At 72.1% G+C, this 56,835-nt stretch carries 50 protein-coding genes and 2 pseudogenes (1 of these 52 only partly in view); 13 read left to right on the top strand and 39 right to left on the bottom strand.

Going from position 1 to position 56,835, the window contains the following annotated elements; translation table 11 throughout:
- Nucleotides 1-1,566, top strand: the 3' portion of a protein-coding gene (locus AB0389_RS32075; protein ID WP_366399050.1) for a 5'-nucleotidase C-terminal domain-containing protein. It extends 252 nt beyond the left edge of the window; only the last 1,566 of its 1,818 coding nucleotides appear in the window; its start codon lies off the left edge, out of view; it ends in the stop codon at nt 1,564-1,566.
- 34 nt (nt 1,567-1,600) lie between these two features.
- Here AB0389_RS32075 and AB0389_RS32070 read toward each other — a convergent pair whose 3' ends face one another.
- The 4 genes and pseudogenes from AB0389_RS32070 to AB0389_RS32055 all read right to left on the bottom strand — a co-directional run bounded on the left by AB0389_RS32070 (nt 1,601) and on the right by AB0389_RS32055 (nt 7,248).
- Entirely contained in the window at nt 1,601-3,022 is a 1,422-nt protein-coding gene (locus tag AB0389_RS32070) for a SidA/IucD/PvdA family monooxygenase (protein ID WP_366399039.1), read from the bottom strand.
- Between the two features lie 245 nt (nt 3,023-3,267).
- The gene (pepN, locus tag AB0389_RS32065; protein ID WP_366399038.1) at nt 3,268-5,847 is read right to left on the bottom strand and encodes an aminopeptidase N; all 2,580 of its coding nucleotides are present in this window, start codon (nt 5,845-5,847) and stop codon (nt 3,268-3,270) included.
- 135 nt (nt 5,848-5,982) lie between these two features.
- Nucleotides 5,983-6,351, bottom strand: a complete 369-nt coding sequence (locus tag AB0389_RS32060) for a chorismate mutase (RefSeq protein WP_366399037.1) — start codon at nt 6,349-6,351, stop codon at nt 5,983-5,985.
- 11 nt (nt 6,352-6,362) lie between these two features.
- A pseudogene (locus AB0389_RS32055) lies at nt 6,363-7,248 on the bottom strand (AraC family transcriptional regulator).
- A 230-nt stretch (nt 7,249-7,478) separates the two neighbouring features.
- On the opposite strand from AB0389_RS32055, the gene AB0389_RS32050 reads away from it, so the two are divergent.
- Nucleotides 7,479-9,350, top strand: a complete 1,872-nt coding sequence (locus AB0389_RS32050; protein ID WP_366399036.1) for a beta-galactosidase — start codon at nt 7,479-7,481, stop codon at nt 9,348-9,350.
- 92 nt (nt 9,351-9,442) lie between these two features.
- On the opposite strand, the gene AB0389_RS32045 is transcribed toward AB0389_RS32050, so the two are convergent.
- Nucleotides 9,443-10,222: a serine protease gene (locus tag AB0389_RS32045; protein WP_366399035.1), complete on the bottom strand. Its 780-nt coding sequence runs from the start codon at nt 10,220-10,222 to the stop codon at nt 9,443-9,445.
- Nucleotides 10,223-10,523: 301 nt separating this feature from the next.
- On the opposite strand from AB0389_RS32045, the gene AB0389_RS32040 reads away from it, so the two are divergent.
- Entirely contained in the window at nt 10,524-11,441 is a 918-nt protein-coding gene (locus tag AB0389_RS32040) for a hypothetical protein (RefSeq protein ID WP_366399034.1), read from the top strand.
- A 36-nt stretch (nt 11,442-11,477) separates the two neighbouring features.
- On the top strand, nt 11,478-13,130 hold the full coding sequence (locus AB0389_RS32035; RefSeq protein ID WP_366399033.1) for an ankyrin repeat domain-containing protein: 1,653 nt from the start codon (nt 11,478-11,480) through the stop codon (nt 13,128-13,130).
- 54 nt (nt 13,131-13,184) lie between these two features.
- On the opposite strand, the gene AB0389_RS32030 is transcribed toward AB0389_RS32035, so the two are convergent.
- The 6 genes from AB0389_RS32030 to AB0389_RS32005 form a co-directional block, all read right to left on the bottom strand.
- Nucleotides 13,185-13,571, bottom strand: coding sequence for a barstar family protein (locus tag AB0389_RS32030; RefSeq protein ID WP_366399032.1), 387 nt, complete (start codon nt 13,569-13,571; stop codon nt 13,185-13,187).
- A 40-nt stretch (nt 13,572-13,611) separates the two neighbouring features.
- On the bottom strand, nt 13,612-14,010 hold the full coding sequence (locus AB0389_RS32025) for a ribonuclease domain-containing protein (RefSeq protein WP_366399031.1): 399 nt from the start codon (nt 14,008-14,010) through the stop codon (nt 13,612-13,614).
- A gap of 189 nt (nt 14,011-14,199) precedes the next feature.
- Nucleotides 14,200-15,783, bottom strand: coding sequence for a DEAD/DEAH box helicase (locus AB0389_RS32020; RefSeq protein ID WP_366399030.1), 1,584 nt, complete (start codon nt 15,781-15,783; stop codon nt 14,200-14,202).
- 107 nt (nt 15,784-15,890) lie between these two features.
- Nucleotides 15,891-16,094 (bottom strand): cold-shock protein, encoded by a 204-nt coding sequence (locus AB0389_RS32015; RefSeq protein ID WP_356458284.1) that lies wholly within the window; start codon nt 16,092-16,094, stop codon nt 15,891-15,893.
- 301 nt (nt 16,095-16,395) lie between these two features.
- Nucleotides 16,396-16,911 carry a pyridoxamine 5'-phosphate oxidase family protein gene (locus tag AB0389_RS32010; protein ID WP_366399029.1) on the bottom strand — a complete coding sequence of 172 codons (516 nt, stop codon included), beginning with the start codon at nt 16,909-16,911 and terminating at the stop codon, nt 16,396-16,398.
- A 235-nt stretch (nt 16,912-17,146) separates the two neighbouring features.
- Entirely contained in the window at nt 17,147-18,094 is a 948-nt protein-coding gene (locus tag AB0389_RS32005) for a hypothetical protein (protein WP_366399028.1), read from the bottom strand.
- A gap of 147 nt (nt 18,095-18,241) precedes the next feature.
- On the opposite strand from AB0389_RS32005, the gene AB0389_RS32000 reads away from it, so the two are divergent.
- Complete coding sequence (locus AB0389_RS32000; RefSeq protein WP_366399049.1) at nt 18,242-19,771, top strand: carboxylesterase family protein; 1,530 nt, start codon at nt 18,242-18,244, stop codon at nt 19,769-19,771.
- Nucleotides 19,772-19,778: 7 nt separating this feature from the next.
- Here the strand turns inward: AB0389_RS32000 and AB0389_RS31995 are convergent, their stop codons facing one another.
- From AB0389_RS31995 to AB0389_RS31980, 4 genes are all read right to left on the bottom strand, one after another.
- Nucleotides 19,779-21,212 (bottom strand): branched-chain amino acid ABC transporter substrate-binding protein, encoded by a 1,434-nt coding sequence (locus tag AB0389_RS31995; RefSeq protein WP_366399027.1) that lies wholly within the window; start codon nt 21,210-21,212, stop codon nt 19,779-19,781.
- Between the two features lie 272 nt (nt 21,213-21,484).
- The gene (locus tag AB0389_RS31990; protein WP_366399026.1) at nt 21,485-22,945 is read right to left on the bottom strand and encodes a glutamate synthase subunit beta; all 1,461 of its coding nucleotides are present in this window, start codon (nt 22,943-22,945) and stop codon (nt 21,485-21,487) included.
- A complete protein-coding gene (gene gltB, locus AB0389_RS31985; protein WP_366399025.1) occupies nt 22,938-27,500 on the bottom strand; it encodes a glutamate synthase large subunit in 4,563 nt (1,520 codons plus the stop codon). The genes AB0389_RS31990 and gltB overlap by 8 nt, the downstream gene beginning before the upstream one ends.
- Before the next feature lie 440 nt (nt 27,501-27,940).
- Nucleotides 27,941-28,669: a VIT1/CCC1 transporter family protein gene (locus tag AB0389_RS31980; RefSeq protein ID WP_366399024.1), complete on the bottom strand. Its 729-nt coding sequence runs from the start codon at nt 28,667-28,669 to the stop codon at nt 27,941-27,943.
- Nucleotides 28,670-28,788: 119 nt separating this feature from the next.
- Here AB0389_RS31980 and AB0389_RS31975 point away from each other — a divergent pair, with 119 nt between their 5' ends.
- Nucleotides 28,789-30,045, top strand: coding sequence for an ADP-ribosylglycohydrolase family protein (locus AB0389_RS31975; RefSeq protein WP_366399023.1), 1,257 nt, complete (start codon nt 28,789-28,791; stop codon nt 30,043-30,045).
- A 43-nt stretch (nt 30,046-30,088) separates the two neighbouring features.
- Nucleotides 30,089-30,970 (top strand): ribokinase, encoded by an 882-nt coding sequence (locus tag AB0389_RS31970; protein ID WP_366399022.1) that lies wholly within the window; start codon nt 30,089-30,091, stop codon nt 30,968-30,970.
- Nucleotides 30,971-31,040: 70 nt separating this feature from the next.
- Here AB0389_RS31970 and lgt read toward each other — a convergent pair whose 3' ends face one another.
- The 11 genes and pseudogenes from lgt to hisI all read right to left on the bottom strand — a co-directional run bounded on the left by lgt (nt 31,041) and on the right by hisI (nt 40,137).
- Nucleotides 31,041-32,015 carry a prolipoprotein diacylglyceryl transferase gene (gene lgt / locus AB0389_RS31965; protein ID WP_366399021.1) on the bottom strand — a complete coding sequence of 325 codons (975 nt, stop codon included), beginning with the start codon at nt 32,013-32,015 and terminating at the stop codon, nt 31,041-31,043.
- Nucleotides 32,016-32,085: 70 nt separating this feature from the next.
- Nucleotides 32,086-32,997, bottom strand: coding sequence for a thioredoxin domain-containing protein (locus AB0389_RS31960; RefSeq protein WP_366399020.1), 912 nt, complete (start codon nt 32,995-32,997; stop codon nt 32,086-32,088).
- Between the two features lie 103 nt (nt 32,998-33,100).
- A complete protein-coding gene (trpA, locus tag AB0389_RS31955) occupies nt 33,101-33,913 on the bottom strand; it encodes a tryptophan synthase subunit alpha (protein WP_366399019.1) in 813 nt (270 codons plus the stop codon).
- Nucleotides 33,910-35,148 carry a tryptophan synthase subunit beta gene (gene trpB / locus AB0389_RS31950; RefSeq protein WP_366399018.1) on the bottom strand — a complete coding sequence of 413 codons (1,239 nt, stop codon included), beginning with the start codon at nt 35,146-35,148 and terminating at the stop codon, nt 33,910-33,912. Before trpB ends, trpA begins: the two co-directional genes overlap by 4 nt.
- 124 nt (nt 35,149-35,272) lie before the next feature.
- Entirely contained in the window at nt 35,273-35,488 is a 216-nt protein-coding gene (locus tag AB0389_RS31945) for a tryptophan synthase subunit(beta) (RefSeq protein ID WP_366399017.1), read from the bottom strand.
- A gap of 8 nt (nt 35,489-35,496) precedes the next feature.
- Complete coding sequence (gene trpC, locus AB0389_RS31940) at nt 35,497-36,306, bottom strand: indole-3-glycerol phosphate synthase TrpC (protein WP_366399016.1); 810 nt, start codon at nt 36,304-36,306, stop codon at nt 35,497-35,499.
- Nucleotides 36,307-36,454: 148 nt separating this feature from the next.
- Entirely contained in the window at nt 36,455-36,874 is a 420-nt protein-coding gene (locus tag AB0389_RS31935) for a DUF2752 domain-containing protein (RefSeq protein WP_366399048.1), read from the bottom strand.
- 223 nt (nt 36,875-37,097) lie between these two features.
- A pseudogene (locus AB0389_RS31930) lies at nt 37,098-37,328 on the bottom strand (HGxxPAAW family protein); the annotation flags it as partial.
- A 178-nt stretch (nt 37,329-37,506) separates the two neighbouring features.
- A complete protein-coding gene (locus tag AB0389_RS31925) occupies nt 37,507-38,250 on the bottom strand; it encodes a TIGR02234 family membrane protein (RefSeq protein ID WP_366399015.1) in 744 nt (247 codons plus the stop codon).
- 22 nt (nt 38,251-38,272) lie between these two features.
- A complete protein-coding gene (locus tag AB0389_RS31920; protein ID WP_366399014.1) occupies nt 38,273-39,766 on the bottom strand; it encodes an anthranilate synthase component I in 1,494 nt (497 codons plus the stop codon).
- 11 nt (nt 39,767-39,777) lie between these two features.
- On the bottom strand, nt 39,778-40,137 hold the full coding sequence (gene hisI, locus AB0389_RS31915; protein WP_366399013.1) for a phosphoribosyl-AMP cyclohydrolase: 360 nt from the start codon (nt 40,135-40,137) through the stop codon (nt 39,778-39,780).
- 83 nt (nt 40,138-40,220) lie between these two features.
- Here hisI and AB0389_RS31910 point away from each other — a divergent pair, with 83 nt between their 5' ends.
- Nucleotides 40,221-40,856, top strand: coding sequence for a TIGR03085 family metal-binding protein (locus tag AB0389_RS31910; RefSeq protein WP_366399012.1), 636 nt, complete (start codon nt 40,221-40,223; stop codon nt 40,854-40,856).
- 60 nt (nt 40,857-40,916) lie between these two features.
- Here AB0389_RS31910 and AB0389_RS31905 read toward each other — a convergent pair whose 3' ends face one another.
- The 9 genes from AB0389_RS31905 to hisD all read right to left on the bottom strand — a co-directional run bounded on the left by AB0389_RS31905 (nt 40,917) and on the right by hisD (nt 47,728).
- On the bottom strand, nt 40,917-41,750 hold the full coding sequence (locus AB0389_RS31905; RefSeq protein WP_366399047.1) for an alpha/beta hydrolase: 834 nt from the start codon (nt 41,748-41,750) through the stop codon (nt 40,917-40,919).
- A gap of 271 nt (nt 41,751-42,021) precedes the next feature.
- The gene (gene hisF, locus AB0389_RS31900; protein ID WP_114658710.1) at nt 42,022-42,777 is read right to left on the bottom strand and encodes an imidazole glycerol phosphate synthase subunit HisF; all 756 of its coding nucleotides are present in this window, start codon (nt 42,775-42,777) and stop codon (nt 42,022-42,024) included.
- Complete coding sequence (locus tag AB0389_RS31895; RefSeq protein WP_366399011.1) at nt 42,774-43,175, bottom strand: RidA family protein; 402 nt, start codon at nt 43,173-43,175, stop codon at nt 42,774-42,776. Before AB0389_RS31895 ends, hisF begins: the two co-directional genes overlap by 4 nt.
- Nucleotides 43,168-43,896 (bottom strand): bifunctional 1-(5-phosphoribosyl)-5-((5-phosphoribosylamino)methylideneamino)imidazole-4-carboxamide isomerase/phosphoribosylanthranilate isomerase PriA, encoded by a 729-nt coding sequence (gene priA / locus AB0389_RS31890; protein WP_366399046.1) that lies wholly within the window; start codon nt 43,894-43,896, stop codon nt 43,168-43,170. The genes AB0389_RS31895 and priA overlap by 8 nt, the downstream gene beginning before the upstream one ends.
- Nucleotides 43,893-44,531, bottom strand: coding sequence for an imidazole glycerol phosphate synthase subunit HisH (gene hisH, locus AB0389_RS31885; RefSeq protein WP_366399010.1), 639 nt, complete (start codon nt 44,529-44,531; stop codon nt 43,893-43,895). The genes priA and hisH overlap by 4 nt, the downstream gene beginning before the upstream one ends.
- Nucleotides 44,528-44,695, bottom strand: coding sequence for a hypothetical protein (locus tag AB0389_RS31880; RefSeq protein ID WP_181957409.1), 168 nt, complete (start codon nt 44,693-44,695; stop codon nt 44,528-44,530). Before AB0389_RS31880 ends, hisH begins: the two co-directional genes overlap by 4 nt.
- Entirely contained in the window at nt 44,692-45,285 is a 594-nt protein-coding gene (gene hisB, locus AB0389_RS31875; protein ID WP_366399009.1) for an imidazoleglycerol-phosphate dehydratase HisB, read from the bottom strand. Before hisB ends, AB0389_RS31880 begins: the two co-directional genes overlap by 4 nt.
- Complete coding sequence (locus AB0389_RS31870; RefSeq protein ID WP_366399045.1) at nt 45,282-46,388, bottom strand: histidinol-phosphate transaminase; 1,107 nt, start codon at nt 46,386-46,388, stop codon at nt 45,282-45,284. Before AB0389_RS31870 ends, hisB begins: the two co-directional genes overlap by 4 nt.
- Before the next feature lie 17 nt (nt 46,389-46,405).
- A complete protein-coding gene (gene hisD / locus AB0389_RS31865) occupies nt 46,406-47,728 on the bottom strand; it encodes a histidinol dehydrogenase (protein ID WP_366399008.1) in 1,323 nt (440 codons plus the stop codon).
- Nucleotides 47,729-47,940: 212 nt separating this feature from the next.
- On the opposite strand from hisD, the gene AB0389_RS31860 reads away from it, so the two are divergent.
- From AB0389_RS31860 to ybaK, 4 genes are all read left to right on the top strand, one after another.
- The gene (locus tag AB0389_RS31860; protein ID WP_366399007.1) at nt 47,941-49,536 is read left to right on the top strand and encodes an oxidoreductase; all 1,596 of its coding nucleotides are present in this window, start codon (nt 47,941-47,943) and stop codon (nt 49,534-49,536) included.
- Nucleotides 49,537-49,723: 187 nt separating this feature from the next.
- Complete coding sequence (locus tag AB0389_RS31855; protein ID WP_366399006.1) at nt 49,724-50,776, top strand: hypothetical protein; 1,053 nt, start codon at nt 49,724-49,726, stop codon at nt 50,774-50,776.
- A 5-nt stretch (nt 50,777-50,781) separates the two neighbouring features.
- Nucleotides 50,782-51,522, top strand: coding sequence for an LON peptidase substrate-binding domain-containing protein (locus tag AB0389_RS31850; protein WP_366399005.1), 741 nt, complete (start codon nt 50,782-50,784; stop codon nt 51,520-51,522).
- Between the two features lie 54 nt (nt 51,523-51,576).
- Nucleotides 51,577-52,077, top strand: a complete 501-nt coding sequence (gene ybaK, locus AB0389_RS31845) for a Cys-tRNA(Pro) deacylase (RefSeq protein ID WP_366399004.1) — start codon at nt 51,577-51,579, stop codon at nt 52,075-52,077.
- A gap of 42 nt (nt 52,078-52,119) precedes the next feature.
- On the opposite strand, the gene AB0389_RS31840 is transcribed toward ybaK, so the two are convergent.
- The 4 genes from AB0389_RS31840 to AB0389_RS31825 form a co-directional block, all read right to left on the bottom strand.
- Nucleotides 52,120-52,905, bottom strand: coding sequence for an ABC transporter permease (locus AB0389_RS31840; protein WP_366399002.1), 786 nt, complete (start codon nt 52,903-52,905; stop codon nt 52,120-52,122).
- A 76-nt stretch (nt 52,906-52,981) separates the two neighbouring features.
- Nucleotides 52,982-53,872, bottom strand: a complete 891-nt coding sequence (locus AB0389_RS31835; RefSeq protein WP_366399001.1) for an ABC transporter permease — start codon at nt 53,870-53,872, stop codon at nt 52,982-52,984.
- A 91-nt stretch (nt 53,873-53,963) separates the two neighbouring features.
- Nucleotides 53,964-54,938 carry an ABC transporter ATP-binding protein gene (locus tag AB0389_RS31830; protein WP_366399044.1) on the bottom strand — a complete coding sequence of 325 codons (975 nt, stop codon included), beginning with the start codon at nt 54,936-54,938 and terminating at the stop codon, nt 53,964-53,966.
- A 94-nt stretch (nt 54,939-55,032) separates the two neighbouring features.
- Nucleotides 55,033-56,385 carry an NYN domain-containing protein gene (locus tag AB0389_RS31825; protein ID WP_366399000.1) on the bottom strand — a complete coding sequence of 451 codons (1,353 nt, stop codon included), beginning with the start codon at nt 56,383-56,385 and terminating at the stop codon, nt 55,033-55,035.
- Nucleotides 56,386-56,606: 221 nt separating this feature from the next.
- Between AB0389_RS31825 and AB0389_RS31820 the strand changes: the two genes are divergently transcribed.
- The gene (locus AB0389_RS31820; RefSeq protein ID WP_366398999.1) at nt 56,607-56,786 is read left to right on the top strand and encodes a hypothetical protein; all 180 of its coding nucleotides are present in this window, start codon (nt 56,607-56,609) and stop codon (nt 56,784-56,786) included.
- The last annotated feature ends 49 nt before the right edge of the window (nt 56,787-56,835 follow it).

Here is a 56,835-nt window from a genome sequence, read left to right as displayed (position 1 = left end):
GCGAAGATCTCCACGCTGGTCGAGCAGGTCCGTAAGGAGAAGGGCCGGCAGAACACGCTGCTGATCGATGCGGGTGACACGATCCAGGGCACGCAGCTGTCGTACTACTACGCCAAGGTGGATCCGATCACGGCGAAGCGTGGTCCGGTGCATCCGATGGCGCAGGCGATGAACGCGATCGGTTATGACGCGGCGGCGCTGGGGAATCACGAGTTCAATTACGGTATTCCGGTGCTGCGGAAGTTCGAGGAGCAGTGTCGTTTTCCGCTGCTCGGTGCGAACGCGCTGGACGCGAAGACGTTGAAGCCGGCTTTCGCTCCGTATGTGATCAAGAAGGTGCGGACGCCGTTCGGCCGTGATGTGAAGGTGGCGATTCTGGGTCTGACCAATCCGGGGATCGCGATCTGGGACAAGGCGAATGTCCAGGGGAAGATGACGTTCCCGGGGCTGGAGGAGCAGGCGGCGAAGTGGGTGCCGAAGCTGCGTTCGATGGGCGCGGATGTGGTGATTATTTCTGCGCACTCGGGGTCGGACGGTTCGTCGTCGTACGGTGATCAGCTTCCGTATGTGGAGAACGCGGCGGGGCTGGTGGCGGAGCAGGTGCCGGGGATCGACGCGATTCTGGTGGGGCATGCGCATGTGGAGATTCCCGAGCGCCGGGTGGTCAACAAGAAGACGGGCAAGGATGTGGTGCTGTCCGAGCCGCTCAAGTGGGGTCAGCGGCTGACGCTGTTCGACTTCGATCTGGTGTGGGAGCGGGGTGGCTGGACGGTCGAGAAGGTCGCGTCGAAGGTTCTGAATTCGAACACGGTCGCTGAGGACAAGAAGATCACGGGGCTGCTCGGTGACGAGCACCGCAAGGTGGTGGCGTATGTGAATCAGGTGATCGGTACGTCGACGGTCGCGATGTCCACGGTGGACGCGCCGTGGAAGGACGAGCCGATCATTGATCTGATCAACCATGTTCAGGCGGAGACGGTGAAGGCTGCGCTGGCGGGTGGCGAGTGGGCGGCGCTGCCGGTGCTGTCGCAGGCGTCGTGTTTCTCGCGGACGGCGCGGATTCCGGCCGGTGAGGTGACGATCAAGGATGCGGCGGGGCTGTATCCGTTCGAGAACACTCTTGAGGCGCGGTTGGTGACCGGGGCGCAGCTCAGGGCGTATCTGGAGTATTCGGCGAAGTACTACGTGCGGACGGCCGCGGGTGGGGCGGTGGATACGGCGAAGCTGACGAATGCGGATGGTACGCCGGATTACAACTATGACGTGGTGTCGGGTCTGACGTATGAGATCGATATCGCGCAGCCGGTGGGGTCGCGGATTGTGAATCTGCGGTTCGAGGGGAGGGATTTGGATCCGGCGGCGAAGTTTGTGCTGGCGGTGAACAACTATCGGGCGAGTGGTGGCGGGAATTTCCCGGGTATCGCGGCGGCGCAGCAGTTGTGGGCGAATTCGGATGAGATCCGTAACACGATCATTGGCTGGGTGAAGGCTGCGGGGACGGTTGATCCGGCGGTGTTCGCGTCGGTGGACTGGAAGCTGACGCGGGACGGTACGCCGGTCTTCTGATCGTTGGGCGGAGGGCTGTTGGGCGGGCGGCTGTTCAGCGGACTTCGGTGAGTGGGACCAGGCCCCTCGGTGCGGGTACCGGGCGGGCCTGGTTCTGTGTGTCGAGTCCGAAGCTGGTGAAGGCGGTGCGTCGGGGCAGGGGGTAGGGCTCGGTGCCGGTGAGGTGGTTGAGGATGGTGGCGCTGCGCCAGGCGGCGAGGCCGAGGTCGGGGGCGCCGACGCCGTGGGTGTGGCGTTCGGCGTTCTGTACGTAGATGGAGCCGGTGACGCTGGGGTCGAGCAGGAGCCGGTGGTGGGGGTCGATGCGGGGGCGGTTGGAGCTGTCGCGGCGCATGTAGGGGTCGAGTCCGGCGAGGATGCGGTCGAGTGGGCGTTCGCGGTAGCCGGTGGCGAGGATGACGGCGTCGGTGGTGAGGCGGGTGCGGGTGGCTTGTCTGCGGTGTTCGAGGTGGAGTTCGATTTTGGTGGTGGCGACGCGGCCGGCGGTGCGGACGGAGACGCCGGGGGTGAGGACGGCGTCGGGCCAGCCGCCGTGGAGGGTGCGCCGGTAGAGCTCGTCGTGGATGGCGGCGATGGTTTCGGGGCCGATGCCTTTGTGGAGTTGCCATTGGCGGGGGATGAGGTCGTCGCGTTCGTGTTCGGGCAGGGCGTGGAAGTAGCGGGTGTAGTCGGGGGTGAACTGTTCCAGGCCGAGCTTGGAGTACTCCATGGGGGCGAAGGCTTCGGTGCGGGCGAGCCAGTGGAGTTTCTCGGCGCCGGTGGGGCGGGCGCGGAGGAGGTCGAGGAAGATCTCGGCGCCGGACTGTCCTGAGCCGATGACGGTGATGTGGCCGGCGGTGAGGAGCCGTTCGCGGTGGTGGAGGTAGTCCGCGGAGTGGATGACGGGGACGGTGGGTGCTTCGGTGAGTGGTTTGAGGGGGTCTGGTACGTAGGGTTCGGTGCCGATGCCGAGGGCGATGTTGCGGGTGTGGGTGCGGCCGAGGGCTTCGGCTTCGCCGTCCGGGTCGAGTTGGGTGAAGTCGACTTCGAAGAGGTCGCGTTCGGGGTTCCAGCGGACGGCGTCGACCTGGTGGCCGAAGTGGAGTGTGGGGAGTTGTTGGCTGACCCAGCGGCAGTAGGCGTCGTATTCGGCGCGTTGGATGTGGAAGCGCTCGGCGAAGTAGAAGGGGAAGAGCCGGTCGCGGGTTTTGAGGTAGCTGAGGAAGGTCCAGGGGCTGGCGGGGTCGGCGAGGGTGACGAGGTCGGCGAGGAAGGGGACTTGGAGGGTGGCGCCGTCGAGGAGGAGTCCGGGGTGCCAGTGGAAGGCGGGGTTCTGGTCGTAGAAGGTGGTGGCGAGTGGTGTGCCGCCGGTGCGGGGGATTCCGTCGGTGAGGGCGGCGAGGGAGAGGTTGAACGGGCCGATGCCGATGCCGACCAGGTCGTGGGGGCGGTCGAGGTGGCGGGGCTGGGCGGTCATCGGCGGTTGCTGCCTTCCACGAGTCGGGCGCCCGGGGTGCCCGGGGTCGGTGGTGGTGCCGATGAGCACAACGAGCCATACCTGAACGGGGTAATGGGGTGGGGCGGCGGGCGGCGAGGTCGGCCGGATCGTGCCGGTGCCGGGCGCTCCGGTCCCGAGCGCTGAGGACCGGGCGCCGGCCGGTGGTGTGCGCGGCGGTGGTGCCGCGCACACGTTCCTCCGGTGTGTTCCGCTGTCCGGCCGGTTCAGCTCCGTACGTGCGACACGCGGCGCAGGTCGTCCAGTTGGTCGGCGACCTTGCGGCGGAGTGCCGGGGTCATCTCCGTGGTGTCGAGGTATTCCTGGCCGAGGCGCAGTGATTGTTCGTCCGCGGCGTGGCGGGGGAAGGCGTAGCGTCCGGCGGCGTCGGCGATGGCGGGGCCCCGGCGGGCGGCGAGGGCGATGGCTTCGGGGTAGTAGCGGGGGACGTATGCGCTGACGAGGTCGGTCTGTTCGGGCTGCCAGAAGCCTTGGGCGGTGGCGGCGAAGAGGTAGTTGGAGAGGTCGTCGGTGTGGAAGAGCCGTGCCCATGCCCGCGCCTTGGCGTCGGGGTCGGGCAGGGCGGCGCGGCAGCGGGCGGCGCCTTCCTGGCCGGTGGCGCTGGGGTCGCGGTCGAGTTCGGCGGTGATGGCGGTGGTGTCGGTGGCGCCGAGGACGGCGAGCCGGGTGAGGATCCGCCAGCGGAGTTCGGGGTCGAGTGCGGGGCCGCCGGGGATGCTGCCGGAGTCGAGCCAGTCCTGGAGGGGGCCGGGTCGGGTGGCGGCGTCGATGGCGTGGCGTACGGCGGTGAGGCGGAGTCCGGGGTTGTCGCCGTCCTCGGTGCGGCGCAGGAGGTCGCGGGTGAGGTCGGTGAGGGTGGTGAGTGCGGCGGGCCGGTCCTCGGGGGTGAGGTAGCGGTCGGCGATCTGCGTCGCGGCGAAGGCGAGGACGCCTTGTACGACGGCGAGGTCGGTCTCGTGGGGCAGGTGGGCGCGGGCGGCGTCGAGGTAGGCGGTGGGGGCGAGTTCGGCGTCGCGCACCATGTCGCGGGCGGCGTTCCAGATGACGGCGCGGGTGAGGGGTTCCGGGATGCCGGAGAGCGTGTGGAGTGCGGTGTCCCAGGACCGGGTGTCGAGGCGGACCTTGGCGTAGGTGAGGTCGCCGTCGTTGAGGACGACGAGGGCGGGGCGGGGGCCGGGGTGGGTCCGGGGTCCGTCGGGGGCCGGCAGGTCGAGTCCGGAGTGGTCGCGGGCGACGAGCCTGGCGGGGTCGGCGGGGTCGGTGTCGTAGGTGCCGACGGTGAGGTGGTGCGGGCGGCTTCCGTCCCGTGTGACGTCGAGGGTCCATTGGGGTCCGGTGCCGGTGCCGGCCGGGGTTTCGGTGATGTGGGGGGTGAGGGTGTCGACTCCGGTGGTGCGGAGCCACTGGGCGGCCCAGGTGTGTACGTCGCGGTCGGTGGCGCGGGCGAGGGAGTCGATGAAGTCGGCGAGGGTGGCGTTGGCGAATTTGTGCCGGTCGAAGTGGTTGTTGATGCCGGCGAGGAAGTCTTTTTCGCCGAGCCAGGCGACGAGCTGGCGCAGTGCGGAGGCGCCCTTGGCGTAGGAGATGCCGTCGAAGTTGAGCAGTGCGGAGGCGGTGTCGGGTACGGCGTCGGGGTCGGGGGCGACGGGGTGGGTGGAGGGGCGCTGGTCGGCGTCGTATCCCCAGGCTTTGCGTCCGATGGCGAAGTCGACCCAGGTGTCGGTGAAGCGGGTGGCTTCGGTGAGGATCTGGTAGCCCATGTACTCGGCGAAGGACTCGTTGAGCCAGATGTCGTCCCACCAGGTGAGGGTGACGAGGTCGCCGAACCACATGTGTGCCATTTCGTGGGCGATGACCACGGCGCGGGTCTGGCGTTCGGTGTCGGTGACGGCGGAGCGGTAGATGAATTCGTCGCGGAAGGTGACGAGTCCGGGGTTCTCCATGGCGCCGGCGTTGAATTCGGGGACGAACGCCTGGTCGTAGGAGTCGAACGGGTAGGGCTCCTCGAATTTCTCGTGGTAGCGGTCGTAGCAGGCGCGGGTGATGTCGAGGATTTCGTCGGCGTCGGTGTCGAGGTGGGGGGCGAGGGAGCGGCGGCAGTGGATGCCGAAGGGGAGTCCGGCGTGTTCGGTGCGGATGGAGTGCCAGGGGCCGGCGGCGACGGCGACGAGGTAGGTGGAGATGAGGGGGGTGGGGGCGAGTGTCCAGCGTGTGCCGGCTGTGCTGCTCCCGGTCGTGCTGCTCCTGGCTGTGCTGCTCCCGGCTGTGCCGTCCTTGGCTGTTCCGTCGCCGGTCCGTTCCGCGATTCCGTTGCCGAGGACGGTCCATTCCTGGGGTGCGGTGACGGTCAGTTCGAAGATGGATTTGAGGTCGGGCTGGTCGAATGCGGCGAAGACGCGTTGGACGTCGTCCATGAAGAGCTGGGTGTAGAGGTATGTCTCGCCGTCGGCGGGGTCGGTGAAGCGGTGCATGCCTTCGCCGGTGCGGGAGTAGGCCATGCTCGCGTCGACGCGCAGTACGTGTTCGCCTGCGGCGAGTCCGGTCAGCGCGATGCGGTTCTCGACGAGTCCCTCGGGGTCCAGTGGCTGTCCGTCGAGGGTGACGGAGCGCAGGGTGGCGGGCTTCAGCTCGACGAAGGTGTCTCCGGCCGCGCGCGCGGTGAAGCGGATGGCGGTGTGGGAGTCGAAGGTGTCCTCGCCGGTGGTGAGGTCGAGGGTGATCGTGTAGCGGTGGACGTCGAGGAACTGGGCTCGGGTCTGCGCTTCGTCGCGCGTCAGTACGGACATGTGCCCCATGCTGCCCGATGTGCGCCGGGGGCCGCATCGGGGTTCTCTTCGCTCTGAGCGGAGTGAAGTCAGGGGCCGGCGGTGCTTGGGCGGGGACGGCCGGGGTATGTCGCGCCGCTCGTGGGCGGCGTACGGTCAGGCCTCTTCCGCTCGTGCTCCGTCCGCGATCGTCTCGTGGTGGCGGATGACCTCGGCGATGATGAAGTTGAGGAGTTTCTCGGCGAAGGCCGGGTCCAGGCGGGCGTTCTCGGCCAGTTCGCGCAGGCGGGTGATCTGGCGGGCCTCGCGGGACGGGTCGGCCGGGGGCAGGTGGTGTTCGGCCTTGAGGACGCCGACCTGCTGGGTGCATTTGAAGCGTTCGGCGAGCATGTGGACGACGGCCGCGTCGATGTTGTCGATGGATCCGCGCAGGCGGGTCAGCTCGGCCTGTACGGAGTCGTCGATGCCGGGACGGTCGCCGCTGTCTGCGGAGGCGGAGGCGGGGCCGGGGTCACTCGTGGTCATGGTTCGGCAGCTTAGACGGAGCGTGGCCGGAGCGTGGGTGGGTGATCAGGATGCGGGATCCCGTCGCGGCGGTGCCGGTGCCGGGCGGCTCTCCTGTTCCCGGAAGCGTACGGGCGCGAGGCCGACGCGCCGGGTGAACAGCCGGGAGAAGTAGGCGGGGTCGTCGTAGCCGACGCGGCGGGCGACGGCGGCGACGGGGAGTTCGGTGGCGGCGAGGAGTTCTTTGGCGCGGCCGAGGCGGATGCCGAGGAGGTAGTCCTTCGGGGTGCAGCCGGCGGCTCCGCGCACCGCGGTGCGCAGCGCGGCGGGTGTCATGCCCTGGCGGGCCGCGTGGTCGGCGACGGTGAGCGGTCCGCAGGCGTCGCGGGCCAGTGCCTGGAGTACGGGGTCGGTCCCGGCGCCCGTGCCGGTACGGGCCCGGCGCAGCGCGACGAGCAGTTCGTGTACGGCGGCGCCCGTCTCGACCTCCAGCAGCGGGTTGCCGCGGCGGGCCGCGCGGGCGATGCGGGCGACGACGGCACGAGCGCCGGCCGGGTCGGCGAGGGGGACGACGGGCCGGTCGGGCTCGATGTAGCCGAGTTCGGTGTAGGTGGCGGTGGCCGGTCCGGTGAAGGCGACGAAGCTCTCGTCCCAGCCGTGGTGGCGGTCGGGGCCGTAGTGGTGGGTGACGCCGGGGGTGAGCCAGAGGAGTGCGGGTGCGGTGACGGCGACGCGCCGTCCGTCGGCGGCGCGGAACCAGCCGTTGCCGGTGCTGATGACGACGGCCACGTGGTGGTCGAGGGTGCGGGGTCCGACCGTGGGCAGGGCGCCGTGCTGGAGGCCGACGCCGAGGCAGACGAGGCCGAGCCGGTGGTGGACCGGGCTCGGGGTGAAGTACCGCATCCAGCTGTGCCGCATCCGCTCCACCCCGTCCATCCGCCCGTCCACCCCGTCCATCCGTCGGTCCGTCTGTCTGTCGGTCCGTCTGTCCGTCCGTCCGTCCGCCTGTTGCGTCCAATCAGAGGCGATCTTTGTCCATGGACCCTGCGTTCGCCAACGGGAAAGGTGGCCATTGCGGCGAAGCCGGGAACCGTGGTCGCGGAGACCCGGAAGACGAAGAGGACGACGAGGAGAGGGAGTGGGCGATCGTGCCCGAGTTCACCGTTGGTGAAGAGACGTTCCTGGTGGACGGCCGGCCCGTGCGGCTGCTGTCGGGGGCGCTGCACTACTTCCGGGTCCATGAGGAGCAGTGGGGTCACCGGCTCGCGATGCTGCGTGCTCTGGGCCTGAATTGTGTGGAGACCTATGTTCCGTGGAATCTGCACGAGCCGGCGCCTGGCCGCCTCCACGAAGTGGAGGCGCTCGGCCGCTTCCTTGACGCGGCGCACGCGGCCGGGCTGTGGGCGATCGTACGGCCGGGCCCGTACATCTGTGCGGAGTGGGAGAACGGCGGGCTGCCGCACTGGCTGACCGGGCCGCTCGGGGCGCGGGTGCGGACCCGGGATCCGGAGTTCCTGGGGGCGTTGGAGCGCTGGTACCACCGGCTGCTGCCCCAGGTCGCCGAGCGCCAGTTCGACCGTGGTGGTCCGGTCGTCATGGTGCAGGTCGAGAACGAGTACGGAAGTTACGGCTCCGACGAGGTTTATCTGGCGCGGCTGACAGAGCTGACCAGGGAGTGCGGCATCACGGTGCCGTTGTTCACCTCGGACGGTCCGGAGGATCACATGCTCAGCGGTGGTCTGATTCCGGGGCTGCTCGCGACGGTCAACTTCGGTTCGGGCGCGCGCGCCGCCTTCGAGACGCTGCGCCGGCACCGGTCCGACGGGCCGCTGATGTGCATGGAGTTCTGGTGCGGCTGGTTCGACCGCTGGGGCGGGAAGCATGTCGTACGGGATCCGGCGGACGCGGCGGCGGCGTTGCGCGAGGTCCTGGAGTCGGGTCCCGGTGCCTCGGTCAATGTGTACATGGCGCACGGCGGGACGAACTTCGCCGGCTGGGCGGGCGCCAATCGCGGTGGTGAGCTGAACGGGGGCGTGCTGGAGCCGGATGTCACCTCGTACGACTACGACGCGCCGATCGACGAGGCGGGCAGGCCGACGGAGAAGTTCTGGCGGATGCGTGAGGTGTTCGCGGAGTTCCAGGAGGGGCCGCTGCCCGCCGTTCCGCCGCCGTGGCCCGTCCTGGCGGCTTCCGTACGGGCGGAGTGCGCGGGGTGGGTGCCGCTGGACGAGGTCGTGACGGCGCTCGGCGGGCCCGAGTCGGTGACGGCCCTGCCGCCGACCTTCGAGGAGCTGGACGTCGATCGCGGTCTTGTCCGCTATCGCGTGGACATCCCGGGCCCGCGGCGCCCCGTGCGGCTGTCGCTGGCGGGGGTGCGGGATCTGGCCGCGGTGTACGTGGACGGTGCCCGGGCCGCGATACGGGGCGGGGCGTCGGGTGTCGAGAGCGCCCACGCGGATCTCGTCCTGGCCGAGCCGGTGGCCGGTCCCGCGAGCGTCGAGGTCTGGGTCGAGTCGCTCGGCCGCGTCAACTACGGGCCGCGGCTGGGCGAGTCGAAGGGGATCACGGGCGGGATCCTGCACGAGCTCCAGTTTGTGCACGGGGTACGGTCCCAGGGGCTGCGCCTGGACGCGTTCGACGACGCGGAGGCGGTGGCCGCGCTCCCGTACCGTACGACCGGCGACGCCGCCGTCAGCGAAGCCGCCGTACCCGAAGCCGACGCCCCGGCAGCCGTCCCCGAAGCCGACACCCGGGGTCTCTACCGTGCGGCCTTCGACATCCGCGGTGCAGGCGACGCCCTGCTCTCGCTGCCCGCCTGGGGCCGGGGCTTCGTCTGGGTGAACGGTTTCTGCCTGGGCCGCTACTGGCCGGCCGAGGGCCCGCAGGAGTCGCTGCACGTCCCGGGTCCTGTGCTCCGCGAGGGCGCCAACGAGGTGTGGGTCCTGGAGCTGGAGGGGCGGGGCCCGGCCGTTCACGTAGAACTCGCCGGACGGGCGGAGGTCAGCCCGTCCGGCGAGTAGCCCACTCGGCTCGGGCTTCGGGCCCGGACATGGACGCGGTCACGATCGCGACCGTCGTCCGCGTCCGGGCCCGAGCCCCGGTCGCGGCCCCGCTACAACGTGGCCGCGGCCGCCGCGATCGCGGACGCGAAGGTCGAGACCTTGGTGTAGACGCCCGGGGAGCGCGGCTGGGCGCAGCCGTCGCCCCAGCTCACGATGCCGACCTGGATGAAGTTGCCCGAGTTGTCCGTACGGAACATCGGGCCGCCGGAGTCGCCCTGGCAGGTGTCCGTGCCGCCCGCCGCGTAGCCCGCGCATATCTCGTCGGTGGTGATGACCGCGCCGTTGTACCAGGACGCCGAGTTGCAGGTGGCGTCCGAGACGTACGGGACGGACGCCTTGAGGAGGTAGCGCTGCTGGGCGCCGTTCTGGACGGCCGCGCCCCAGCCGGCGACCGTGAAGGTGCCGGTGTTGTACGTGGTGGTGGTGGCGATGTTCAGGGTGGGCAGGTTGATCGGCGTGGCGAGCTTGATCAGCGCCCAGTCCTTGCCGTTCCCGTTGTAGCCGGGCGCCCGGTAGATCTTGGTGGACCGGGAAGTGACGGCGCTGCTGCTCTGGAGGTCCACGACTCCGGCGGTGGCGGTGATGCTGGTGTTGTTGCCGGTCGCGCCCACACAGTGGGCGGCCGTCAGGACGACCGTCGAGGAGTACAGCGAGCCGCCACAGCCCATCGACAGCCGGACCATGAACGGGAATTCGCCCTGCGCCGCCCGTGTGCCGCCGACGACGGGCGCGGGCGCCGCGGAGGCGGTGGTGGTGGGCTGGAGGCTGACTGCGGCGAGGACGACGGCACCGACGGCCGCCAGTCTCTTGATGGCACCCAGAATGCTCATAGGACTGCCTTTCATGGGGTGTGGGGGTATGGGGGGTTGAGGGGGGAATGGGGGGTTCACGCCAAAGGCCCGGTCAACGCGCGTTGCGATCACTACCGCCGCTGACATGGGCCCGACAAGAAAGCGTGATCCGGATTATGCGGATCGGATCAGTCGCGCCACAAGAGCCGTCTTCGAGCCACACAGGAGAGTCACAGAAAAGCCACCGTCCGATCATCGGACGGATCCTCATCCCGTACGCCCCGCCGTACAGTGAGCGCAGGGCTCGGAGCGGGTCGCCCGGCCCGAGGGGGGTACGGACGTGACGAACGGCGCCGGCGGGATCGCCCACGGCTACCCGCATCTGGAGACCGCGCGCGCCGCGATCACCGCGCTCTACCGACGGCTCTCGGCCGACGGGATCCGCTCGTACGCCCCCGCCGTGGCGCCCGCCGATGTCGCCTTCTCCGATCTGGACGATCTCCATCTCGGCACCCAGCGGGTGGCCCGCGCCCTCGTCCAGCAGCTCCGGCTGCCGGACGCGCGCGTGATCGTGAGTTTCCGGGAGATGACACACGCGGCGAACGTCGAACTGACCGCGGGCCCCGAGTACTTCATCGAACTGAACAACCGGTTCCGCACCCACCGCCGGGACATCGGCGCCGCGCTCGCCCACGAGATCACCCATGTCCTGCTGCACCGGCTCGGGCTCGCCTTCCCCGGCACCCGTGACAACGAGATCCTGACCGACACGGCCACCACCTACCTGGGCGCCGGCTGGCTGCTGCTCGACGCGTACCGCGAGGACCGCGACTCCAGCCAGAAGCTCGGCTACCTCACACCGGAGGAGTTCGGCTACGTCCTGGCCAAGCGCGCGCTCGTGTTCGACGAGGACCCGAGGATCTGGTTCACCAGCCCGCAGGGCTACACGTCGTATACGAAAGGACGGGAGCTGGCGCTCCACGACGAGCGGCGGCCACCGCTGACCACCGCCGGCTGGGCGGGCCGGCGCCGGTACGCCAAGGACCGCGGCCACGCGCTCGCCAACCCGCCCGGATCCGCTCCCCCTTCCTCTGACTCCCCTTCCTCCCCCTCCCCCTATGCCTTCGAGCGGCTGCCCGACGGGCCGCGCGTCTCCTTCCCCTGTCCCACCTGCTTCCAGCGCATCCGGATCCCGGTCCGCGGCCGGATCCGCGCGCGGTGCGGGCTGTGCGGCACGGTTCTGGACTGCGATACGTGAGCGACGGCCGCACCTGACCGAACGTAAGGTCGAAGCATGACGAAAGACCCGACAGCGGGCGCACGGGAACTGTTCGAGGCGGTGTACGAGGGCGCGGACGACGCGGTCGTACGGCTGCTCCGGGCCGGTGTCCCCGCCGAGGCGACCGACGAGGACGGCCAGACCGTCCTCTATCTGGCCTCGGTCAGTGACGAACCGGGGCTGGTGCGGCTGCTGCTCACCGCCGGCGCCGACCCCGACCGGCCGAGCGGCCCCGCCGACGGCCCGGAGGGCGGCGATCTGCCGCTCTGCGCGGCGGCCTGCGGCGGCCATACCGAGGTCGTCCGGGCGCTGCTCGCCGCCGGTGCCCGGCCCGACCGCAGGGAGTCCTACGAGCTGACGGCGATGGTCTGGGCGGTCCGCCAGGGCTTCGCCGACACGGCGGAGGCGCTGCTGGAGTACGGCGCCGACCCCGACCTGCCGGGCCCGGGCGGCGAGCCGCCGCTGCTGCTGGCGTCCCGGCGCGGCTCGACCGCGACCGTACGGGTCCTGCTGCGGTACGGCGCCACGGGCCGGCACGCGGCGCTCGTGGAGGCGCGGCGGTGGATGGGGCTCGATGTGGCGGCGGAGCTGCGGAGTTCGCTGCTGGCCGGCTTCGGTGACGGGTACGAGACGATGGTGCGCCGGATCGACAGGACCGGCGAAGACGGAGACGTGGACGGCAACGGGGGCGGGGGCGGGAACGGAGACCGGGACGCGACCGGGGGCGCGGACGGCTCGGTGACCGTCGTCGTCGAGCTGCTGCGGAACGGCCGGCCGGTCGCCGGGCAGGAGCAGCAGACCGGGCACGCGGCCGTCGCGACGTTGCTCGAAGCGGAGTTGGGGCTGCGGACGCCGTACGAGGAGCTGGCGGCGCGGGCCCTGCGCTGCGGGAATCCCCGCCGGGACGACTGGATCGAGGCGGTCGGGGCGCTGGCCCGGCGCGGCGACGAGGAGACGTTCCGTAAGGCCGCGGAGTGGTGTGCGGGCGACGAGCCCGAGCGGCAGACGTTCGGCGCTGAGGTGCTGGCCCGGCTGGGCACGGAGGGGGGAACGGGCGACGGCGCGGCGGGCACCGGCTTCACCGCGCGCGCGGTGCCGCTGCTGCGGGCGCTGTCCCGGGAGGCCGTGGAGCCGGAGCTGGTCCGCGCGGTGCTGGAGGGTCTGGGCCGGCACGGCGATCCGGCCGCGCTGCCGGAGGTGCTGCGTCACACGGGACATCCGGACGCGCGGGTACGCCGCCGGGTCGCGCTCGCGCTGCCGGCGCTCGTACCGCCGGCCGGTCCTGACCACCCGGGCGGTTCCGAACACCCCGGCGGCTCCGGCCGCATGGGCCGCGCGGTCCGTGCGGGTGTGCTGCTCAGCCGGGACGCGGACGGTCCGGTCCGGGACCGGGCGGTGATCGCGCTGGCCGGGATGGCGGTGGACACGTACGAGGTCCGCGAGGCGCTGGCGGCGCGGCTCAACGACCCGGACGCGGACACGGCGGCAACGGCGGCCCACGGGCTGGCGGTACGGCAGGATCCGCGGGCCCTCGACGCGCTGGCCCGGCTGCTGGCGGACGAGGCGCCGGACAGCTCCGCGCGCAGGACGGCGGTGGACGCCGTCGGTCACGTACCCGAGGGTCCGGAGCGCCGGCGGCTGGAACGTACGCTGCCGAGGCCCCGCTGACCCGGCCGAACCGGAGGCTCGCTCCAGCAGGAGCGCTCGGTCCAGCCGGAGCGCTCAGTCCAGCCGGAGCACTCCGGGCGCGGCCTCCTCGATGACCTGCACCAGTTCGTCGAAGACGGTGGGCCCGCGGCCCGCCCGCGCCGCGTCGAGCCGCTCCCGCAGGGCGGGTTGGTTGCTGGGGTGCGCACGCTCCAGCCGCCGCTGGAGCGTGCGCACGGTCTCCTCGTGTCCGAGTGCCCGGCGCGACAGGTCGTGCCGGCGCCACTCGATGACGAAGTCGCCGTCGTCCGGCGTGCCGTAACCGCCGCTCAGACAGTCCGCGAGTGCGTCGAGATTGCTCCCGAAGTACCCGCCGGGCCCGTTCACGGCCGCGCCGATCGCCGGCCAGAAGCGGTCGAGCCCGGTGACCTCCGCCCCGTCGATCACATACGTCACCGTCATGGGACGGAGGCTACCTTCCCGGTGAGCCGGTGGGTGGGGCTCAGCAGTTGTAGTTGACGAGCGAGAACGACGCGTAGTGATCGGCGGTGTAGTAGTCCTCCTTCGACTTCTGACCGGTCACGATGCGGCGGGCGCCACGGGTCGAGGAGCCGGGGGTGACCACGGTGTACTCGTGGTAGTAGCTGCTCGACTGGCTCGGCAGGATGCCCTCGCGGTTCTGGAAGACGGCTCCGTCCTGCGAGTACGGGTACGGTCCGCCGGCCGCGATGAGCCGGAGGGTCGTGTACGCCTGGGACGGCAGGTTCGAGTAGCAGATGCTGCCGACGGCGGTGACCGCGGTGGGGGCGGCGGTCGCGGAAGCGGTGACTCCACCGACGAGCAGAGTCGAGACGAGTGCGGCGAGGCCGCCGAGGGCGGCAATTCGTGGGGGAATTCGCATGGGTCCATGATGACGCGCGTAGACGTGCACACGTCAATCCCAACGCCCTCGAATTTCCCGGAAGTTAACCGGAGTTCCCGAGCCAGTCGGGCGCCGTCCGCGTCCCGGCCGCGTCCCGGCCGCGTCCGGACAGCACGAAGCCCCGCGGCGGTTGCCGCGGGGCTTTCGTTCACATTCCGTACTACGGGGTCACGCGGCCGTGCGACGACCGCCCTGGCCACCGCCCTGACCGCCCTGGGCACCCCGGCCCGCGCCGCCGCGCCGTCCCCGGCTGCCACGGCCGGCGCCGGCGCCACCGCCACCGCCACCCGTACCCGCGCCTCCCGCACCCGATCCCGCACCGGAGCCGGAGCCCCGGCGGCCGGACGGACGCGACGTACGGGGCTTCTGCTGCTTCTGCTGAACGGGCGGCTGCGGCACCTCGATGGTGACGGCCACCCCGGAGGGCTCCCGCGCGCCGGTGATCTGCGTCAGCTCCGCGTCCGTCGACTTGACGCGCGCGGACCGGGGGTCGATCCCCGCGTCGGCCATCAGCCGCGTCATCTCACGCCGCTGCTCGGGCAGCACCAGCGTCACGACACTGCCGGACTCCCCCGCCCTGGCGGTGCGCCCGCCGCGGTGCAGATAGTCCTTGTGGTCGACGGGCGGGTCGACGTTGACGACCAGGTCGAGATCGTCGACGTGGATGCCGCGGGCCGCGACGTTCGTGGCGACGAGGCAGGTGACCAGGCCGGTCTTGAACTGCTCAAGCGTCCGGTTGCGCTGCGGCTGCGAGCGCCCGCCGTGCAGCCCGGAGGCGCGTACGCCGCTCGCGAGCAGCCGCTTGACCAGCCGGTCGACCGAGCGCTTGGTGTCCAGGAAGAGCAGCACCCGGCCGTCGCGCGCGGCGATCCGCGTCGTGACTTCCTTCTTGTCCGTCTCGTCGAGGACGTACAGCACGTGATGTTCCATCGTGGTGACCGCGCCCTGCGAGGGGTCGACGGAGTGCACGACGGGGTCCGTCAGGTACTGGCGTACGAGCCGGTCGATGTTCTTGTCCAGCGTCGCCGAGAAGAGCATCCGCTGCCCGTTCGGCTCGACCTGCTCCAGCAACGCCGTGACCTGCGGCATGAAGCCCATGTCGGCCATCTGGTCGGCCTCGTCGAGCACGGTGATGGACACCTCGTCGAGCCGGCAGTCGCCGCGTTCGATGAGGTCCTTCAGCCGGCCGGGGGTCGCGACGAGCACCTCGGCGCCGCGCCGGAGCGCGTTCGCCTGCTTGGTGAGCGAGAGCCCGCCGACGACGGTGGTCAGCTTGAGGTTGACGGCGGTCGCGTACGGCGTGAGCGCGTCCGTGACCTGCTGCGCCAGCTCACGCGTGGGTACGAGCACCAGCGCGAGCGGGGCGCGCGGCTCGGCGCGGCGGCCGGCGATACGGGCCAGCAGCGCCAGGCCGAAGGCGAGGGTCTTGCCGGAGCCGGTCCGGCCACGGCCGAGGATGTCGCGGCCCGCGAGCGAGTTCGGCAGGGTGGCGCCCTGGATGGGGAACGGGTCGGTCACCCCCTGCGCGGTGAGGGTCTTGAGCAGACCGGCGGGCATGTCCAGCTCGTCGAACGACTCGACGGCGGGCAGCGCGGGGGTGAGGGTCTCCGGCAGGGTGAATTCCTGCGGACGCGAAGGAGCGCGGCGGGGCGACGGTTTGGCCGTGCCCTTCGCGGGTCCCTTGGCGCGGGAGTTCGCCGGGCGCCTGCCGGCGGGGCGGGCAGCGCGGTCCTGCCGTTCGGATCGAGTCATTCGGAGAAAAGCCTTCCTGGGCCTGAGAACAGCGGCCGGAGAACAGCGCGAGCCGGGGCCCGCACCGTGCAGGTGCGGGCCCCGGCTGCGAGGTACACGTCCGGGGACTAGGCCGGGACGATGTTCTCCGCCTGCGGGCCCTTCTGGCCCTGCGTGACGTCGAACGAGACCTTCTGGCCCTCCTGGAGCTCACGGAAGCCCTGGGTGGCGATGTTGGAGTAGTGGGCGAAGACGTCGGGGCCGCCACCCTCCTGCTCGATGAAGCCGAAGCCCTTTTCCGAGTTGAACCACTTCACGGTGCCGTTGGCCATGTCATTCTCCTAAAACAGGTGCAGAGCCGGAAATTCGCACTTTACGAATTCCTCGTCGCCGCATTGAGCCCCATCCGGAGAAGCCGGCAAAAACAATAATGCGCCTGAGGAACATTCCCGTCAGGCGCACATAAAGTTCATGGGTACCAAAACTGCAACGCAGTCAGCCTAGCACGCCCTCGCGAGGAGATCGAGTGGCACACGCCACAAGATCGGAAGACGGTCCGGTACGGCGCCGGGGCCGGGCCGCGACCGGCCCCCGACCCCCACCCCGACCTCGCCCCGGCACCCAGCCCGGCGCTCAGCCCGCCGCACGCGCGTCCGTCACGCGCGGCGGCGCGTCGCCCGTGCCGCGCCGTATCGTCCGCAGCGGCCGGTCCGGCCGCCAGGAGCGCAGTACCAGGTCATCGCCCTCGATCTCGGTCTGCACGATCTCGCCGACGTCCACCCGGAAGAGCTGGAACGGCAGCGGGGGCCGGATCTCGGAGATGAACCGGGCGCGCACCCGGCGGTCGGTGACCTCCCGCGCCCGGCCGCCGACCCTGACGTCCCCGTCCGCCATCGCGTCCCCGGCCCCCGGATTCGCCTGTACGGCGAAACGCGGGTCGCGCAGGAGATCGCGCGCCTTAAGGGAATTGGGCATCATCCCGAGCCACAACTCCCCGGAGAGGAAGGTGACTTCGAGTCCTGTCACCCGGGGGGACCCGTCCTTGCGGAGGGTGGCGAGGACATGGTGCTGATACATCTCGAATCGCCGCTGAACGGCCTCGGCGAAGCGCGGCTCCGCCGAGACGACATCGGCCCAGGTAATTGTCATGAATACACCCAACAGCCAATACCCGACACCTCCTGTCGGCCTTTCGCGACGAGATGGAGCGCGGGTGGGCTTCTCGGGCCATCGAAGCATGGAGACATGCACGCATCAATTCGGTTCTGTCTCGGGTTTGGCCGGTTCTCCCCTTGAACCGCGCGGCATGCGGTTACCGACGGTACGCGCCCAGCCGGCCCAGCCGACTCAGTTGGCTCAAGTTGGCTCAGCCGGCTCAGTTGGCTCAGTCGGCCAGCGGGAGCCGGTCGCCGGTCGCGCCGACCTCCAGGGTCGCGTAGTCGGGGTGGCCGAAGTGGTGGTGCACATAGATCTGGTCCGCCCAGGGCGGGTCGAACGGGATGAAGGGGCGCAGCCCGAGGACACGGCTGATGGCCCGGTCTCCGTGCTCGGCGTTGAACTCGGCCATCGCCGCCGCCTCACCGATCTGCGCGATCGTGCCCGGCAGATCGTCGAGGTAGCACGTGACCCGGGGCAGCAGCCGGCTGTGGTCGCCGCCCCGGAAGAGGTTCAGCGCGGACATCGTGGACGAGTAGTAGTCCAGGTCGAACGAGACGAATCCGACGGGGTGCGTACGGAGCGTGTCGGCGTTGGTCTCCAGATAGCCCGGCACGGTTTCGGCCACGTCACCGATCACCACCTCCGCCGTACCGCCGAGCCTGGCGAGCAGCCGGGCCCGGTCCATCGGGTAGAAGCCCGCGCCGAACAGGTACGGCAGGTCCCGTACGTCCTTGCCGGGCGGCAGCCCGTCGCTCGCGTCGAAGCCCACGACCCTGACCTCGACGCCGGTGGCCCGCGCGTAGTAGCGGGCGTGCTCGGCCAGCGCGAGCAGCCCGTTGCCGCCCGCGACCCCGAACTCCACGAGGGTCACGCCCGGCAGACCGAGGCGGGCGGCGGACTCGGTGGCCCGGCGCACCCCGTAGGCGTAGTGCGGCCGGTCGACGAGTCCGAACCGGTAGGCGGCGTCCGGGGTGAGGCCGGGCAGCTTGCGCAGCAGCCGGGTCACGGCCGCCGTGCGCGTGCCGGACTTGGACAGGTCCCACAGGGTGTCCGCCCATCCGCCGCTCGGTGACCTCCCGTACGGGTGGCCCTTCTGCGCGGCGCTGCGTGTCCTGTCGCGGGCGCTCCCGCCGCTGTGGGCCGTCCCGCGCGCCGCGCCTGATTTTCCGTACACCTGCACCTGTCCCCCTGGAGCGACCACTCGGCTCGGCCTGTCGACAAGTGCGAGGCATACCCGGCCGGTCGCCCGCTATTCGATTGCCCTGCTCAAAGGGGCGTGAAAGCCTCCGTTCGGGGGGTGTCCATGCGTGGGACGACCGTGATGACACGGAGCGGTGTAGTGCGGGGCTCGGCCGAGGGCGGGCAGGCGGTGTTTCTGGGAATCCCGTACGCGGCGCCGCCGTTCGGCGCGCGGCGCTTCCGGGAGCCCGGTCCGGTGGCGGCCTGGTCCGGCGTGCGGGAGTGCGTACGGTACGGGCCCATCGCGCCGCAGTCGGCGGAGCTGCCCGGGGCGCCGGTGTGGGTGCCGGGGCGGGAGGACATCCTCAGCCTCAACGTCTGGTCCCCGGCGGATACGGCGTCGGGCGCGGCGGACGCGTCGGGCGCGGCGGCCCCCGGCGTACGGCCGCTGCCGGTGCTGTTCTGGATCCATGGCGGCGGGTACGTCTACGGATCGTCGGCGCAGCCCGACTACGACGGGGCGGCCCTGGCCCGTGCCGGGCTGGTGGTGGTGTCCTGCAACTACCGGGTGGGTTTCGAGGGGTTCGGCCATGTCCCGGGCTTTCCGGCGAACCGCGGGCTGCTCGACCAGATCGCGGCGCTGCGCTGGGTACGGGAGAACATCGCGGCGTTCGGCGGTGATCCGGGGAATGTCACGGTGGCCGGGCAGTCGGCGGGGGCGGGTTCCGTCGTCTCGCTGATGGCCATGGCGGGGGCGGCCGGGCTGTTCCGGCGTGCCGTCGCGCACAGTGTGCCGGTCGCGTGCTTCTCCCGGGATCTCGCCGCCGGTCTGGCCGGCCGGGTGGCGCGGGAGGCGGGGGTGCCCGCGACGGCGGAGGGGCTGCTGTCGGCGTCACCGGCGGCGCTGGTCGAGGCGTCGGACCGGGTGGTCGCCGGGTTCCGGGCGGATCCCGGCGCGGGCGCGCTCTACTACGACCCGCACATCTACGCGCCCGTCGTCGACGGCGCGACGCTCCCGGTGGATCCGCTGACCGCGCTGGCCGGCGGCTCGGCGGCCGGTCCGGGGAGCGCGGTCGATCTTCTGATGTGCCACACCACCGAGGAGTACTGGCTGATGCGCGAGACCGGCGGCATGCCGCCGGTCACCACGGAGAAGGCGCTCCTCCGCTTCACCGAGGACTACGGCCTGCCTCCTGAGCTCGCCGCCGGTCAGAGCGCCCTCATGCCGGGCGCGGCCGTCGAGGACGTGTATCTCGCGCTCGCGGGCGCGGCGGTCTTCACCACCCACAGCGCCCGGCTGGCGCGGGCGCACGCCGGAGCGGGCGGACGGACGTACCTCTCCCGGTTCGACCGCCGCCGTACGCGGGCGGACGGGACCCCGGTGCGGGCGTGGCACGCCGGCGATGTGCCGTTCGTCTTCGGCAATCTCGACGCGGGCGTCGAATTCCTGACCGGCGGCCCGGTCGACGCCGCCGACCGGGCGCTCTCGGGGCGGATGGTGCGCGCGTGGGCCGCCTTCGCGGCCACGGGGGACCCGGGGTGGGCGCCGCTGGACGCCGGGGGCGGGGGAACGGCGCACGTCTGGGGCGTGCCCGGGGACCGTACGGAGTGCGCGGAGACGGCGGAGGACGTGCTGTGGCGGGGTGTGTACCTGCCGACGCCGCGGTGTTAGCGCGGCTCTACGCGCCGTCGAGGGGCGCGCGTCCCAGGAAGCGGAACGCGCCCTTCTCGACCTGGTGGAGGAAGACCGCGGTGTTGTCGGCGAAGGTGCCGTCCGCCGGGGTGAAGGAGAACGTCTTGGTGACTCCTTCGTAGGAGGCCGCGCGTAACCGTCCCGCCAGGGCCTCGCGGGTGGGGCGCGATCCGGTGGCGGTCAGCTCCTGGATGACGAGATTGACCACGTCGTAGGCCTCGGCGGCGAAGGGGGCGGGCGCGGCTCCGTACCGTACCCGGTAGGCGTCACGGAACGCCTGCGCGCCGGGTACGGCGGTGGCGTCGATGAAGGAGGCGCTGACCACCCAGCCCTCGGCCGCCGTGCCCGCCTCGGTGAGGAATACGTCGTCGAGCACGGCCTGCGGCGCGAGCCGGGGTCCGGTGAAGCCGGCGGCGGCCAGCGCGCGTGCGGTACGGGCGGCGCCCCGCGCGTAACCGGCGAAGAGGACGGAGTCGACGCCGGCCCTGAGCATGTCGGCGACGACGGGGCCGAAGTCCTCGGTGCCGGCCGGGACGGCCCGGGGGTAGGGCTGCCGGCCCTGGGCGCGGACCACCGTGTTGTTGACGCCGGTGGACTGCCGGCTGTAGTCCCCGGCGGTGCGGTCCTGGAGCAGCCCCGGCCGGCGGGCCTTGGTCCGGGTGGCGAGGTAGACGCCGAGCGGGCGGGAGACGACGGTGTTCACGGGGCGGGCGTGCAGGAAGGTGCGGCTCTCCGCCAGGCCGAGCGCGAGCGATCCGGGTGATACGGCGATCAGCGGCAGTGTGGCCCGGTCGTAGGCGGCGAGGACGGCCAGGGCGGTGTCGTCGCCGGTCGGTCCGAGGACGGCGAGGACGTCGGGGTCCTCGATGAGTCTCTTCGCGGCGGCGGGTGCCCGGCCGGTGCTGCCGCCGTCGTCGGCGGTGCGCAGGACGAGGGAGAAGGGTTTGCCGGCGCGGGCGTTGAACTCCTCGACGGCCAGCCGGGCGCCGCGTTCCTGGGCGGTGCCGTGGGCGCGCTGCTCGCCGGTCAGGTCGGCCTGGAGTCCGATGGCGACGGGGCGGGGTCCGGTGGCTGGCGCCGAGGGGCCGCCGGAGCCGGTTTCGCGGTCGCCGCGCAGGAGGGCGAGGGCGGTGCCCGTGCCGGCCGCCACGAGCAGCGCTCCCCCGGAGGCGAGCAGCAGGAAGCGGCGCCGTCCTGCCGGTGGCTCGGGCGGGCGGTCGGGTTCGGGGCCCGGCGCGGTGTCGGCGTCGGCGTCGGCCATGGCGGCGTCGTCGTCGCTCTCCGTACGGTCGGCGCCGGGCAGCCATTCCCTCACCGGCGCGGCCGTCAACTCCCCGTCGGCCAGGTCGAGTTCGCTGGGCTCGTCGTGGAGCGCCCGGTGGAGGACCCTCCGGGTTCCGTGCGCCGTTCCGTCTCTCACGAGGACCCCCACGCGTACGGATGCACTCCTCTTGCGCGGAGGCACTCCGGGGGAAGTCTGGAGTACGGGTGTCCGCCGCCGCAATGCCACGGCGCCTGCCATCGTCCGGTCGGGGACTGGGGGCAGGCGCCGCGTCTTGCGGGAGGTCCGGGAGACGCTCCCCGGACCGACACCGCCCGTACGCCGTTGTACGGGAGTCTCTGTGGGCCGGACCGCAGGCTATCGGGCCTGTACGGCCGCCGGCCCGGCGGCCCGTCGGGCCCGTGCGGCCGTCAGGCCATCAGCGCCCGGTCGGTCGGCCTGATCGGGGCCGGCAGGTCGCTCGCGCCCGTCAGGAAACGGTCGACGCCCGCCGCCGCCGAGCGGCCCTCGGCGATGGCCCAGACGATGAGGGACTGGCCGCGGCCCGCGTCGCCGGCGACGTACACACCGGGGACGTTGGTCGCGAAGTCCGCGTCGCGCGCGATGTTGCCGCGCTCGTCGAGCTCCAGGGCGAACTGCTCGACGAGGCCGTTGGCCTGGTCCGTGCCGGTGAAGCCCATGGCGAGGGTGACCAGCTGGGCGGGGATCTTCCGCTCGGTGCCGGGCTTCTGCTCCAGCTTGCCGCCCTTGAACTCGACCTCGACGAGGTGCAGGAACTGGACGTTGCCGTCCTCGTCGCCCTCGAAGTGGGTGGTGGAGACGGAGTAGACCCGCTCGCCGCCCTCCTCGTGCGCGGAGGTGACCTTGTAGAGCATGGGGAAGGTCGGCCACGGCTGGTGCGCGGCGCGCTCCGCGCCGGGCCTGGGCATGATCTCCAGCTGGGTGACGGAGGCGGCGCCCTGGCGGTGGGCGGTGCCGACGCAGTCCGCGCCGGTGTCGCCGCCGCCGATGACCACGACGTGCTTGCCCTCGGCGGTGATCGGGGAGACCGTCAGGTCGCCCTCCTGCACCTTGTTGGAGAGGGGCAGGTACTCCATGGCGAAGTGGACGCCGTTCAGCTCGCGGCCCGGTACGGGCAGATCGCGGGAGATGGTGGCGCCGGCCGCGATGACGACGGCGTCGTACCTGCGGCGCAGCTTCGCCGCGGTGATGTCGCGGCCGATCTCGGTCTCGGTGCGGAACTTGGTCCCTTCCGCGCGCATCTGCTCGATACGGCGGTTGATGTGGGACTTCTCCATCTTGAACTCGGGGATGCCGTACCGCAGCAGACCGCCGATGCGGTCGGCACGCTCGTACACCGCGACCGTGTGGCCGGCGCGGGTGAGCTGCTGGGCGGCGGCGAGGCCGGCCGGTCCCGAGCCGATGACGGCGACGGTCTTGCCGGAGAGGCGCTCGGGCGGCTGCGGGGTGACGTCACCGTTGCCCCACGCCTTGTCGATGATCGAGACCTCGACGTTCTTGATGGTGACGGCGGGCTGGTTGATGCCGAGGACGCAGGCGGACTCGCAGGGCGCCGGGCAGAGGCGGCCGGTGAACTCCGGGAAGTTGTTGGTGGCGTGCAGGCGCTCGCTCGCCGCCGACCAGTCCTCGCGGTAGGCGTAGTCGTTCCACTCGGGGATCAGGTTGCCGAGCGGACAGCCCTGGTGGCAGAACGGGATGCCGCAGTCCATACAGCGCCCGGCCTGCTTGCTGATGATCGGGAGCAGCGAGCCGGGAACGTAGACCTCGTTCCAGTCCTTGACGCGCTCCTCGGGGGGACGGGTCGTGGCGACTTCGCGCGGGGTGGTGAGGAAGCCCTTCGGGTCAGCCATTGGTCGCCGCCTCCATCATCTTCTCGGTGGTCTCGGTCTCCGAGAGACCGGCAAGCTCGGCGGCGTTCTTGGCGGCGAGCACGGCCTTGTAGGTGGCCGGAATGATCTTGCTGAAGCGGTCGGCGGCGGTGTCCCACTCGGCGAGCAGCTTGCCCGCGACGGTGGAGCCCGTCTCCTCCTGGTGGCGGCGCACGACCTCGTGCAGCCACTGCTTGTCGGTGTCGTCGAGGGGCTCGACGGCCGCGAGGTTGCCCGCGTTGACGTGGTCGGGGTTCAGGTCGATGACGTACGCGACGCCGCCGGACATGCCCGCCGCGAAGTTGCGGCCGGTCTCGCCGAGGACGACGGCGTGGCCGCCGGTCATGTACTCGCAGCCGTGGTCGCCCACGCCCTCGGAGACGACGGTGGCGCCGGAGTTGCGGACGCAGAAGCGCTCGCCGGTACGGCCGCGCAGGTAGAGCTCGCCGGCGGTGGCTCCGTAGCCGATGGTGTTGCCGGCGATGGTGGAGTACTCGGCGAGGTGGTCGGCGCCGCGGTCGGGCCGTACGACGATCCGGCCGCCGGAGAGGCCCTTGCCGACGTAGTCGTTGGCGTCGCCCTCCAGCCGCAGGGTGACGCCGCGCGGCAGGAAGGCGCCGAAGGACTGGCCCGCGGAGCCGGTGAAGGTGACGTCGATGGTGTTGTCGGGCAGGCCGGCGCCGCCGAACTTCTTCGTCACCCGGTGGCCGAGCATGGTGCCGACGGTCCGGTTGACGTTGCGGATGGCGATCTGGGCGCGTACGGGCTGGGCTGACTCGGCGCTGTCGGCGCCGAGGGCGTCGGCGGCGAGCTTGATCAGCTCGTTGTCGAGGGCCTTCTCCAGGCCGTGGTCCTGGCCGATCGCCTGGTGGCGCAGGGCGCCCTCGGGCAGTTCGGGGACGTAGAAGAGCGGGGCCAGGTCGAGGCCCTGGGCCTTCCAGTGGTTCACGGCCCGCTCGGTGTCGAGGAGTTCGGCATGGCCGACGGCCTCCTCGATGGAGCGGAAGCCCAGCTCGGCGAGGAGCTCGCGGACTTCTTCGGCGATGAAGTTGAAGAAGTTGACGACGTACTCGGCCTTGCCGGAGAAGCGCTCGCGCAGCACCGGGTTCTGGGTGGCGATGCCGACCGGGCAGGTGTCCAGGTGGCAGACGCGCATCATGACGCAGCCGGAGACGACGAGCGGCGCGGTCGCGAAACCGAACTCCTCGGCGCCCAGCAGCGCGGCGATGACGACGTCGCGGCCGGTCTTGAGCTGGCCGTCGGTCTGCACGACGATACGGTCGCGCAGGCCGTTGAGCAGCAGGGTCTGCTGGGTCTCGGCGAGGCCGAGCTCCCAGGGGCCGCCCGCGTGCTTGAGCGAGGTGAGCGGGGAGGCGCCCGTACCGCCGTCGTGTCCGGAGATCAGGACGACATCGGCGTGCGCCTTGGAGACGCCCGTGGCGACCGTGCCGACGCCGACCTCGGAGACCAGCTTCACGTGAATGCGGGCCTGCGGGTTGGCGTTCTTCAGGTCGTGGATCAGCTGGGCGAGATCCTCGATGGAGTAGATGTCGTGGTGCGGCGGCGGGGAGATCAGGCCGACGCCGGGGGTGGAGTGCCGGGTCTTGGCGACCCAGGGGTAGACCTTGTGGCCCGGCAGCTGGCCGCCCTCGCCGGGCTTGGCGCCCTGCGCCATCTTGATCTGGATGTCGTCGGCGTTGACCAGGTACTCGCTGGTGACGCCGAAGCGGCCGGAGGCGACCTGCTTGATGGAGGAGCGGCGCGCCGGGTCGTAGAGGCGCTCCGGGTCCTCGCCGCCCTCGCCGGTGTTGGACTTGCCGCCGAGCTGGTTCATGGCGATGGCCATGGTCTCGTGGGCTTCCTGCGAGATCGAGCCGTACGACATGGCGCCGGTGGAGAAGCGCCTGACGATCTCGGAGGCGGGCTCGACCTCGTCCAGCGGTACGGGGGTGCGTCCCTCGGCGAAGCCGAAGAGGCCGCGCAGGGTCATCAGCCGCTCGGACTGCTCGTTCACCCGGCCGGTGTACTGCTTGAAGATGTCGTAGCGGCGGGAGCGCGTGGCGTGCTGGAGGCGGAAGACCGTCTCCGGGTCGAACAGGTGCGGCTCGCCCTCGCGGCGCCACTGGTACTCGCCGCCGATCTCCAGCTTGCGGTGGCTGGCGGAGATCCCGGAGGCGGGGTAGCCCTTGGCGTGCCGGGCGGCGACCTCCTGGGCGACGATGTCGAGGCCGGCGCCGCCGATCTTGGTGGCGGTGCCGTTGAAGTACTTCTCGACGAAGGCCTGGTCGAGGCCGACGGCCTCGAAGACCTGCGCGCCGCGGTAGGAGGCGACGGTGGAGATGCCCATCTTGGACATGACCTTGAGGACGCCCTTGCCGAGCGCGTAGATCAGGTTGCGGATGGCCTGCTCGGGCGCCAGGCCCTCGATGAACGTGCCGGCGCGGACGAGGTCCTCGACGGACTCCATGGCGAGGTACGGGTTGACGGCGGCGGCGCCGTATCCGATGAGCAGCGCGACGTGGTGGACCTCGCGGACGTCACCGGCCTCGACCAGCAGCCCGACCTGGGTGCGCTGCTTGGTGCGGATGAGGTGGTGGTGGACGGCGGCGGTGAGCAGCAGGGAGGGGATCGGGGCGTGCTCGGCGTCGGAGTGCCGGTCGGAGAGCACGATGATGCGGGCGCCGCTCTCGATGGCCTCGTCGGTCTCGGCGCAGATCTCCTCGATGCGGGCGGCCAGGGCCTCGCCGCCGCCGCTGACCCGGTAGAGACCGGAGAGGGTGGCGGACTTCATGCCGGGCATGTCGCCGTCGGCGTTGATGTGGACGAGCTTGGCCAGCTCGTCGTTGTCGATCACCGGGAAGGGCAGGGTGACGCTGCGACAGGACGCGGCGGTCGGCTCCAGCAGGTTGCCCTGGGGGCCGAGCGAGGAGCGCAGGGAGGTGACCAGCTCCTCGCGGATGGCGTCCAGCGGCGGGTTGGTGACCTGCGCGAAGAGCTGGGTGAAGTAGTCGAAGAGCAGCCGGGGCCGGGCGGAGAGCGCGGCGATCGGCGAGTCGGTGCCCATGGAGCCGATCGGCTCTGCGCCGGCGCGGGCCATCGGCGCGAGGAGGACGCGCAGCTCTTCCTCGGTGTAGCCGAAGGTCTGCTGGCGGCGGGTGACCGAGGCGTGGGTGTGCACGATGTGCTCGCGCTCGGGGAGGTCCGACAGCTCGATCTCGCCGGTCTCCAGCCACTCCTTGTAGGGGTGCTCGGCGGCGAGGGACGCCTTGATCTCGTCGTCCTCGATGATGCGGTGCTCGGCGGTGTCGACGAGGAACATCTTGCCGGGCTGGAGGCGGCCCTTGCGGACGACCTTGGCGGGGTCGATGTCGAGGACGCCGACCTCGGAGGAGAGGACGACAAGGCCCTCGTCGGTGACCCAGTAGCGGCCCGGGCGCAGACCGTTGCGGTCGAGGACCGCGCCGACCTGGGTGCCGTCGGTGAAGGTGACGCAGGCGGGGCCGTCCCAGGGCTCCATCATCGTCGCGTGGAACTGGTAGAACGCGCGCCGGTCCGGCTCCATCGAGTCGTGGTTCTCCCACGCCTCGGGGACCATCATCAGCACGGAGTGCGGCAGCGACCGGCCGCCGAGGTGGATCAGCTCCAGGACCTCGTCGAAGGAGGCGGAGTCGGAGGCGTCGGGCGTGCAGACGGGGAAGATCCGCTCCAGCTTCTCCGCGCCTCCGAAGAGGCCGGAGGCGATCTGGGACTCGCGGGCGCGCATCCAGTTGCGGTTGCCCTTGACCGTGTTGATCTCGCCGTTGTGCGCGACGAAGCGGTACGGGTGTGCGAGCGGCCAGCTGGGGAAGGTGTTGGTGGAGAAGCGCGAGTGGACCAGTGCGACGGCGGTGGCGAACCGGCGGTCGGAGAGGTCGGGGAAGAAGGGCTCCAGCTGGCCGGTGGTCAGCATGCCCTTGTAGACGATCGTGCGCGCGGAGAGCGAGGGGAAGTACACCCCGGCCTCGCGCTCGGTGCGCTTGCGCAGCAGGAACGCCTTGCGGTCCAGCGCGATGCCCGTGCTCGTACCGTCGGCCACGAAGAGCTGGCGGAAGGCGGGCATGGTGGCGCGCGCGGAGGCGCCCAGCAGCTCGGGGGCGACGGGGACCTCGCGCCAGCCGAGGACGTTCAGGCCCTCTTCGGCGGCGATCGTCTCGATACGTGAGACGGCGTCCGTGGCGTCGTCGGCGGGGAGGAAGCCGATGCCGACGGCGTACGCGCCGGCCTCGGGCAGCTCGAACCCGGCGGTTTCGCGCAGGAAGGCGTCCGGCACCTGGAGCAGGATTCCGGCGCCGTCGCCCGAGTCGGGCTCGGAACCGGTGGCACCGCGGTGTTCGAGATTGCGCAGTACGGTCAGCGCCTGCTCCACCAGCTCATGGCTGGCAACACCGGTGAGGGTGGCCACGAACCCGACGCCACAGGCGTCGTGCTCGTTACGGGGGTCGTACATCCCCTGCGGGGCGGGGCGACCGTCCATGGGCGACCAGGCGTCGGAACGCATCGGCTCTCCCGTCGTCGTATTTCGGCATGTGGCATATGCGATTACCGAGGGACGACGCTGGCCCTCCAAAATTTCGTGCAGGTTACATGATGGAAAGCTTCTCGGGAAGTGGATAGCCCATTCCAGCATGTGGACACCGCTCGTAGCGGTGAATGAGGGGCGCAGACGGACAGATCGTCGTCCGTACGGCTGTGGCGGAGCGGGCTTCATTGCCCACGGCGCCTCCAGCTCATGCCCGGTCATTAACGACTCGAAACCGCTGGGTAACGGTCACATACAGAGCGCCTGGCACAGTGTCGCATTCCCGGCGCCGGAACGCTCGGGGATGTTCGTCACAGGAGGGCCCATATCGACCGCCCCGATCCCGCCACCGGTCGGGCTCTCGCAGGTCAGAACGGTTTCATGACGTCCAGGGGGTTGCCCCGGCGCGGTCTCACGGGTCAGACTGCCGCTCCGAACAGCGCGCCCAGTCCGTACGTGAGCGCGGCGGCGACCCCGCCGAGCACCAGCTGCCGCAGCCCGCTGTACCACCAGCTGCGCGCCGTCACCCTGGCCACCAGCGCGCCACAGGCGAACAGCCCGGTCAGCGCGAGCAGCACGGCGGGCCACAGCGTGGTGGCCCCGAGCAGGTACGGCAGGACGGGCAGCAGGGCACCGAGGGCGAAGGAACCGAACGACGACACCGCCGCGACCAGCGGCGACGGCAGATCGTCCGGGTCGATGCCCAGCTCCTCGCGGGCGTGGATCTCCAGCGCCTGCTCGGGATCCTTCGACAGCTGTACGGCGACCTCGCGGGCGAGGCCGGGATCGACGCCGCGCGAGACGTAGAGCGCGGCGAGCTCCTCCATCTCGTCCACCGGGTGCTTGCGCAGCTCGCGCCGCTCGACATCGAGTTCGGCCTCGACCAGCTCGCGCTGGGAGGCCACGGAGGTGTACTCACCGGCGGCCATCGAGAAGGCGCCGGCCGCGAGACCCGCGAGACCGGTGATCACGAGGGTCTGCTGTGCGACGGCGCCCCCGGCGACGCCGGTCATCAGCGCGAGATTGGAGACCAGCCCGTCCATCGCCCCGAACACGGCGGGCCGCAGCCAGCCGCCGTTCACATCGCGGTGGGTGTGATTGTCGCGGTGCGCCTCGTGGAGCGCCGCCTCGGTCTCAATGAGCGTCATGCACTCGAAAATACGCACGAAAAATCGCTCCCGCCAGCAAGGAAGGCCGTACTTACCAGGGCGGGAAGGGGGTGGGAGGCCGAGTTTCGCACTCGCCCACCAGGGGTGACAATTCCGACATGACGCCCATTGACGCCCCGCCGTCTGACGCCCCGCCGTCGGCCGATGCTCCGCCGTCGGCCGATGCTCCGCCGTCACGGACTCCGGCCGCGCCGCCGCCCCTCACCCTCGCCGACCGCGTCACCGGCGCCCTCGTCGGCGCGGCCGTCGGCGACGCCCTCGGCGGCCCGGTCGAGGGCCACTCCCCCGACCGGATCGTGGCGCGCCACGGCGGCCGGGTCACCGGGGTCGTCGGACCGTGGGACGACGACCGGCGCCCCGCCCGCTCCCTCGCCCCGTTCCGCACGGGCGACGGCCGCGTCACCGACGGCACCCTCATGACCCATGCGCTGATCCGGGTCTACGGAACGGTCCGCGACCATCTGGACGCGTACGCCGTCGCGGACCATCTCGTCCCCGACCTGATCACCACCCCGCGCTGGATCCCCGGCCTCGAAGCCGAGGCGCTGCCCCTCACCCGGCTCTCCCTCGCCGGGAAGTGGCTGGTCACCCGGGTGCACTACGGCCACACCGACCCGCGCGAGGCCGGCACCGGCAATGCCGTCGACTGCGGTGCGGCGGTGTACATGGCACCGGTGGGGCTGGTCAACGCCGCCGATCCGCCCGCCGCCTACGCCGAGGCGATCGATCTCGCGGGCGCGCACCAGTCGTCGTACGGACGCGAGGCGGCCGGTGTGTTCGCCGCGGCCGTCGCCGCCGCCTGCCTCCCCGGCGCCACCCCGGCCTCCGTCGTGGCGGCCTGTCTCACGCTCGCGAAGGACGGTACGCGCGCGGCGATCGAGGCGGTGTGCGCGGTCGCCGCCCGGCACCGCTGTACGGAGTCGGCGCTGCGCGGACTGCGCGAGGCCGTCGCGCCGTTCGACACGGTCGGCCCACGCCACCACTCCCCCTCGCTGGGCGCCCGCCGCCCCTCCCGGCTGCACTCCGTGGAGGAACTCCCCATTGCCCTGGGCATGTTGCTGATCGGCGCTGGCGACTACCGGCGTACGGTGCTTGGTTGCGTCAACTACGGCCGTAACTGCGCCTCGACCGCCGCCATGTGCGGTGCGATCGCAGGGGCGTTGGGCGGCGAGCGCGCCGTCCCCGACGAGTGGGCGCGCCGGGTCGCCGAGGCCAGCCGCCTCGATCTGCACGCCCCGGCAAAGGAGTTGACGGAGTCCGCGGAGGAGATCTTCCACCGCGACACGCGACGGCGGCGAGCACGCGAGTCCGCGTTCGCCGAGCTGACGGACCCTCAACTCGCCATCGTGCGATGACCGTTCACGCGACGACCGTTACGGACCGGGAGGCACAGCTCTCATGACCGCCATCGTGGTGCTCGGCAGCGCGAACATGGATCTCGTCACCTACGTGGACCGCGTTCCCCGCCTCGGCGAGACCGTCACCGGCCGCGAACTGCGCACGTTCCCCGGCGGCAAGGGCGCCAACCAGGCCGTCGCCGCCGCCCGCGCCGGCGGCGAGGTCGCGATGATCGGCGCGGTCGGTGACGACGCGTACGGGGCGCAGCTCCGGCACACGCTCGAAGCGTCCGGCGTCGACACGGACCTGCTGCGCACGGCGGAGGGCCCCTCGGGCACCGCCCATGTCGTGGTGGACGACACCGGCGCCCACGCGATCATCGCCATCCCCGGCGCGAACGGCACCGTCACCCATCTCGCGCCGGGCGAGGAGAGCCTCATCGCCGGCGCCTCCGCGCTCCTTCTCCAGCTGGAGATCCCGCTGAACGCCGTGCTGGCCGGCGCGCTGGCCGCCCGCCGCCACGCCGTGCGGACCGTCCTCACGCCGTCCCCCGTCCAGCCCCTCCCGCCCGAGCTGCTCGACGCCGTCGATCTGCTCGTCCCCAGCGAGGACGCGGCCGCCACGCTCACCGGGATCGCCGACGCCAGGCTCTCCGCCGAGGCCCTGCTGCGGCGGGTCCCGGAGGTCGTGATCAGGATGGGCGCGGCGGGCAGCCTGTACGCGGCGCGCGGCCGGGAGCCGGTGACCGTGCCCGCGCCCCGGGTCAGGGCCGTGGACACCACCGGCGCCGGGGACACCTTCGTGGGCGCGCTCGCCGTCGCGCTCGGGGAGGGCCGCCCGATGACCGACGCGCTGCGCTGGGCCTCGGCCGCCGCCGCGCTCTGCGTCCAGCGCCCGGGGGCGTCCGCGTCGATGCCGTACCGCTCCGAGATCGGGGCGTGACGGAGGGGCGCGCGGGCATGGGAAAGGCCGCCGGACCGGGCGGTCCGACGGCCTTCGAGGTGCGTGCGGGTCAGCTCTTCTCGGCCTTCTCAGCCTTTTCCGCGGGCTCGGCCTTCTCGGCGGGCTCGGCCTTCTCGGCTTCTCCGGCGGGCTCGGCCTTCTCCGAGGCGGGCTCCGCCTTCTCGTCGTCATCGGAGTCCGACGCGTCGGCGACGGCCTTCGCGTCCTCGTCGGTCTCCGGCTCCACGATCTCCTCGCGTCCCGGACGCATCCGCGACGAGAGCACGAAGTACGTGACGGCCAGCAGGAAGATGATCGCGGCGGTCCAGACGTTCAGCCGGACGCCCAGGATGTGGTGGGCCTCGTCGACCCGGAGGTACTCGATCCAGGCGCGGCCCACGCAGTAGGAGGCGACGTACAGCGCGAAGACCCGCCCGTGTCCGAGGGTGAAGCGGCGGTCGGCCCAGACGATGAAGGCCGCCACGGCCACGCACCACAGCGACTCGTACAGGAACGTCGGGTGGTAGAGCCCGGCCTCGCGGTTCGGGCCCGCGCTGATCTTCAGCGCCCACGGCAGGGTGGTCTCCTTGCCGTACAGCTCCTGGTTGAACCAGTTGCCCCAGCGGCCGATGGCCTGGGCGAGCACGATGCCGGGCGCGATGGCGTCCGCGTACGCCGGCAGGGCGATGCCCCGGCGGCGGCAGCCGATCCAGGCGCCGACCGCGCCCAGCGCGATCGCGCCCCAGATCCCGAGGCCGCCCTCCCAGACCTTGAAGGCGTTGACCCAGTCCTCACCGTCGCTGAAGTACAGCTGATAGTCGGTGATCACGTGGTAGAGACGGCCGCCGACGAGCCCGAAGGGCACCGCCCAGACGGCGATGTCGGCCACGGTGCCCACTTTGCCGCCGCGGGCGACCCAGCGTTTGCCGCCGTACCAGACGCCGACGAAGACACCGATGATGATGCAGAAGGCATAGCCGCGCAGCGGAAGCGGTCCGAGATGGAGCACTCCGGTCGACGGGCTGGGAATGTAGGCAAGGTCCATGGCAGGTCCGACGCTACAGTGCCGGGCGGGGCATACGGCAACCCGCCCGGCAACTTCTGCGTAACAGACGTCACACCGCGGGGGTCCCCGCGGGCGTCGTACCGGCCGGTTCCGAAGGGGCGCCCGACTCCGGCCCCGAGCCCGTGTCCGAGGCGGGGGCCGAGCCCGGGGCGGACGGGGTTTCGGTGCCCGCCTTCTTGCCCTTGTTGGCCTCGGCGACCCACTTCTTCAGATTGTCGGGCGTGATGTCCTCGTCGCCCTTCTTCGGGAAGACCACCTCCCCGTTGAGCAGCACGGTCGGAGTCCCGGAGAAACCGCCCGTGCGGAAGGCCTCGGCGGACTTCTCCACCCACTTGTCGTGCGCTCCCCCTTCCACGCACGCGCGGAAGCCGGGGGCCGCCGCCAGCCCGTCCACCTTGCCCGCCAGCTCCAGCAGCCGACTGTTCTTGGCGAAGGCGTCGTCCGTCTCCGCCGGCTGGTTCTGGTAGAGCAGATCGTGGTACGGCGCGAACCTGCCGACGTCCTGGGCGCACGCGGCGGCGTTCGCTGCGCGCAGCGAGCCCGTACCGCCCATGTTGCCGTCGATGATCGTCGCGAGGTGGTACTCGGCCTTGAGCGCTCCCGCCTTCTCCAGCTCGTGGATGACCGGCCGGAACGCGTTCTCGAACTGGGCGCAGGCCGGGCAGCGGAAGTCCTCCCACACCGTGAGCGTGGAAGGCGCGTCCGTGGCGCCCACCGGGATCGCCAGATCGTCCTTGCCGCTCACCCCCGAGGGCGCGCTGACGGGCCCCGCCGCCTCGCTCTTGTGCTTGCCCATGTTCGCGGCGAGCAGCCCGACCGCGCCGGCCAGACCGAGCACGCCGACGGCCGTCGCCGCCACGATCAGGGCGCGCCTGCGCCGCTCGCGCGCGTCGTGCGCCTGACGTTCCTGATGGAGCCGCTCTCTCGCGGTCCTTTTTCCCTCACGGTTCTTCTCGCTCACGCCCACAGAACGAACCGGGGAGGCGCGTACGCACCTCCCCGGTCCCAGGTCCACCCATACGGATGACAGGCGGCCCGTGCCGTCCGTCAGCGCTTGCGAACGGTCACCGCTTGCGAACGCCCACGGCCAGCTCGCCCGCCAGCTCGCGCACCGCGGCCAGCCCGGCGGCCTCGTCGGGCGCGTCCAGCATCCGCTTCACAAAGGCCGATCCGACGATCACACCGTCGGCGAAGGCGGCGACCTCGGCCGCCTGCTCCGCGTTGGAGACGCCGAGGCCGACACAGACCGGCAGCTCGGTGGTGGCGCGGGTCCGCTCCACCAGCGTGCGGGCCTCCTGACCGACCGAGGTACGGGTCCCGGTGACGCCCATCAGCGACGCCGCGTAGACGAAGCCGCTGCCGGCCGCCGTGATCTTCGCGAGCCGCTCGTCCCTGCTGCTCGGCGCCACCACGAAGACGGTCGCGAGCCCGTGCTTCGCGGCGTGCTCGCGCCACTGCGCCGACTCCTGGACGGGCAGGTCGGGCAGGATGCACCCGGCGCCGCCCGCTTCGGCCAGCTCGGCGGTGAACCGCTCCACGCCGTACCGGTCGATCGGATTCCAGTACGTCATGACCAGCACCGGCTTGCCGGTCGCCGCGTACGCCTCCCGGACCGTGCGCATGACATCGGCGATCTTGACGCCGCCGCGCAGCGCGATGTCGTCGGCGGTCTGGATGACGGGGCCGTCGAGGACCGGGTCGCTGTGCGGCAGTCCGACCTCGACGATGTCAGCGCCGCCGTCGAACACGGCCTTGATCGCGGCGATGCCGCCGTCCACGGTCGGGAACCCGGCCGGGAGGTAGGCGATCAGCGCGGCCCGGTCCGCCGCCTTCGCGGCGGCGAGGGTGTCGCTCAGCAGCTGAATGTTCCCGCTCACTTCGTGCCCTCCCCGTCGTACAGCCCGAAGTAGCGGGCCGCCGTGTCCATGTCCTTGTCGCCGCGCCCGGAGAGATTGACGACGATCAGGCCGTCCTCGCCCAGCTCGCGCCCCACCTCCAGCGCGCCGGCCAGCGCGTGCGCGCTCTCGATCGCCGGGATGATGCCCTCCGTACGCGAGAGCAGCAGCAGCGCTTGCATCGCGTCGTCGTCGGTCACCGCCCGGTACTCGCCGCGCCCGCTGTCCTTGAGGTACGCGTGCTCCGGGCCGATGCCCGGGTAGTCGAGACCGGCCGAGATCGAGTACGGCTCGGTGATCTGGCCCTCCTCGTCCTGGAGGACGTAGGAGCGCGAGCCGTGCAGGATGCCCGGCTCGCCCGCGCTGAGCGTGGCGGCGTGCTCGCCGCTCTCGATGCCGTGCCCGGCCGGCTCGCAGCCCACCAGCCGTACGTCAGCGTCGGCCAGGAACGCGTGGAACAGCCCGATCGCGTTCGATCCGCCGCCCACACACGCCACGGCGGCGTCGGGGAGCCGTCCCGCGCGCTCCAGGATCTGCCGCCTGGCCTCCACACCGATGACGCGGTGGAAGTCCCGCACCATCGCCGGGAAGGGGTGCGGGCCCGCGACCGTACCGAAGAGGTAGTGCGTACGGTCCACATTGGCGACCCAGTCGCGGAACGCCTCGTTGATGGCGTCCTTCAGGGTACGGCTGCCGGAGGTCACGGGGACGACCTCGGCGCCGAGCATCCGCATCCGGGCCACGTTGAGGGCCTGGCGCTGGGTGTCGATCTCGCCCATGTAGATGGTGCAGTCGAGCCCGAACAGCGCGCAGGCGGTCGCGGTGGCGACTCCGTGCTGGCCGGCGCCGGTCTCGGCGATGACCCGGGTCTTGCCCATCCGCTTGGTGAGCAGCGCCTGGCCCAGCACGTTGTTGATCTTGTGCGATCCCGTGTGGTTCAGGTCCTCGCGCTTGAGGAAGATCCGGGCGCCCCCGGCCTGCTCGGCGAAGCGCGCCACCTCGGTCAGCGGGGACGGCCGGCCGGTGTAGTGGACCATGAGGTCGTTCAGCTCGGCGGCGAAGGCGGGGTCGCCCTTCGCCTTCTCGTACTCGACGGCCACCTCGTCCACGGCGGCGACGAGCGCCTCCGGGATGAACTTGCCGCCGTACGCGCCGAAATACCCCTCGGCGCTGGGGACCCGGCCATCGGGGTCGGGAAGGAAGAACTCGGAAGACACGCGGGACTCCTCGGGAAACGGCGAACGGTGGGCACCGTATTGCGTCCCGGCCCGGGCACGGGGCAGCGCGGTCACGGCGGCATGATCACGGGCGGCATGAGCCACCCGGAGAACCGGCGTACGCCTACCCGGACCCGTCGGACCGGAACGCGGCGGTGCCGCGCCATCGCATCCCGTTGACCTGGCCCGGCTCGTCGCCGATCACGTACCGCACCCGCCGGCCCCGCACCCGGCGCGCCGGGGCCCGGCAGCCGCGCGGGCGGCAGCCGCGCGCCAGGGCGGCGTGCGACGCCACGCGCGAGGCGTGCGCGGTACGGATGACGGCGGCGGCGGTTCCCATGGGAGGTGTCAGTCCCTCCCGTGCCGCAGCGCCGGGTGGGCGCCCGCGGCGACGAGATCGGCCACGGCGGTCCTCGGGTCGCGGCCGGTGACCAGCGACTCGCCGACCAGGACCGCGTCGGCGCCGGCGTTGGCGTACGCGATCAGGTCGTGCGGCCCGCGCACCCCGGACTCGGCGATCTTCACCAGGTGGTCGGGGATCTCGGGCGCGACGCGCTCGAACGTGGAGCGGTCGACCTTGAGGGTCTTGAGGTCGCGCGCGTTGACCCCGATGACCTTGGCCCCGGCGTCCACGGCCCGCTCCGCCTCCTCCTCGTCGTGCACCTCGACGATCGGGGTGAGCCCGATCGACTCGGCCCGCTCGATCAGCGAGACCAGCGCCTGCTGGTCGAGCGCGGCGACGATCAGCAGCGCGAGGTCGGCGCCGTGCGCCCGGGCCTCCCACAGCTGGTACGAGGTGACGATGAAGTCCTTGCGCAGGACGGGGATGTCGACCCGGGCCCGGACGGCGTCCAGGTCGGCCAGCGAGCCGCCGAAGCGGCGCTCCTCGGTCAGTACGGAGATGACGGCCGCGCCGCCCGCCTCGTAGTCGGCGGCCAGCGCCGCGGGGTCGGCGATCGCGGCGAGCGCGCCCTTGGACGGGCTGGAGCGCTTGACCTCGCAGATCACCTGGACGCCCTCGCCGCGCAGCGCGGCGGCGCCGTCCTTGGCCTGGGGCGCCCTGGCGGCGAGTTCCTTCAGCTCGTCAAGGCTCACCCGCGCCTGCCGCTCTGCGAGGTCGGCGCGTACGCCGTCGATGATCTCGTCGAGCACACTCACGCGAGCGGCCCCCTTTCGGTTGCACTTCGGGATTCGGGACGGGGATCAGGATCAAGCCATCCCGCTACGGGACCCTGCCGGTAAACCCTAGCCGGAACAGCCGGGATGAGCCGCATCCGGATGGCCGGGCATGTCCCCGGGGACGGCCTCACGGGGCGAGCCAGGAACCGAAGGGAAGGTTCCTGACCACGGTGAAGACCAGGACCACCGCGCCGAGCGACCACCAGTACACCGGCTGCCGGGGAATCCCCACGGGCAGCCCTCTGCGGGCCCGTACGGCCCAGACGGCCCATCCGGCGGCGAAGAGCGCGTAGCCGACGACGGCCAGCGCGTTGTCCCCGAGCGCGGTGACGACATCCCCGTGGGCGACGGCGTGGGCGCTGCGCAGACCGCCGCAGCCGGGGCAGTAGAGGCCGGTCAGGGCGAAGAGCGGGCAGACCGGATAGTGGCCGGTTTCATTCGGGTCGACCAGGCCGACGTACGTGAAGGCGGCGCCGATCCCGGCGAGGGTGCCCAGCGGCGCCAGCAGCCGGCGCGCCGCCCCGGTGGAGCCGACCGGCTCGGTCATGACTTCGTTCACCCGGTGATTGTCGCCTGTGGAACGGAAAGACGCAGCCCGGTCCCACCGGACTGCGTCATCGCTTCTGCCGTTCGGGACCGCGCGCGGTCCCGAACGGTCAGACGGTCTGCGGCTGCGCCTCGGCCGTGGCGCCGTGCGCGCTGTGCGTGGTGTGCGCGCCGGACAGCAGCTGGGTCTTGATGTCCTCGGAGCGCATGTTGACCTGCTTATTGCCCGCCGCGTTCCTGGCCCGTACCAGCTCGGCCGATTCCTTGGGCATGCCCATGCCGGCCGCCTTCATGCCGAGGCCGACGGCGCCGCCGAGCAGTATCACGACGAGTCCGCCCACGACGCCCGGCACGTTCGCCGCCACCATGAAGACTCCCGAGATGCAGAAGCCGATGAAGGCGATGGTGACACCGGTCCAGGCCGCCGGGGTGTGTCCGTGGCTGCTGCCCGCCATGAGTTGCTCCTCGTTGCTGTCGCACTGGGTGAGTCGTGGGGTCGAGTCGTGGGGTCGCACGCTCACCGGCCATTGTCCCGCATGGGTCCCGCCGGCCGGGCCAGGGGGTGGGTGTGAAACTGCTCTCCCGGAAGCAGGGCTCCCGGGGTCACCGCTCCCGGGGTCACCGCTCGACGGGTCACTGCTCCCGCGTCGGGTCCTCGCCCCGGTCCAGGGCCTTCCACAGGTCCTCGGGCCGGTCCGGGTCCACGACGGGCGTCTTCCCCGCGGTACGGCTCCGGGCGGCGGCGCCCGTCCCCGTACCTGAGCCGGCCGCGGCGGGGCGCTCGTAGCGGCCGGACATGCCGGGCCAGCGCCTGCCGTACACCAGGGCCAGCAGCCCGGCGAGCAGGATCAGCACACTGCCGCCCGCCGTCACGTACGGCCAGGCCGTGTGGGAGAGCGCCTGGACCGTGGCGGCGGTGTCGCCGGTGGTCTTCGCCGCCATCTCGTTCAGCGCCGAGCGGTCCGACGCGCCGAGGAACGCGCTGAGCGCCGCGCCCGCGCCGCTCAGCGCGAGCAGCGCGGAGACCAGCAGCCGGCCCGCCCTGCGGACGGCGAAGACGGCGACGAGCGCGGCGAGCCCGACGACCGCGAGGGCCGCGGGGACACCGGTGATGTCACGGCCGTTGGCGTCCAGCGATACGGAACCGCCGCCGACGGCGGCCGTCCCGCCGGCCCAGGTCTGGCCGGAGGCGATCAGCACCACGGCGGCGCCGGCCGCGCCGAGGAGCAGCGCGGCGGCCAGCGAGCGGCGGCCACCGCTCCCGCCGTCACGGTCGCGTTCGCGGTCGCGGTCACGGCCCGCCCGCGCGGGGGTGGAGGCGGCGGGGGTGGCCGTCGGACCGGCGGCGCGGGGCTGGGGTACGGGTACGGCAGTCACGTACCCACTATCCCCTACCGCCTCACCCGCCGTGGAGGCGGTTCGCGGTATGCACGGCCCGCAGCACCGCCGCCGCCTTGTTCCGGCACTCGGTGTCCTCGGAGACCGGGTCGGAGTCGGCGACGACCCCGGCGCCCGCCTGCACGTACGCCGTCCCGTCGCGCAGCAGGGCGGTGCGGATGGCGATGGCCGTGTCCGAGTCCCCGGCGAAGTCGAGGTAGCCGACACAGCCGCCGTACAGCCCGCGCCGGGTCGGTTCCAGCTCGTCGATGATCTGGAGGGCGCGCGGCTTGGGCGCCCCGGAGAGCGTGCCCGCCGGGAAGCAGGCGGTCAGCACGTCGAAGGCGGTACGGCCCTCGGCGACCCTGCCCGTCACCGTCGACACGATGTGCATGACGTGCGAGTACCGCTCGACGGACATGAAGTCGACGACCTCGACGCTGCCGGGCTCGCAGACGCGGCCCAGGTCGTTGCGGCCGAGGTCGACGAGCATCAGGTGCTCGGCGCGCTCCTTCGGGTCGGCGAGGAGCTCGTCCGCGAGCGCCTGGTCCTCCTGGGGCGTGGCGCCCCGGTGCCGGGTGCCGGCGATCGGGTGCACCATCGCGCGCCCGTCCTCGACCTTGACGAGCGCCTCCGGGCTGGAGCCGACGACGTCGAAGCCGTCGAAGCGGAAGAGGTACATGTACGGGGACGGGTTGGTGGCCCGCAGCACCCGGTAGACGTCCAGCGCGCTCGCCGTGACGGGGGTCTCGAAGCGCTGCGAGGGGACGACCTGGAACGCCTCGCCCGCCCTGATCCGCTCCTTGATGTCCTCGACGGCCTCCTGGTACGCGGCGCCGCCCCACAGCGCGGTGTACGCGGGCAGCTCGGACTCGGGCAGCGCGGCGGGCGCGGAGTGCACCGGCCGGTCGAGGTCGGCGGCCATGGCGTCGAGCCGGGCGACGGCGTCGGCGTACGCCTCGTCGACCCCGGTGGTGAGGTCGTTGTGGTTGATCGCGTTGGCGATCAGCAGGACCGAGCCGTCCCAGTGGTCGAGCACGGCGAGGTCCGAGGTGAGCAGCATGGTCAGCTCGGGGATGCCCAGGTCGTCGCGGGCGTGGTCGCCGACCTTCTCCAGCCGCCGGACGATGTCGTACCCGAGGTAGCCGACCATGCCGCCGGTGAACGGCGGCAGGCCCTCGGCGCCGGCCAGGTCGTGCGGGGTGTGCAGGGTCTCCACGGTGGCGCGCAGGGCGGCCAGCGGGTCGCCGTCGAGGGGGACGCCGACGGGCGGGGTGCCGAGCCAGTGGGCCTGGCCGTCGCGCTCGGTCAGGGTGGCGGCGGACCGTACCCCGACGAAGGAGTAGCGGGACCAGGAGCGGCCGTTCTCGGCGGACTCCAGCAGGAACGTGCCGGGGCGTTCGGCGGCGAGCTTGCGGTACAGGCCGACCGGGGTGTCCCCGTCCGCGAGGAGCCGCCTGCTGACAGGGATGACACGGCGGTCCACCGCCAGCTTGCGGAAGGTCTCAAGATCCATGTCCGCCGACCCTACTGCCCGAGCGGGAGGACATCGGCGTCGAAGCAGGTGCGCGCGCCGGTGTGACAGGCGGCGCCGACCTGGTCGACGCGGACGAGGACCGTGTCGGCGTCGCAGTCCAGCGCGACGGACTTGACGTGCTGGACATGGCCGGAGGTGTCGCCCTTGACCCAGTACTCCCGGCGGCTGCGCGACCAGTAGGTGCAGCGGCCGGTGGTCAGGGTGCGGTGCAGGGCCTCGTCGTCCATCCAGCCGAGCATCAGTACCTCGCCCGTGTCGTACTGCTGGGCGATGGCGGGGATCAGTCCGTCGGCGCTGCGCTTGAGCCGGGCGGCGATGGCGGGGTCGAGCCCACCGGTCATGCTGGTCATACGGACATTGTGCCGCGCCCGCGGTGCCCGCCGGGCGGCGGTCCACTGGGCGGACGCGGTGCGGGCGCCGTAGGCTGGGGCGCATGTCGACCCATGCGAAGCGTGAACGGCTCCTGCTCGCCGACCTGTTGGAGGCGGTGGGCCCCGACGCACCGACGCTCTGCGACGGCTGGCTCGCGCGGGATCTCGCGGCCCATGTGGTGGTGCGCGAGCGCCGCCCGGACGCGGCGGGCGGGACGCTGGTGCCCGCGCTGCGGAGCCGGCTGGAACGGGTGCAGGCCGAGTTCGTGGCGAAGCCGTACGACGAGCTGCTCCAGCTGATCCGTACGGGCCCGCCGAAGATGTCCCCGTTCAGCATCAAGCAGCTGGACGAGGCGGCCAACACGGTCGAGTTCTACATCCACGCCGAGGACGTCCGGCGCGCGCAGCCCGACTGGACGCCGCGCGAGGTGGACCGGGTCTTCGCGGACACGCTGTGGGCGCGGCTGGAGAAGGGCGGCCGGATGATGGGCCGCAAGGCCCCGGTGGGCCTGGTGCTGCGCCGCCCGGACGGCCAGACGGCGGTGGCGCACCGCGGTACCCCGGTGGTGACGGTGACCGGTGAGCCGAGTGAGCTGCTGCTCTTCACGTTCGGCCGGCAGGCGGCGGCGGATGTGCGGCTGGAGGGCGACGAGGCCGCGATCACGGCCGTACGGGAAGCGAAGCTGGGCCTCGCGTAGGGGCTGCCGCGTCGCCGGCGGCGGGCGCCTGTCCGCCACCGGCGACGTGTGTTCAGTGCGTCATGAGGTGTGCGGGCAGTTGCCCCGGTACTCCGCGATCGTGGTGCTCGGCTGGGGCAGCGGGCAGAGGAACTGCTCGTAGCGGGTGTCCCCGTCGATGAACCGTTTCAGCCAGGAGACGCTGTACTTCGCGATGGTGGTGTTCGCGCTCGTCGGTGTGTTGTGGACGGCCCCCTTCAGCTCCAGATACGCCTTGTCGAGGGTGCCGGGCAGGGACTCGTAGAACGGCTCGGAGTGTGAGGCGACGGGCGCGGTGGTGTCGCCGTCGGCCCCGACCACCAGGGTGGGGGTGCGGACCGCGGACCAGTTCTTGGTCAGGTTCCAGCCGGTCAGCGGGATGGCCGCCTTCAGCGAGGTGCGGCTCTTGGCGGCCTCCAGGCTGCCGCCGCCGCCCATGGAGTGGCCCATGACGCCGAGGCGGGCACTGTCGATCCGGCCACGTACGGCCGAACTCCCCGTCAGATAGTCGAGTGCGGCGAGGAGTTGACGCCCCCGGCTGTCGGGCGCGTCGAGAATGGTGGTGGTGTCGATGGTGAAGACGACGAAGCCCTGGGAGGCGAGGCGCGGCCCGTACCAGGAAACACTGGACTGGCTCGCGGTGAAGCCCGGGGCGACGGCCACGGCGCCGAAGGTGCCGTCCGCGGTGGTGGTCGGGTAGTAGACGGTGCCGCCGCCGAATCCGCTGACGCTCGACCGCGCCACCGTGAGCTGGGAAACGGCGTACGGCCCGGTGGCCGCCTCGATACTGGCGACGGTCGGCGCGGGGCCGCGCTCGTACGGGTTGTCGGCGGCCGGGGCGGACGCGGCGTGTGCGGCCGGGGCGGTGGGGATCAACGCGGCGAAGAGCGCGCCTGTGGTGAGGGCGGCGGACCAGAATCTGCGGACCAGGGGGGTGCGGGAGGTGCGGAGGGGGGCCGTTGTGACGGCCGTCGAGGAGTGCCGTTGCACGATGGGGGGATCCTCTCGGTCGTGACGGAGCCACGCCGGAGGCCGTACGGGTGCACCGGGGTGGCGACCGCCAGATGACTGGCAGTCTCCATATCCCCGGTACGGCCGGTGCGGAAGCGTCCCCGGGCGCACCGGAGTTGACGGCGCGCCGACAACCTCAGCGCACCGGATGTCCCGTCACTTCGAGTACGCCCTTGACGTCCGAGATCCGCAGCTTCCCGAAGTGGAAGACGGACGCGGCCAGTACGGCGTCGGCGCCCGCGTCGATGGCCTGGGGGAAGTGCTCCAGGGTGCCCGCGCCGCCGGACGCGATCAGCGGTACGGAGACGTGCTTGCGCACGATCTCGATCATCACGGTGTCGTAGCCGTACTCCGTGCCGTCCGCGTCCATCGAGTTGAGCAGGATCTCGCCCGCGCCCAGCTCCGCCGCCTCGTGCGCCCACTCGACGGCGTCGATGCCGGTGCCCCGGCGACCGCCGTGCGTGGTGACCTCGAAAGACCCGTCCGGCCTGCGCCGCGCGTCGACGGAGAGCACCAGCACCTGCCGTCCGAACCGCTCGGCGATCTCCCGGATCAGCTCGGGCCTGGCGATGGCGGCGGTGTTGACGCCGACCTTGTCCGCGCCGGCCCGCAGCAGCTTGTCGACGTCGTCGGCGGTGCGGACTCCGCCGCCGACGGTCAGCGGGATGAAGACCTGCTCGGCGGTGCGCCGCACCACGTCGTACGTGGTCTCGCGGTTGCCGGAGGACGCGGTGATGTCGAGGAACGTCAGCTCGTCGGCGCCCTCCGCGTCGTACAGCTTGGCCATCTCGACGGGGTCACCGGCGTCCCGCAGGTTCTGGAAGTTGACGCCCTTCACGACGCGGCCGTTGTCCACGTCCAGGCACGGGATGACCCGTACGGCCAGTGTCACGCTGTGCCTCCCCGGTACGCCTCGACCTCGACCTCGACGACCAGGCTGGGGTCGATGAGGCCGGCCACGACGACCATCGTGGCGGCAGGCCGGGCCTCGTCGAACAGTTCCTTGTGGGCGCGGCCCACGTCGTCCGCGTCCCTGACGTGGGTGAGGTACATGCGCGTACGGACCACGTCCGCCGCGCCGAGCCCCAGCTCCCCCAGCGCCTTGAGGGCGACGCCGAACGCGGTGAGCGCCTGTTCGTACGGTCCGCCCTCGGCGATCCGGCCGTCGACCACCGAGGTGCAGCCGGACACCAGCACCAGGCCGTTCGGCAGCTCCACCGCGCGCGAGTAGCCGATGGCCTCTTCCCAGGGGCCGCCGGACGAGACCTTCCGTACCACCGCGTCACTCACCGGCCACCGCCGCCAGCGCCTCTTCCAGTGTGAACGCCTTCGCGTACAGCGCCTTGCCGACGATGGCGCCCTCGACGCCCTCGGGCACCAGGGCCGAGATCGCGCGCAGGTCGTCCAGCGAGGAGACCCCGCCGGAGGCGACGACCGGCTTGTCGGTGGCGGCGCAGACGGTACGGAGGAGCTCCAGGTTGGGGCCCTGGAGGGTGCCGTCCTTGGCGATGTCGGTGACGACGTAGCGCGCGCAGCCCTCGGAGTCCAGCCGCGCGAGCGTCTCGTAGAGGTCGCCGCCGTCCCGGGTCCAGCCGCGTCCGCGCAGGGTCGTGCCGCGTACGTCGAGGCCGACGGCGATCTTGTCGCCGTGCTCGGCGATGATCTTGGCGACCCACTCGGGGGTCTCCAGCGCGGCCGTACCGAGGTTGACGCGGGTGCAGCCGGTGGCGAGGGCGGCGGCGAGGGTGTCGTCGTCGCGGATGCCGCCGGACAGCTCGACCTTGATGTCCATCGCGCCGGCGACCTCGGCGATCAGCTTCCGGTTGTCGCCGGTGCCGAAGGCGGCGTCGAGGTCGACGAGGTGCAGCCACTCGGCGCCGGAGCGCTGCCAGGCGAGCGCGGCTTCGAGGGGGGAGCCGTACGACGTCTCCGAACCGGACTCGCCGTGCACGAGCCGTACGGCCTGGCCGTCCCTGACGTCGACGGCGGGCAGCAGTTCAAGCTTCATCAGAGGGTTCCGATCCAGTTGGTCAGCAGCTGGGCGCCGGCGTCGCCGGACTTCTCGGGGTGGAACTGGGTGGCCCACAGCGCGCCGTTCTCCACGGCGGCCACGAACGGCTCGCCGTGGGTGGCCCAGGTGACCCGGGGGGCGCGGATCTTGGCGTTGGTGACTTCCAGGTCCCATGTGCGCACGGCGTAGGAGTGCACGAAGTAGAAGCGGGCGTCGGCGTCGAGCCCGGCGAACAGTTCGCTGTCCTCGGCGGCTTCGACGGTGTTCCACCCCATGTGGGGGATGATCGGGGCGTCGAGCGGCTCGACCGTACCGGGCCACTCGTCAAGCCCTTCGGTCTCCACACCGTGCTCGATGCCGCGCTCGAAGAGGATCTGCATGCCGACGCAGATCCCCATCACCGGCCGGCCGCCGGCCAGCCTGCGCCCGATGATCCACTCACCGCGCGCGTCCTTCAGCCCCTTCATGCAGGCGGCGAAGGCGCCGACGCCGGGCACGAGCAGCCCGTCGGCGTTCATGGCGCGGTCGAAGTCGCGGGTGATCTCCACCTCGGCGCCGGCCCGGGCAAGGGCGCGCTCGGCCGAGCGGACGTTGCCGAAGCCGTAGTCGAAGACAACAACGCTCTTGGCGCTCATTCCCAGATCCCTTGAACGCGCAGCACACCGGCGACCAGGCAGAGCGCGGAGCAGAGGCCCAGCAGCACGATCACCCCGGTGGGCAGCTTCTGCTTGTGGAAGGAGTACACACCACCGGCGAGGAAGAGCCCCACCACGATCAGAACGGTGGACAGCCCGGTCACAGAGCGCCCTTCGTAGAAGGAAGAATGCCCGCTGCCCGCGGGTCGCGCTCGGAGGCGTAGCGCAGGGCCCGCGCCAGCGCCTTGAACTGGCACTCCACGATGTGGTGCGCGTTGCGCCCGTACGGGACGTGGACGTGCAGCGCGATCTGGGCCTGGGCGACGAAGGACTCCAGGATGTGCCGGGTCATCGTCGTGTCGTACTCACCGATCATCGGCGCCATGTTCTCGGGCTCGGTGTGCACGAGGTACGGGCGTCCCGACAGGTCCACCGTCACCTGGGCGAGCGACTCGTCCAGCGGGACGGTGCAGTTGCCGAAGCGGTAGATGCCCACCTTGTCGCCGAGGGCCTGCTTGAACGCGGCGCCGATGGCGAGGGCGGTGTCCTCGATGGTGTGGTGCGAGTCGATGTGGAGGTCGCCCTCGGTCTTCACCGTGAGGTCGAACAGCCCGTGCCGGCCGAGCTGGTCGAGCATGTGGTCGTAGAAGCCGACCCCGGTCGACACGTCGACCTTTCCCGTGCCGTCGAGATCGATCTCGACGACGACGGACGTTTCCTTCGTACTGCGTTCCACACGGCCGATCCGGCTCATGCGCCGCTCTCCTTCTTCAGTTCGCGTACCGCGTCGAGGAACGTGTCGTTCTCGGCGGGGGTTCCCGCGGTGACCCGCAGCCATCCCGGTACGCCGTTGTCACGGATGAGGACACCCCGGTCGAGGATCCGGCGCCAGGCCGCGTGGGAGTCCTCGAAGCGGCCGAACTGCACGAAGTTCGCGTCCGAGTCGGTGACCTCGAAGCCGATCCCGCGCAGCCCGGTCACCAGCCGGTCCCGCTCGGCCTTGAGGGTCTCGACATACCCGAGCAGCGTATCGGTGTGCTCCAGCGCGGCGAGCGCGGTGGCCTGGGTGACGGCGGACAGGTGGTACGGCAGCCGTACCAGCTGGACGGCGTCGACCACGGCGGGGTGGGCGGCGAGATAGCCGAGGCGCAGCCCGGCGGCGCCGAACGCCTTGGACATGGTGCGCGAGACGACCAGGTAGGGCCGGCCCTCGATGAGCGGCAGCAGCGACTCGCGGTGGCTGAACTCGACGTACGCCTCGTCCACGACGACCAGCGTCGGCTTCGCGGCCTGGGCGGCCTCGTACAGCGCGAGGACGGCCTCGGCGCCGACGGCCGTGCCGGTGGGGTTGTTGGGCGAGGTGATGAAGACGACGTCGGGCCGGTGTTCCGCGAGGGCGGTGACGGCGGCGGGCACGTCGATGGTGAAGTCCTCGTTGCGCGGCCCGGAGATCCAGCCGGTGCCGGTGCCGCGCGCGATGAGGCCGTGCATCGAGTACGACGGCTCGAAGCCGATGGCGGTGCGGCCGGGGCCGCCGAAGGTCTGGAGCAGCTGCTGGATGACCTCGTTGGACCCGTTGGCGGCCCAGACGTTGGCCGCGGTCACCGGGTGGTGGCCGGTCTTCGTCAGATACGCGGCCAGCCCGGTGCGCAGCTCCACGGCGTCCCGGTCGGGGTACCGGTTGAGCCCGCGTGCTGCCTCGCGGACGCGCTCGGCGATGCGCTCGACGAGCGCCTCGGGCAGCGGGTAGGGGTTCTCGTTGGTGTTGAGCTGTACGGGGACGTCCAGCTGGGGGGCGCCGTACGGGGTCTTGCCGCGCAGCTCGTCCCGTACGGGCAGCTCGTCCCGTACGCGCAGATCATCGCTTCCGAACGTCACTTTCCGGGCACCTTCCATCCAAACCTTGCCTTGATCGCCGCGCCGTGCGCGGGCAGGTCCTCCGCCTCCGCGAGCGTCACCACATGGTGGGCGACGTCCGCGAGGGCTTCCTCGCTGTAGTCGACGATGTGGATGCCGCGCAGGAAGGACTGGACGGAGAGCCCCGAGGAGTGGCAGGCGCAACCGCCGGTCGGCAGGACGTGGTTGGAGCCGGCGCAGTAGTCGCCGAGCGAGACGGGGGCGTACGGGCCGACGAAGACCGCGCCGGCGTTGCGCACGCGGGTGGCGAGCGCGGCGGCGTCGGCGGTCTGGATCTCCAGGTGCTCGGCGCCGTACGCGTTGACGACGCGCAGGCCGTCCTCGACGGAGTCGACCAGCACGATGGCGGACTGCCGGCCGGAGAGCGCGGGCAGCACCCGGTCCTCGATGTGCTTGGTGGCCGCGACCTGCGGCTCCAGCTCCTTGTCGACGGCGTCGGCCAGCTCCACCGAGTCGGTGACGAGGACGGCGGCGGCGAGCGGGTCGTGCTCGGCCTGGCTGATCAGGTCGGCGGCGACGTGCACCGGGTCGGCGGTGGCGTCGGCCAGTACGGCGATCTCGGTCGGGCCCGCCTCGGCGTCGATGCCGATCCGGCCGGTGAAGTAGCGCTTGGCGGCGGCGACCCAGATGTTGCCCGGCCCGGTGACCATGTTCACCGGGGGGCACTCCTCGGTGCCGTACGCGAACATCGCGACGGCCGAGGCGCCGCCCGCCGCGTACACCTCGTCGATCCCGAGCAGCGCGCAGGCGGCCAGGATCGTGGGGTGCGGCAGCCCGTCGAACTCACGCTGCGCGGGCGAGGCCAGGGCGATCGACTCGACGCCCGCCTCCTGCGCCGGCACCACGTTCATGATCACGGAGGACGGGTAGACGGACCGGCCGCCGGGCGCGTACAGCCCGACCCGCTCGACCGGCACCCACTTCTCGGTGACCGTGCCGCCGGGCACCACACGGGTGGTGTGCTCCTCGCGGCGCTGGGCGCGGTGCACGAGGCGGGCGCGGCGGATCGACTCCTCCAGCGCGGCCCGTACGTCGGGGTCGAGCGCCTCCAGTGCCGCCGCGAGGGCGGCGACCGGGACCCGTACCCGCTCCAGGGTCACACCGTCGAACTTCTCGGCCGACTCGATCAGCGCCGCGGTGCCCCGATGATGGACGTCCTCGCAGAGCGGCCGGACCTTCTCCAGGGCGGCTTCGACGTCGAACTCGGCTCGGGGCAGCAGGTCACGCAGGGCGCGGCCCTCGGGGAGGGCCTCACCGCGCAGATCGATTCGTGAGATCACGGGGTCAATTCTCGCAGACCGGGCCGGACGGCCGGACGGCGTATCACTGGCTGATACACACGAACGCCCGCGAACACTCGTCACTCGGCGCGTTCAGGGCGTCACTCAGCGGGAACAACGTGGGTACGGAACAACTGCCCTCAGTTGTACGGACCGGCTGTCATCAGTTGTTCGGACCATCTGTACGCACACGGGGAAGCGGAGGCGCGGCAGTGACCGAGCCGCAGTACGACGAATCTCCCGACTGGCTCAGCGCGGCGGAACTCGGCATGTGGCAGTCGTTCCGCAACGGCAGTACGTACGACCTGAGCACGTCGGACGCCCTGCTCGACGATCCCTTCGCGCCGCGCCCGTGGGGCACGGACCGCAGCGTGCGCGCGCGGGTGGTCGCCCTTCTCCTGCTGAGCGGCCCCGCCGCGCTCCCCGGCCGGGTCGCGGCGCTCAAGCTGCGCGGCGTCCAGATCACCGGGACGCTCAACCTCGCGGGCGGCACCGTCGCGCCGTATGTGGAGCTGGACCACTGCCGTTTCGAGAACGAGGTGGTGCTGCCCGAGTCGCGCTTCACCACCCTGCGCATGGTGAGCTGCGCGATCCCCCGGCTGGAGGCGGCCCGGCTGCACACCGAGGGCGATCTGCATCTGCCGCGGTGCCGTGTCGAGCGGGGCATCCGGCTGACCGACGCGCGGATCGGCACGGACCTGCTGATCAGCGAGATCAACGTACGGCCCGACCGGCGCGGCCGGGCGATCACCGCGGACGGGATGGTGGTCGCGCAGGACCTCCAGGCCGACCGGATCGAGACGTACGGCGAGGTCAGCCTGCGCGGCGCGAAGGTCGGTGTCTCGCTCAGCCTGCGCGGCAGCCGGCTGCGCGCGGCGGAGGAGAAGCGCGCGCTCAACGCCCCGCAGCTCACGGTCGAGCGCTCGCTCCATCTGACGGGTGTGTGGGTGAACGACGACACCGGCGCACCGGACATCACACCGCCGCACGGCATCGGCGCCACCCCGCTCCTCGGCGACCGGCTCCAGCGGTTCGAGTGCCGGGGCGGGGTGCGGCTGGACGACGGCCGGTTCGGCGACGCGGTCGACGTGGACCAGGCGCGGTTCTTCATGACGCCCACGGAGGAGCTGTCGCTGCGCCGGATCACCACCCCCGAACTCCGTTTCACCTGCGACCGCGTCGAGGAGGGGCGCGTCGTCCTGAGCGGCGCGCGGATCGTCACCCTGGTGGACATGTCGACGAGCTGGCCGGGCCCCGGCGGGCTGAGCATGAGCGGCTTCGCGTACGAGAACCTGGTCCCGTTCGGCCACTTCCCGCTCATCCGCCGGCTGGAGTGGCTGGCGGCGGCGACCCCCGAGTACTCCCCCGAACCGTACGAGCGCCTCGCGCAGGTCCTGCGCCACACCGGCGAGGACGCGGACGCCCGCGAGGTCCTGCTGGCCAAGCACCGAAGACGCCGCGAGACGCTGCCGCTGGCCGGGAAGCTCTGGGGCTATCTCCAGGACTGGACGGTGGCGTACGGCTACCGTCCCGGCCGGGCCGCGCTCTGGATGGCCGTCCTGTGGGGCGCCTCCACCCTGACCTTCGCCCACAACGCGCCCCCGGCCCTGAGACCGGACGAACACCCGGCGTGGAACCCGGCGCTGTACTCGCTGGACCTGCTCATCCCGGTGATCGACTTCGGCCAGGACGGCTACTGGCTGGTGTCGGGCGGCTGGCAGTGGACGGCGGCGACGCTGACGGTGCTGGGCTGGATCCTGGCGACGACGGTGGCGACGGGCGCGACGCGGCTGCTCAGAAGAGGCTGACGGCGGGCGGCGCACCGGCCCGGCGGCCCACCACCCATCGGCCAGTAATCCGCCGCCCCACCGGCCAGTAATCCGCCGCCCCACCGGCCGGTAACGCGCCGGCCCCCGACCCCCACCGCAATCCACCCGCTTTCGATACGAAAGCTTCACTTCTCCACCCTGGCGCCGCCCTCCGCGCGCGCCTTCAATGGTCCACACCATGTCCTTTCTCCGCGCACTGATCAGCACCGCGCGCATGGTCCGGCACGCCATGCCGCTGTCCGCCGGGCTGCCGCCGGACCGCGAGGTCCTGCTCGACGTGCCCGACGACCTCCTCGCGCCCGTGCTCGTCTCCGCCGCGCACGGCGAGTACGAGCGCGCCGCGAAGCTGCTGGCTGCCACCCGGGACGCGGCGGAGTGGGAGGACCGCGACCGCTACGTCATCCGGCTGGCCGTGTTCGCCAAGAGCCGGGACGCCTGGCTGGCCGCCTGGCTCCGGGCCGCGCCGGACGATCCGGACGCCCTGCTCGTCCGGGCGGAGCTGGCCGTACGCCGCGCCTGGGAGTCACCGGCCCGCGCCGAGCTGCTGCGCGAGACGGCCCCGCTGATCGACGCCGCGGCGGCCGGTGACCCGCGCGACCCGGTGCCGTGGCGCGTGGCGCTCGACCACGCGCGGGGCAGCCACGCCCCGCACACCACGTTCGAGACGCTGTGGGAACAGGCGGTGGCACGCTCCTCGCACCACTATGGCTGCCATGTCTCGGCGCTCCAGTACCTGTCGGCCCACTGGTACGGCTCGCACCGCGAGTGCTTCGACTTCGCGGAGCGCGCGGCGGCGGACTCGCCGCAGGGTTCGCTCGTCCGGGCGCTGCCGGTGCGCGCCGCGTTCACGCTGCTGGCGAGCGAGGAGAACCGGACCGGCGGCCCGACCGCGCTCCAGGGCGACCGGATCGACGCGGCGGCGGATCTGGCGATCGAACTGTCGGCCGGATACGCGGCGGGGGTGCCATGCCCGGCCGAGGTGCGGAACCTGCTGGCGTACGTCCTGGCGGAGCGGGGGCGGTGGGCGGCGGCGCTGGACCAGTTCCGGCTGACCGGGCCGTACGCGACCTCGTTCCCGTGGGTCTGTCTGACCGACGACCCGCTGGGGCGGTTCCTCGAAACGCGGGACGGGGTACGGATCCAGGTGGCCTCGGCGACCCCTTTGCGCGGCCGGGCCGACCGCGCCGACCGCGGAGCGTCCCGCGGCCATTACGCTTGACCGTTGTGACCACCGCTCGCCTCCCTCTCTTCCCGCTGAACGCGGTGCTGTTCCCCGGCCTCGTGCTGCCCCTCAACGTCTACGAGGAGCGTTATCGCGCGATCATGCGCGAGCTGCTCAAGACGGACGAGTCCGAACCGCGCCGCTTCGCCGTGGTCGCCATCCGCGACGGGCACGAAACCGCGGTGACCGCGCCTGGCATGCCGGACGGGAACGCGCGCCCCGAACGCGGCCCCGCCGCCGGCTTCGGCCCCGATCCGCTCGCCGCCCTCCACCCGGTCGGATGTGTCGCGGACGCGGCGACGATCCGCGAGCGGCCCGACGGCAGCTTCGAGGTGATCGCCACCGGCACCACCCGGGTCCGGCTGCGGTCGGTCGACGCCAGCGGCCCGTATCTGACGGGCGATCTCGAGGAGCTGCCCGAGGAGACGGGCGAGGGCGCGGGGACGCTCGCCGAGGGCGTGCTGCGGGCGTTCCAGAGCTACCAGAAGCGGCTGGCGGGGGCCAGGGAGCGCTCGCTGTCCAGGAGCGACGACCTGCCGCACGAACCGTCGGTGGTGTCGTACCTGGTCGCGGCGGCGGCGGTGCTGGACATCCCGACGCGCCAGCGGCTGCTGGAGGCGCCGGACGTCGCGGACCGGCTGCGCGCGGAGCTGACGCTGCTGCGGTCGGAGACCGCGGTGGTACGGCATCTGCCGTCGCTGCCGGCGGTGGATCTGACCCACGCGCCGATCAGCCAGAACTGACTGACGCAGCGGGACCGCGGGACCGCGGACCGCGAGACGGACGGGGCCAGGGCCTTGGCGAAGAAATCCAAGAAGCAGCAGCAGGCGGGCGGCACCCCGGCGACGGTCGCGCTGACTGCGGCCGGTACGGCGTTCACGCTGCACGCGTACGAGCACGACCCGGCCGCGCCCTCGTACGGCGAGGAGGCCGCGCGGGCGCTGGGGGTCTCCCCGGAGCGGGTGTTCAAGACGCTGGTCGCGGAGGTCGACGGCGAGCTGACGGTGGCGGTCGTACCGGTCGCGGGCTCGCTCGACCTCAAGGCGCTGGCGGCGGCGGTGGGCGGCAAGCGCGCGGCGATGGCCGATCCGGCGGCGGCCGAGCGGACGACGGGCTATGTGCGCGGCGGTATCTCGCCGCTGGGCCAGCGCAAGCGGCTGCGTACGGTCGTGGACGCGTCGGCCGGGGACCACACGACGGTCTGTGTCTCGGCGGGCCGCCGGGGCCTGGAGGTGGAGCTGTCCCCGGCGGACCTGGCGGCGCTGACCGGCGCCGTGCTGGCGCCGATCGGCAGATAGCCGGGCGGCCGGGGCTCGTCCTCCTACTGAGGTGCCTGAGGCCTACTGAGGTGCCTGAGGCCCCTGAGATCCCTGAGGCGCCGCGGGTCCGGCAGATCCCGACGGCCCGGCCGGACCCGACGGCCCGGCCGGTCCCGCAGGTCCCGCAGCCGGCTCGTACGGCTGCGCGGGCAGCGGTCCCCAGTCCCACTGCGGGTTCGGGTCGCGCGGCCCGAACAGCGCCGTCAGCGCGAGATGGACCACCAGCGCGGCGACGGGCCAGGCCAGCAGCGCGCCCTTCGCGTTCAGTTCGAGCGGCGCGTCGAAGGTGACGCCCTTGCCGACGGCCCTGGCGTGCGCGACCACGTCCGACGTGGGCCCGAGCCGGACGCCGAACTTCCAGGCGAGGACCGAGGCGAGCACCCCGCCCACGGCCAGCCCGGCGACGGTCCCGATCCCGCCGCGCCGCTGGAAGAGGAAGACGAGCACGGCGCTGAGGGCGCCGAAGCCGAGCGCCAGCAGAAGAAACGTGCCGTCAGCGGCGATCGCCTCCTCGCCCTCCGTGTCCTTGAGGAAGACGGCCGACTCGTCGGAGATCAGCGGGACGCGCGGCGCCAGCCACACCCACAGCAGTCCGAGTGCCAGCCCCACCACGGTGACGGCCACCAGCACCACGATGCCCTGCCGCAGCTCGGTCTTCGGATCGAAGCCGCCGTCGTCGCCGCCGGCCGCTCCGTCCGCCCCGGTCACGGGGTACGGCGTGGCCCCGTCCGGCGGGGTCTGCCAGGGATCGTCGCGCGGCGACTCGTGCGGCGGCGGTTGGTGGGGCGGCGTCAGGGGTGCTGTCACTGTGCCATCGTGCCAGGCCCGGCGGCAGGCCGCCGCACCGGTCGCCCACCGGTAGCCGCACCGGTAGCCCGGCGGACTATCGGCGGACCGCGGCCCGCCGGTAGGCCCAGGTCGCCACGGCCAGCGAGCAGACACCGACGGCGGCGCAGACCCCGAGATCGACGGCGACCGCCGACCAGTCGGGGTGCGTGTCGAAGGTACGGGCCAGCGCCTCGACGCCGTAGGTGGAGGGCAGCAGATCCCGCGCGTATCCGACCGGGCCCGGCAGCCTGTCGGCGGGCAGCACGCCCAGCAGCAGCGCCGCCGACATCCCCAACTGGCCGAGGAGCGTGGCCAGTTCGGGGCGCGGCGCCAGCAGCCCGCAGGCCGCGCCGAGACCGGCGAGGGCCGCGCCCGACAGCGGGATGACCGCGACAAGGATCCACAGGTGGGTCAGCGGCAGCTGGAAGAGCACACTGCCGGTGACGGCCGTGACCGCCGTACCCGGCACGGTGAAGGAGGCGTACGCACCGGCCGCGCCGAGCACCACCGCCGCGGGCGGTACGGGCAGCGTCGCGTAGTGGTCGAGCCCGCCGTCGGCGCGCAGCCGGCCGAAGTACTGGGAGAGCAGATTGAGCGCGACGAACGCGACGACGAGCACGCTCGACCCGGCGACGACCGCCCGCGCCTCACCGCCCCCGTCGACGACCCCGCGCATCAGGATCATGATCCCGACGGACTGGAAGGTCGCCACGAAGAGCAGCGGGATCCTGGCGACCCGCGCCCGCGACAGCTGCGCGCGGTAGACGGCGGCGAGCGAGGGCAGCAGCCGGGCCCGGGGAGCCAGCGGAGCGGGCCACCCGTCCTCCGCCGCCCGTCCAGTGCTCCCGCCGGCGCTCTCGTCAACGCTCCCACCGGCGCTCTCACCGGCGCTCTTGCCGACGCCCCGGACTCTCCCGGACACGGCCTCCGCGGGCACGATGCTCACCTGACGCTGCTCCTGTTCGGTACGGACGTACGAGTGATGGCCGGGCCAAGTCCGGCCGGTCCAAGGTACCGACCGGGCGACGTCGCCGCGCTCACGCCTTCACCAGCCCCTTCCTCGCCTGCCCGCCGAGCGCCAGATACACGTCCTCCAGGCTCGGTGTGGCCAGGGTGAAGTCGTCCAGGGCCGCGAAGGCCTCGCCGCCCGTCACCGCCGCGACCGCCGCCCGCGCCTCGTCCGGGGCGAGGCGGAGCACCCAGCGGCGGCCGGACTCCTGGGCAGAGCCGCGCAGCGCCGCGACCTCCGGGACGTCGAGGGGGGCGCGCTCGCGCCACACCAGCTCCACCCGTACCTCGCCCGCGACCTGTTCCTTCAGCCCCGACGGGGTGTCACAGGCGATGACGCGGCCCCTGTCCAGCACGGCGACCCGGTCGAGGACGGTCTCCGCCTCGATGACGTTGTGGGTGACCAGCACGACGGTCGCGCCGTGCTCGGCCCGCCGCCGGTCCACCGCGGTCCACACGGCGCGCCGCGCGACGGGGTCCATGCCGGTGGTGGGCTCGTCCAGGACCAGCACGGGCCGCTCCCCCACCAGCGTGGCGGCGAAGCACGCGAGGCGCCGCTGGCCACCGGAGAGCTTGTTGAGCGGTCGACCGGCGATTTCGGTCAGTCCCAGCTCCGCGAGCACCTCGTCCCGCGCGGCGCGCGCCGCCCCGAGCGTGAGCCCGCGCAGCCGGCCAGTGGTCTCGGCGGCGAGGGAGACGGTCAGTTCGTCGAGCGCGGCCGACTCCTGGCCGAGGTAGCCGACCAGCCGGGAGGCGCGTTCCGGGTGGCGTACGAGATCGTGCCCGAGGAGTTCGACCGCACCGGAGTCGGGCCGCATGAGGCCGGTGAGCTGGCGTACGAGTGTGGACTTGCCCGCGCCGTTGGGTCCGAGCAGGCCGAAGATCTCGCCGCGCCGTACCTCCAGGGAGATCCCGTCGGTGGCCCGCACCGCCGGTGTCCCCGGCCGCCCCCTGCCGCCACGCGCGGCGGGGTACGTCTTGACCAGATCGCGCACCACGCACACCGTACTCACGAGCAACGACCTTACGGGTCCCGGCCCCCGCCCCGGGCGGCGGGGCGGAAAAGGCCGTAGAACCCCGGAGCACCCGCCGCCCGCGCTACTGCGCTCCCGGCACCGCGTTCACGTTCTCCGCCGCCGCCCTTACGTCGATCTCGCGCCAGAACCCGGCCCGGATCGCGTACCGGTCGTGCTCGTCGATCTGGTCGTCCTTGTGGGCCAGCAGCCCGAAGCGCGCCGCGTAGCGCAGCAGTTCGCCGTCGATGCGGTGCGGGACGCGCGGGTACATGACGGAGAGCTTCTGCGCGTGGCCGGTCTCCGGGAGCCGCTCCATCCAGCGGCGGGCGAAGACCTGCCCGACCTCGAACGGGTCGCCGCCGACCGTCGTGATGTCCTCCTCGCGGTCGGCCCAGCGCTGCTCCGCGCTGGTGAGCTGGGCCAGCGTCGGCAGCGACGCCGACTCGGGCGGCTCGCCCGCCGTACCGCCGCCGGGCCGCTCGATCCAGCCGCGGTCGGAGGACCAGCGGAGCGTGGCGCCCGCCGGGGGCCGCTCCGCGCGGCCGTCGGCCGGCTGCGGCTGGGCGTGGGCACGGTCGGCGGCGGGGGCGCGCAGGCCCGCCAGGTCCTTGGGCGTGGGGACGCCGCGCGTACCGGCGCCCGTACCGTTTTCGGCCACCGTGCCCGCCTGCGCGCCCGCCCCCGCGCCGGCGGCGCCGGACCGGGGGCCGTCGTCGCGCGCGGCGGGCCGCGCGTCCGGTCCTTCGCGTCCCTCCCCCGCCGTCGCGTGCGCGGCCCGCTCCGCCGGGGCGGCGGGCGCCGATTCGGGCAGCGGCGCGGAGAGGATCGCGGCGATCTCGGGGCGCGGTGCCGGGGCGGGCGCGCAGACCCCGCCGAAGTCCTTGGCGCGTACGGCCTTGGTGATCCACGCCCGGTCGAGCACGCGCCGCTCGTCGGCCTCGGCCACCAGGTCCTCGGACTGGTTGTAGTCGCCGTCGGCGGCCTGGACGGCCCACAGGTGGACGGCGACGCCGTGCTCCTTGGCCGACATCAGGCCGGGCAGCAGATCGCCGTCCCCGGTCACGAGGACCACGTCCGAGCAGGCCCGGTTCCTGGCCAGTTCGGTCAGCTCCGCGTGCATCGCGGCGTCGACGCCCTTCTGCGCCCACCGCCCGTCGCTGCGGGTCAGCGCACCGAGCCGGACGGTGACGCGCGGCATGACGCGCAGTCGCCGGTGTTCGGGCTGCGGCACCCGGTCGGGGGCGCCGTCGAACCAGTAGATGCGGAGCAGCGGCTGTTCCGTATCGGCCTCGGCGCGCTCGCGGAGGCCCTGGATGAGGGCGGCGTGGTCGACGGTGATGCGGGAACGGGCCGGTTCTCCGGCGAGGAGACTCGCGGCGGCGCCCAGCAGATAGCCGGCGTCCACCAGGACGACGCAGCGGTCCACGTGTTCCACCTTCTCTCGGGAACCTCGGGTTTCCTTCGAGTCTGCCCGACGGCCGCCACCTTGACGTCCGGAACTCGATCATCGGCGTGGCGCATGACCGACCGGCTTGTTGACGAGGGAACCACTACATACCGCAATGATCCAAAATGCGGCTTTCCATCGGCTATGTGAGTCTGGGTGCGGCCCCAGGCCCTCGGAATTTCCCCGAGCATCCCGCAGGAGGCATCGCCATGGCCAAGCACAAGAATCGCGACCGCGGTCATAAGCAGCAACCCCGTTCGGAGTCCGAGCGCGGAGCCGAGGAGTCGAGGTCCTCGTCCATGGAGGACCGCAGCGATCAGCGGCTGTCGCAGATAACGCCTACGGACGTGGCGCGCAAGGGCCGTCAGAAGCGCTTCGGCCACAACTGACGTCGTACGGGAACGGAAGAGGGGCGCGCCCGGCGGAATTCCGCCGGGC

It is taken from the genome of Streptomyces sp. NPDC093109, assembly GCF_040701725.1.
Classification (GTDB): Bacteria; Actinomycetota; Actinomycetes; order Streptomycetales; family Streptomycetaceae; genus Streptomyces.
Note: the sequence above shows the minus strand (reverse complement) of the source record. Positions and strands in the feature narration are given on the sequence as shown.

Excerpts from the sequence above, each read along its gene's own strand:
- AB0389_RS32070 (WP_366399039.1), bottom strand. The coding sequence starts at position 3,022 with ATGACCGCCCAGCCCCGCCACCTCGACCGCCCCCACGACCTGGTCGGC.
- pepN (WP_366399038.1), bottom strand. The coding sequence starts at position 5,847 with ATGTCCGTACTGACGCGCGACGAAGCGCAGACCCGAGCCCAGTTCCTC.
- AB0389_RS32060 (WP_366399037.1), bottom strand. The coding sequence starts at position 6,351 with ATGACCACGAGTGACCCCGGCCCCGCCTCCGCCTCCGCAGACAGCGGC.
- AB0389_RS32045 (WP_366399035.1), bottom strand. The coding sequence starts at position 10,222 with ATGAGCATTCTGGGTGCCATCAAGAGACTGGCGGCCGTCGGTGCCGTC.
- AB0389_RS32035 (WP_366399033.1), top strand. The coding sequence starts at position 11,478 with ATGACGAAAGACCCGACAGCGGGCGCACGGGAACTGTTCGAGGCGGTG.
- AB0389_RS32030 (WP_366399032.1), bottom strand. The coding sequence starts at position 13,571 with ATGACGGTGACGTATGTGATCGACGGGGCGGAGGTCACCGGGCTCGAC.
- AB0389_RS32025 (WP_366399031.1), bottom strand. The coding sequence starts at position 14,010 with ATGCGAATTCCCCCACGAATTGCCGCCCTCGGCGGCCTCGCCGCACTC.
- AB0389_RS32020 (WP_366399030.1), bottom strand. The coding sequence starts at position 15,783 with ATGACTCGATCCGAACGGCAGGACCGCGCTGCCCGCCCCGCCGGCAGG.
- AB0389_RS32015 (WP_356458284.1), bottom strand. The coding sequence starts at position 16,094 with ATGGCCAACGGCACCGTGAAGTGGTTCAACTCGGAAAAGGGCTTCGGC.
- AB0389_RS32010 (WP_366399029.1), bottom strand. The coding sequence starts at position 16,911 with ATGACAATTACCTGGGCCGATGTCGTCTCGGCGGAGCCGCGCTTCGCC.
- AB0389_RS32000 (WP_366399049.1), top strand. The coding sequence starts at position 18,242 with ATGACACGGAGCGGTGTAGTGCGGGGCTCGGCCGAGGGCGGGCAGGCG.
- AB0389_RS31990 (WP_366399026.1), bottom strand. The coding sequence starts at position 22,945 with ATGGCTGACCCGAAGGGCTTCCTCACCACCCCGCGCGAAGTCGCCACG.
- gltB (WP_366399025.1), bottom strand. The coding sequence starts at position 27,500 with ATGCGTTCCGACGCCTGGTCGCCCATGGACGGTCGCCCCGCCCCGCAG.
- AB0389_RS31980 (WP_366399024.1), bottom strand. The coding sequence starts at position 28,669 with ATGACGCTCATTGAGACCGAGGCGGCGCTCCACGAGGCGCACCGCGAC.
- AB0389_RS31975 (WP_366399023.1), top strand. The coding sequence starts at position 28,789 with ATGACGCCCATTGACGCCCCGCCGTCTGACGCCCCGCCGTCGGCCGAT.
- AB0389_RS31970 (WP_366399022.1), top strand. The coding sequence starts at position 30,089 with ATGACCGCCATCGTGGTGCTCGGCAGCGCGAACATGGATCTCGTCACC.
- lgt (WP_366399021.1), bottom strand. The coding sequence starts at position 32,015 with ATGGACCTTGCCTACATTCCCAGCCCGTCGACCGGAGTGCTCCATCTC.
- AB0389_RS31945 (WP_366399017.1), bottom strand. The coding sequence starts at position 35,488 with ATGGGAACCGCCGCCGCCGTCATCCGTACCGCGCACGCCTCGCGCGTG.
- AB0389_RS31935 (WP_366399048.1), bottom strand. The coding sequence starts at position 36,874 with ATGACCGAGCCGGTCGGCTCCACCGGGGCGGCGCGCCGGCTGCTGGCG.
- AB0389_RS31920 (WP_366399014.1), bottom strand. The coding sequence starts at position 39,766 with ATGGATCTTGAGACCTTCCGCAAGCTGGCGGTGGACCGCCGTGTCATC.
- hisI (WP_366399013.1), bottom strand. The coding sequence starts at position 40,137 with ATGACCAGCATGACCGGTGGGCTCGACCCCGCCATCGCCGCCCGGCTC.
- AB0389_RS31910 (WP_366399012.1), top strand. The coding sequence starts at position 40,221 with ATGTCGACCCATGCGAAGCGTGAACGGCTCCTGCTCGCCGACCTGTTG.
- hisH (WP_366399010.1), bottom strand. The coding sequence starts at position 44,531 with ATGAGCGCCAAGAGCGTTGTTGTCTTCGACTACGGCTTCGGCAACGTC.
- hisB (WP_366399009.1), bottom strand. The coding sequence starts at position 45,285 with ATGAGCCGGATCGGCCGTGTGGAACGCAGTACGAAGGAAACGTCCGTC.
- AB0389_RS31855 (WP_366399006.1), top strand. The coding sequence starts at position 49,724 with ATGGTCCACACCATGTCCTTTCTCCGCGCACTGATCAGCACCGCGCGC.
- AB0389_RS31820 (WP_366398999.1), top strand. The coding sequence starts at position 56,607 with ATGGCCAAGCACAAGAATCGCGACCGCGGTCATAAGCAGCAACCCCGT.